Consider the following 49,490-nt stretch of genomic DNA (forward strand, 5'->3'; position numbering starts at 1 on the left):
ACCGCATCGAATGGCACCGCTGCATCTGATGGCGGAGTCGCAGCGGGCAGCGGTGGAGGGGACGCCGCCGCGTCGGCGGGCGGTATCGGAACCGCCGGAGGCTGGGGCGCGGTCATCGGCGCAGGGCTGTTCCTCGGGATGGCCGCGTCGTTCTACACGTTGTATTTCGCGGTAGCGGCCTTTGCGGTCGGGCTGATGGGACTTGTCTCGGCGGGGTTTGCGGTGCGGGCACAGCGGGCGGCGGACCGAGCGCGACGTGGTACCGGCGACGGCGGGTCGGGTTCGGTGTGGCGGGCCGCTGTGCCGCCGCTGGTTCGGCTGGTTGTCATCGCGGCGATCGCGGGTTTGGTGGCGCTGGTCGTATGGCTGCCGTTCGTATGGAAGATGCTCGGTGGGACGATGCCGAGTTCGGGGACGGCGTTCCACTATCTGCCCGAGGGCGGGGCACAGTTGCCGTTGCCGATGGCGGAGTTCTCGCTTTCGGGGGCGTTCTTCCTGCTCGGGACGGCGTGGTTGGTGTTGCGGGCGGCGTCGTCGCGGCGGGCGCAGGCGCTCGGGATCGGCGTGGTGGCCATCTATCTGTGGTGTCTGCTGTCGATGACGGCAACCGCGGCGGGTACCACCCTGCTCTCGTTCCGCTTGACGCCCGTGCTCGAAGTGCTGCTTGCGGCGGCCGGTGCATTCGGGTTCGTCGAAGGCGCGCGGGCGGCATATCAGGCACTCGATGAGCCGGGGCGGTTCAAGTTCGCCGTCGTCGTGGTCGCCATCGTCGGTGCGCTCGCGTTCACCCAGGACATTCCACAGGTGCTGAAGCCGGAGATCACCACGGCATACACAGATACCGACGGCAACGGCGAACGCGCCGACAAGCGCGCACCGGGTGCGGCGTCGTACTATCGCGAGATCGATGCGGCACTGATCGCGCAGACCGGCCGTCCACGCTCGGATTCGGTGGTGCTCACCGCCGACACCAGCTTCCTTTCCTTCTACCCGTACTACGGCTTCCAGGCGCTCACCTCGCACTATGCGAACCCGCTTGCCGATTTCGCGGGCCGCGCCGCCACCATCGAGTCGTGGAGCAAGCTGAACTCCTCCGCCGCCCTGGTCGACGCACTCGGCAAGACCCCGTGGCGCGCACCGGATGCCTTCCTCTTCCGCAGCAGCGGGGACACCTACACCCTGCGCCTGGCCAAGGACGTCTACCCCAACGACCCAAATGTGAAGCGCTACACCGTCAGCTTCCCCAAGGAGCTCTTCGCGGACCCGCACTTCACCACCACCGATATCGGGCCTTTCACCTTGGTCGTCGTCAATCGCTGACACCGCACACCCGGGTCATCAGCGCGGCCGGTGTGCTCGCTCGACGCATGGTTTCGCGAGGACATGGGTAACTCGTGGGGAACTGCTGACCCAGCCGGGCACTGACGGCGGCCACCAACAGCGGCGTCGCGGCACTCGAGTCCGGCCTGAAGGCGCCGGGGAGGCGGTTCACAGGGTATTCGGTTACGGTGGATCGCTGATCTGACCAATAACGGGGAGAAGTTTGTTTTGCAGGTCGAAGCACCACCAGCAGTAGGCGTCGTCACCAAGGGATCGACACCGGCTGGCGGGGCCAGACCCGAGCAGCGCACCGCGAAGCGGAGACGGATCCGGGTCGATCGCAGTGATCTGGTCGCCTCGGTGAGCTATCTCGCATTGGCCGTCACGGTGCTGTCCGGACAGTGGCGCAACACACATAGCGGGTATCTGATCAAAAGCGGTCAGGACCAGACCATGTGGGAGTGGTTCTTCGCGGTCACCGCACATTCGGTGGCGCATCTGGAGAATCCGCTGGGCACCAATCTGCAGAACTTCCCGGCCGGGGTGAACATGATGGCCAATACGGCCATGTTCGGGGTCGGAGTGCCGTTGACGCCGGTCACGCTGCTGTTCGGACCGACCGTCACCTTCGTGCTCGTCCTCACGCTCGGCCTCGCGTCCACCGCCTTCGCCTGGTACTGGCTGTTGTCCCGGGAATTGGTGCAGTCCCGGCTGGCCGCAGCGATCGGCGGACTGTTCTGCGGTTTCGCACCCGCGATGATCTCCCATGCGAATGCGCACCCGAATTTCGTGCTGCTCGCGCTGCTTCCGGTCATCGCGCTGCTGTTGATCCGCATCGCACGACGTGTGTCGGGTGCGGAGACGACCAAGCCACGCAGGCGAGTTCGTGATGCCGTCGCGCTCGGCTTCCTGGTGGCGCTGCAGATCGCACTCGGCGAGGAACCGCTGCTGATCTTCGCACTCGCCTTCGGACTCTTCGGCCTCGTGTACTGCCTGCACACACCGCGCACGGGCTGGCAAGTAGTGCGTGCGCTCGCCCCGACCATCGCATTGGCCGCGGGGATCACCTTGATGCTCACCGAAATTCCGCTGTGGTGGCAATTCTTCGGGCCGCAGAGTTATCGCTCGATCGACCACGGGCCGATGGGCAACGACCTGAAGGCCATCGTGCAGTTCCCCGCCGAATCGCTCGGCGGGATGTTCGCGCCCGGCCAGTACGTTTCCATGAACGACACCGAGCAGAACGCCTATTTCGGCTGGCCACTGCTGCTGTTGCTGCTCGTGACGGTGGCGCTGCTGTGGCGCGACCGGGTGGTCCGGGCGGCGACCGCGGTGATGGTGGTCTTCGGGGTGCTGTCACTCGGTGCGACGGCCATGTTCGGCAAGGTGTCGACCGGGATCGAATTGCCGTGGCGCTGGGCTGAATTGGTCCCGCTGCTCAATACCGTGCTGGAGACTCGGCTGACCATGGCCGCGATTCCGGCCATCGGCGCGGTGCTGGCGTTGGCAACCCAGCAGGCGGTCACCTGGTGGAAGCAGTCGCCGGTCGACTGGCGGCCGCTGGCCTGGTTCCCGGCGCTCGGCTTGGCCTTGGCTCCGCTCATCCCAACCGTCCTTCCGGTGATCGAGCGCGCACCGACTCCGGCGTTCTTCGCCGACGGGACGGTGAAGAAGTACGTGAGCGGCGGCTCGGTTGTCATGGTGCCGCCACCGCGTCCTCCCGACGCGCAGGCATTGCGCTGGCAAGCCGACGCCGACTTCGACTTCCCGCTCGCCGGGGGCTATTTCGTCGGCCCGACCGGCGCGAACAAGAAGGGCATCTACGGACCCGATTTCCGTCCGACCACCGCCCTGCTCGTCGGTGCCCTTGACACCGGGGTGGTACCGCCCATCGACGCCGACACCCGCGCACAAGCACTCGACGACCTGCGCTTCTGGGAGGCCGACGTGGTGGTCCTGCCCGCCACCAAGAACTCCGAGGTGCTGCGCACGACCGTGACGCAACTGCTCGGCGTCGCGCCGCGACAGGTCGACGACGTGTGGCTCTGGGACGTCCGGCCGCTGCGATAGGCGGCGGCGGTGATCTCGGTGGCGAGCCTCACCAATGCGGGTAGCTAGCATGGTGCCTCGTGCGACCGGACCGAACTTCTGCAGCGTTCACCCGAAACCGCCTGATCGCCCTCGTCTCCGGGTTGCTCGGATTCGTGCTGGCACTGTTGACGCCGTTGCTTCCGGTGAAACAGGATCAGGCCGCGCTCGACTGGCCCCAGGCGGGCCGTACCAGCGTCGAGGCGCCCCTGGTTTCGTATGTGCCGCTGCGGTTGGATGCGACGCTGCCGTGTTCGGTGGTGGCCGCGGCCGGGTCGGGCACGGTGCTGTCGACCATTCCGCACGCCTCGGGCCAGGCCAGTGCGAAGGGACTGATCGTCTCGGTCACCGATGGCACGCTCGCGGTGCTGCAGCGTGATGTGCCGCTGCTGTCCGCGCCGGTCACGGAAATCGGCGGGTGCGAGTCCGTCACCATCACCACCACGGCGGCCGCGACCTCGGTCGAATTCGTCGGTGCGAAGCGCCAGGACGGTACGCCGTTCCGCAACACCATCACCCGCGATATCCGCCCGCAGGTGGTCGGTGTCTTCACCGATCTGGATGCCGCGAAGCTCGATGGCGCGAAGCTGCACGCCGATATCGATTCCCGCTTCTCCTCGACGCCGTCCGCGCTGAAGCTCGGCGCCATGATCGCCGCGGCGATCTGCACGATCATCGCGCTGATCGCATTGCACCTGCTCGACAATGCCGATGGCCGACGGGCGCGCCGGTTCCTGCCCGCGCACTGGTGGCGGTTCACCCTGGCCGATGTGGCGGTGCTCGGGCTCCTGGTGCTGTGGCATTTCATCGGCGCGAATACCTCCGACGACGGCTACATCTTGAATATGGCCCGCGTCTCGGAGCATTCGGGATACATGGCCAACTACTACCGCTGGTTCGCGGTGCCCGAAGCGCCGTTCGGCTGGTCCTACGAGGTGCAGGCCTGGATGACCAAGGTCTCCGATGCCAGCCCGTGGATGCGGCTGCCGACGCTGGCCGCCGGAATCGTGTGCTGGATGGTGATCAGCCGAGAGGTGCTGCCGCGCTTGGGCGCTCGAGTGCGCAGGCACAAGGTGGCGCTGTGGACCGCCGGTCTGGTCTTCCTCGCGTTCTGGCTGCCCTACGACAACGGTCTGCGGCCCGAACCGCTGATCGCCGCGGGTGCACTGCTGACCTGGTGCTCGATCGAGCGGGCCATCGCGACCGGACGGCTGCTGCCCGCCGCGGTCGGTGTGCTGATCGCCGCGTTCTCGCTGGCGGCGGGTCCGACAGGACTGATCTGTGTGGCGGCACTGATCGCGGGTTCGCGGCCGGTCCTGCAGATCATTATTCGGCGGGCGCGCGATGCGGCTGGCACATTGCTGGATTCCGCGCCCAGTGCGAAGCAGAGACCAGCGGCAGCTGCCGCAGGATCGGCCGACGAACCCGGCACTGTCGGAAGAGAGCCCGCCTATGCCGCGAATCCTGGTGGGGACCAGGGAAATCCGAGTGCCGAACAGTCAGGGCGACAAACTCGCGTCGATGTGCGTACGGATCGGAGCACCTCGCGCCTGGCCACCTTCTTCCGATATGCCGCGTTGCTGGCACCTGGCCTGGCCGCCGGAACGCTCGTGCTGGTTGTCGTTTTCGCCGATCAGACGCTGGCGACGGTAATGGAGGCGACCCGGGTGCGCACCCTCGTCGGGCCGAATGTGGCCTGGTTCGACGAGCGGACGCGGTGGGATTCGCTGCTGATGCTCTCGCCGGACGGATCGCTGGCGCGGCGCTTCGGTGTGCTGATCATGCTGCTGTGCCTGCTGGTCTGTGTGCTGCAGGTGCTGCGCAAGGGACGGATTCCGGGAACGTCGCGTGGGCCGTCGGTGCGGATTCTCGGCATCGTCTTCGCCTCACTGCTACTGATGATGTTCACGCCGACCAAATGGACCCACCACTTCGGCGTGTACGCCGGGCTGGCCGGGTCGCTTGCTGCGCTGGCAGCGGTAGCGGTGGGCACCAATGGGATTCGCTCGCCACGCAACCGCGCGCTGTTCGCGGCGGCCGTGCTGTTCCTGCTGGCGATCACCTTCACCGGATCCAATGGCTGGTGGTACGTATCCAGTTACGGTGTGCCGTGGTGGGACAAGGCGCCGCTGGTCGCGGGTAAGGGCCTGTCCACGCTGTTCCTCGGGCTCAGCGGGGTGGTGCTGATCGTCGCGGTGTGGCTGCACTATCGCGAGCCGTACCGCGAGAAGACCGATGCGCCACGCCGTTTCGAGCGTTACGCCTCCGCGCCGTTGACGATCGCGGCCGCGCTGCTCGTGCTGTTCGAGGTGGCATCGCTGGCCAAGGCGGCGGTCACGCAGTACCCGGCGTACTCGATCGCCAAGTCGAATCTCGAATCGCTGAGCGGCAATACCTGCGCGCTCGCCAACGAGGTGCTGGTGGAGACCGATACCGCGAATTCGCTGCTGCTCCCCTACACCGGCTCCCCCGCCGACGGATTGTCCGCCGAATCGAAGGGGTTCACGTCCAACGGGGTCGCCTCCGACCTCACCGCCGATGCCGAGGAAACCGTCACCGGCGGTGCGAATTCGGTGAACAAGGATTCGAAGAACAAGACCACCAAAACGACCGGTGCGGGCACCGGCGGCGGCACCACCCAGCAGGCCGGAATCAATGGCAGCACGGTGGCACTGCCGTTCGGCCTGGATCCGGCGCGGACCCCGATCATGGGCAGCTACCAGGACGGGGCCGATCAGCAGCAGGCCAAGCTCACCTCGCAGTGGTACCGCCTCGATCTGACCGACAGCATGCGCGATGACCCCGCCTACCAGGTGCTCGCCATAACCGCGGCGGGCCGGATCCGCTCGATCGATGCCGACGGTGTGCTCACCTACGGGCAGGAGCTGCACTTGGAGTACGGCGTGCGCGGAACGGACGGCGAGGTACAAACGCTCGGCTCGGTCGATCCGCTCGATATCGGGCCCGCACCGTCCTGGCGCAATCTCCGTGTGCCACTGGACAAGTTGCCCGCCGGAGTGAACGCGGTGCGATTGGTCGCGGTCGACAACGACATCACCCAGAAGCAGTGGCTTGCCGTCACCCCGCCCCGGCTGCCGCATCTGGCCACGCTGAATTCCGTTGTCGGCGAAACCGCTCCGGTTCTGCTGGACTGGCACGTCGGCCTGGCCTTCCCCTGCCAGCGCCCGTTCGACCACCACGACGGCGTCGCCGAGGTCCCCAATTGGCGCATCCTGCCCGACCGCGTCGGCTCCGACGCCTCCAATGCCTGGCAGGACGATATCGGCGGCGGCCCCCTCGGCTGGACCGGTCTACTCCTGAAATCCCAAACCATCCCGACCTACCTCACCCACAACTGGACCCGAGACTGGGGCTCCTTGGAGCAATTCACCCCCTACGACCCCACCGCCACCCCCGCAACCATCGCCACCACCGTGAAATCGGTCAACGGCTGGAAGAAGGCCGACCCGATCCGGGCGCGCTAGCCCATTCAGCGCGTGAGCCGACCGCCCTCGGCTCACGCGCACGGTCTGCTCGAACCGCGGTGACTAGCCTGCTGTCAACTCACCGAATGCGATATCGATGGTGATCGGTGTATCCAGCGTCAGTCGGCGGGTATGCAGGCCGACCAAATGGTAGCGGCCTTCAGAGAGTCGGTATTCCTCGATCTGCTCGATGCCGTCACCCGATTCAGTAGGAAATACGATGAGGTACATCGGAATACCCGCAGCAGCATAAGCAGCTTTCTTCTCCACCGTATCGGTGTGGTGTGAACTATCCGGCGAGACGATCTCCACCACCAGTAGAGCGTCATCGGCATAGAGCTTCGCGTCGTCATCCAGACAGCGGTAGACCGTGACGTCCGGTCGGCGCAGACTCAGCGGCACATCGCTGATTCGGACGTCCACGTCGGTCTCGACCATCAAACACGGCTCGGGCTTGCGTCCGGCTTCCATCCGCGCCGCCAGCCGCCGGGCGATCCGGTTGTGCAAGCGGGACGGGCTCTCGCATTTCACGATATGACCGTCGATTACCTCGATGGTTCGGCAGAAGTCTTCGGGCAGCAGCTCATAGTCCCGGCCGGTGATCTGCTCCGGGATCCACCGGTACCAGTCGCTGGGAGCGCCGCTAGTCATGCCGTGAGCCTACCGGGCAGCGCTCACGCCAGCCGATACGTCGCGCATACCCTTCCCGAGTTCATGGGATGAGGACTTCCAGCCCGCGACGGATCGCTCAGTCGACGAGGTCGCTGGGGTCGGTATTGGCTCCACACAGCACGACACCGATCCGTTCACTGTCGCGTGGCTGGGATGCCCGGGTAGCCAGCGCCGCCAAGCCGGTCGCCGAGCCGTGTTCGACGACGAGTCGATGCCGCTCCCACAGCTGCCGTCGCGCCCGTACGATCGCTTCGTCGTCGACGACCACCGAGCGCACGTCCGTGGCCTCGGCCCAGGCCAGCGCGGCAGCGGAAACCCTTGGCGCGCCGAGAGAGTCGGCCGCGATGGAATCCACGTCCACGTCGAGTACCGTTCCGGCAGCCAATGCGGCATTGAGCGCCCGGCTGCCATCGGGTTCCGTGCCGACCACTCGAATGCCGAAATGGTCCGCGACCGCGGCGATTCCGGAGAACATGCCGCCCGCGCCAACCGCGAGGACGATCGTGTCCAACCCAGCTACCGCGTCGACGAATTCGAGCAGGATGGTGCCCGCACCGGCCGAGGTCGGCCCGTGACCTGTATCGGATGCTGGGCAGTCGTGGCGACGAAGCGTCCGCGCTGAACGGCCTCGGCGAGACAGCCTGCACTGCGGGCGATCCTGGCTCGGCCGCCGAAAAACACAGCACCGCACTGGCGTTGGCCGACGAGGCATTGAACCTACCCGAGCGAGCGCGCGCAACGACGGGCTGGCTCGCGCATACCGAGATCTCGGCGATGTCGGTCGAGCACGTGAATACGCCGGTATCGCGATGAGCCTGTATGTGGAGCTCGGCGTCCCGGAGGCCGACGATATGCGCGCTTTCCTGGAAATACTCGCCGATTGAGTGGCACGGGAGTTGGATCGGCGCTCGGCCGGAGATCAAACCCACGCGTGTCCAAGAATCCTCTTCGGCGCGCCGCGCTTGCGGCGGCCGTTGTCGTACGTGCATGCGTTTCGAGGAGATTAAGGAACGAGGACGAGGCGGCCGCGGAGGCCACCGGCCGCGAGGCGCTGGTGTGCGGCGGCTACCGCGTCCAAGGAGTAGGTTTCGGCTACCCGGAGGGTGAGGTGGCCTTTGTCGACCAATGCGACGAGTTCGTCGAGTTGGGAGCGGTCGGCATGGACCAGGACGGTGGTTACTTCAGTGCCGCGCAAGGGGATCGGGGTGGCGTGGACGCTGATGGAGATGAAGCGGCCGCGGGCGCGGACGGCGGCGAGGGTTTCGGGACCGAGGGCCGCGGCGTCGAGGGCAGCGTCCACGCCGCCGGGTACGAGGGCTCGGGCTGCATCCGGAAGGTTCGCTCCGCGGGGGATGAAGTCGGTGGCGCCGAGGGCGCGGACGGTGGGTTCGTCGCCAGGCGAAGCCGAGGCGATTACTCGAACGCCTCGGGCGGCAGCCAGTTCGACGGCGAAGCCGCCTACCGCACCTGCGGCTCCGGTGATGAGGAGCGAATCGGCGGCTGTCAGGTCGAGGGCGGCTAGGGCCTGGACGGCGGTGAGACCGTTGAGCGGGATAGTGGCCGCGGCGGTTGCCGGTACGGAAGTCGGTGCGGGGGCCACGTTTTGGGCTTCGAGGACGACATAATCGGCTTGCGCTGCCAACGAGACGTCGAGACGGTCGCTGATGCCGATCACTTGCTGACCCACCGTGAAATCGACACCGGCACCGACAGTATCGACGATACCGGCGACATCCCACCCGATCCCCCACTGATCGCGCGGCGCGGCAAAAGGGGTACCGCCGACGCCGTTGCGGACCATGAGATCCACCGGATTGACCGTTGCCGCTGCCACCTTCACCCGAACTGCACCGGGCCCCGGCTCGGGCGTCGGCACCTCGATGATCTCCGCGACGGCCTCCGGACCGGGTCGACGGACTACTACTGCACGCATGGGGTTCCCTATCGCTTGTCGGGTTACGTCGACAAACCTAGAGCGAGTTACTATCCATAAGGTAGTAGTTACCCATGAGTGCGTAACAGGCAGCAGGGGAAGCAGATGACGACAACAACCGCGGCACAACGCCGTAACCTGGCAAAACAGAAATACGACGCCTATGTGGCCGAATGTCCCACGCGTCAACTGCTGGACCGCATCAGCGACAAGTGGGTCAGCCTGATACTCAACGCCCTCGCCGACGGCCCGCTGCGCTACACCGAGATCAACCGCGTCATCTCCGGCGTCAGCCCCAAAATGCTCACCCAAACCCTGCGGACCTTGGAGCGCGACGGCCTACTGGAGCGGCGGATCACCGCCGAGATGCCGGTCCGCGTCGACTACGAACTCACCGCACTCGGCCACAGCCTGCGGCCTGTGATGTGCGCCATAAAAACGTGGGCCGAGGAGCGCATGGATGAAGTGCTCGCGGCCCGCGCACGTTACGACGGTGAACCAGCGTGACCATGTCGTAAATGTTGGCCGCGAAAGCCTTCCCACACGTGAAGCTGGCCTTAACCTTTTATTCATGACCGCGGCCTTCGATGATATGGATCTGCGCGACCTCGTCGGACTGCTCACCGAAGATGAACAACGGGAGCTTCGACCGGCGCTGCTGCGCGTGTTATCCCGCCAGACCCCGCAGGAGCTACTCCGTCGTGAACTGGGCCTTCGTATGACGAAGGTCTGACCCCGCCGGATTACCGAACACCATCCACCAGGCCGTTGCGTCGGACAGTACAGCCGACGCCGCGGCCTTTCGTCGTTGCGGACGCTGTCGGCCTGAGCGCCCGAGGCTGTGGACCCCTCGGAACCGGGGACGAGTGGGCGCTGAGTACATCTCGGTCCCCGAAACGAGAACAGGCCCGCCGAATTCGACGGGCCTGCCTTCATTCACGACCTAGAACACGCGCAGTTGTCCGGGCGACCAAAGCCCCGAACGGCTGGCCGTACCCGTATCCAACTTGGCTGGAACCGCATTCGGGTAGTACTGGTCGTACCGCTCCAGCGAACCCCAGTCCCGCGCCCAGTCGTTCTTCAGATACGTCGGAACGGTGCTCGACTTCGCCAGCATCTGGCTGAAGCCGAGGAGCCCGCCGAATTCCTCGGCCTGCCAGGTATTCGTCGAGCTGATGGCCAGTGGCCGGTCCGGCAGGATCCGGTACCCGGGCACCTCGGCCACGCCGTTCTTGTGGTCCAGCGGCCGCTGGCACGGGAACTGCAGCCCGACCGCCCAGTCCAGCAGCACCGGCTGTTCGGAGCCGATGAAGCTGTTGAGCGTGGCCAACTTCGGCATCCGTGGCGGAGTGAACGCCAGCCACTGGTCGCCGATCAGGATCGGGTCGTTGGCGACAATGCGCACCGCATCGGCATCGGGCGCGATCTCGTCGAGCGGAATGCGCAGATTGCGCCACGACGGGAACGGACCGATATCGCGCGGCAGGTAGGTGCCGAGCATCTGCACGCTGCCGTCGGGCAGGTGCTTGCCGTAGTCGACGGTCAGCGACTGGCCGTACCGGGTGTCGCCGGTGTCGTCGATGGACAGGATGCGACCCGCGGCCGAAATGACCACCAGCGGACGATCATCCGAGCGCGGCGCGAGCTGGTACCAGCTGGAGACCAGATGCGCGGGCTGCTGCACGCCCGGCTGGTAGCTGCCCATTACCGGCGTGGTGGCCGGGTCGAGGCCGAAGGGCAGGGTGGCCCGGCTGCCGTTGACACCGGTCGCGCCGAAACCACCGTCGGTGCCCGCGTTCTGCCCGTCCGCACCGACCGGGCCGACCGACTGGGTGGAGGTATTACCGGTGCCCGGCTTCACCTCGATAGTGTCGGCGCTGAGCTTCTCGGGCACACCGTTCGGATCGAAGCCGACCGGATCGGCGCCTGCCAGCGGATCACCGTTCTTCGGCGGATTTGCCGGATCGACGATCGGCGTGAGCATGCCGTTGCCCTTGTTCACATCCGGTTCCACCAGCACGTCATTGGCGAGGCCGCACGAATTGCCCTGCACCGCATCGAAATTCGAGCGTGCGAGCGAATAGGCCGGGTACTGCGCGACCGCGCCCTTGACCAGCGAGAACACCTCTAGTAGCACCATCAGCGCGGCGACGACGGTCAGCGGGATGGCAGCGAACTTGCGAATCCGCTTGCCGCGCACCGACTTCGCCGACGGCTGCGGCTTGGTGTAGTCCTCGCGCAGCGCCGACCAGCCGACCAGCGCCAGCGCCAGCCCGAACAGCACCAGCATCAGCGTGTTCGACTGGTAACCGTGCAGCGAGATCCGCTTGTCGAACCACGGCACACCGAAGCTGGACACGTACCAGTAGCCGTTGATACCCGAGAACGCGACCGCAAGCACGAACAGCAATCCGGCGAGGAAGATCGCTCGATTCTTCCTGGCCCGCAACGCACTTGCCGAAACCGCCACCGCGGTGACCGCGGCCAGTGATCCGGCGATGCCCGCGTACGCGCCGAAGTGGTGGGTCCACTTCGTCGGGTTGAACATCATGAAGAAGATGGTTCCGAAGACCACGCCCATCAGCCGCCAGGTCGGACCGCTCGCGATGCCGGGAACCTGCCTGCGCCGCAACAGCACCAGCATGGTGGTGAACAGGCACAGCAGCATGATCAGGAAGGCGAAGCGGCGCGACAGCGATCCGTCGACGGTCTCCACGAACAGGTAGTAGTAGCGCAGGTAGTCCTCGTACCAGGCCAGGTTCGGGCCGGTTACCTGCCGCACCCGGTTGGCCTCCTGGATACCGGCGAAGGTCTGGTCGGTGTAGACGACGATCAGCACCAGCAGACCCGCCGCCGCGATCGGAGCCAGCAGCGGCAGCGTCGAACCCCACTTGCCCACACCCTGCGCCGCGAATTGCCGATGCCGCCGCACCACGATCCGCACCAGCGGCCGGATACCGGCGAGCAGCGCCGCCACACACATCAGACCGGTCGGCGCCGCGGCCAGGGTGAACGCGGCAACCAGAATCGCCACCGCGGCCGGAAGCAGTCGACCCGTCGCAATGGCCCGCTCGATCGAAACCCAGGTCAGCAGCGCGCCGAGCGCGACGATCGGCTCCGAGCGCAGACCGTTGTCGAACGGCAGCCAGAACGCCAGGAAGACCAGCCCACCGGTCCACAGCGCCACCTTGCTGTTGCGCACCCCGCGCCCGAGCCGGGGCACCACCTCGCGGCTGATCACCATCCAACAGAGAATCGCGCAGAACAGCGCGGGCAGCCGGACCCACGGGCTCGCGGTGGAGATCTCCGAGAAGGCCTGGATGACGTAGTAGTACCAGCCGAACGGCGCCTCCGGCACGCCGTACCAGCGGAAGTAGTTGGCCATATAGCCCGCGTGCGGCGCCACCCGCACCATGCTCAGGATGTAGCCGTCGTCGGAGGTGTTGGCGCCGACGAAATGCCACAGCAGCAGCGTGCCGACGACCGCGCCGTCCGCCAAGTTCGGCTTCAGCCAGTTGGCGGGCAGGATCCGGCGGTGCCCGCGCCCGTCACTGCCGTCGAGCCGAGCCAGTGCGCCGAGCGCGATCAGCGTGCACAGCACCGCCGCGATCATCGCGATCAACTTGACCGGGGTCGGGCTGGACGAGAACCGGGTGTCCACCGTCATATGGAACGAAAGGCCGGTGGGCACCGCGCCCTTCAGATCGGTGAACACGCCGACCACCTGCGGCCGCAGATCACCGTTCAGCTGCCCCTCGACCGGAACCTCGACCTTCTGCGTCGTCCCGGGCGCCGCGCCCTCGACCGGCCGCTCGATCGTCGTGGTCACACCGTCGAACGACGCCCTGGTCCGATTGATGTCGGAGCTGATAGTGATCGACGTGCACGCGCCCAGCTGCGCACGCTCGGCCGAGGCGACCACGGCATTGCGGTCTACCACGTCCACCGTGGTGTCCGAGACCCGCACGAACATCGCCTCGAGCGAAGCCCGATCGCCCTGTGGCGGCGCGGTAGCCAGCAGCATCCCGCCGTAACTCGGCAGCTGATCGATTGCCGGACACGGAATGCGCGCGTCGAGTTCGATCGGCACCTGCGACATGAGCGGCGCCTGCACGCTGTTGAGCGCACCGTCCTGCGGCCAGTTCAGCGTCGCGGTGGTCTGGCTGACCGGTAAGAACGGAGCTGCCAGCGCGAACAGCGCGCCGAGCACACCGGCGACCAGCGCGATGAGGCGCGCGGTTCGGAAATCGCTCGGTGCGACTTCGGGCGCGGCGGGCGGTTTTGTCAAGACAGCGGTAGCGGCGTCGGGCACGGTTGGCAATGCTAGCTGTGTTGGATTTGCCGCGCCTGCGGCACGGCGTGTTCGCGGCCCCCTCGTGGGTTGCGTCCGAGCGGCCGAGACTCGCGACTGCGTCGCATGCGCTTCGGCCACTCGGACGCAAGCCGGGCCGCGAACGACGCATGCTCGATCTCGCTTCGCTCGAAAACCTGAGCTGAGCCGCGTGGTCGGCAATGCCGATATGTGCGGCCACAGCGAACTGGAGGCTGCACAAGTGCGCATACGGGTGCGGCTACAGCGCTGGCGACCTTCACGGTCAGCAAAGTCGACCCGAACTGCTGACCGGTTGCCATAGGGATGGAAAGGTGGGCTTTATGACAAAGGTGAATCTCGAAACCAACTACGGACCGATCGTGCTGGAGCTCGACGACGCGAAGGCCCCGAACACCGTCGCGAACTTCGTGAATTACGTGAACGCCGGCCACTACAACGGCACCATCTTCCACCGCGTCATTCCGGGTTTCATGATCCAGGGCGGTGGCTTCACGCCCGAGATGCAGCAGAAGGGCACGCAGGCCCCGATTCAGAACGAAGCGAACAACGGCCTGAAGAACGACAAGTACACCGTTGCGATGGCCCGCACCAACGACCCGCATTCGGCCACCGCGCAGTTCTTCATCAACATCTCCGACAACGGCTTCCTGAACCACACCGCGCCGAACCCGCAGGGCTGGGGCTACGCGGTCTTCGGCAAGGTCGCCGAGGGCTCCGAGGTGGTCGACAAGATCGCCGCGGTATCCACCGGTTCGTCGGGCATGCACCAGGATGTGCCGCAGGACGACGTCATCATCGAGTCGGCGACCATCGCCTGACGTCCGCTGCCTCGAAGAGCATCGGGCCGTATCCCCGCCGGGGATGCGGCCCGATCCCGTCAGAGCGGCAGGAGGTGGTGTTTGCGTGGGTTGCGGACGAGGGCCTTATCGCGCAGGAGGTGGAGGGCGCGACGCAGTTCCAGGCGGGTGGTCGACGGTTCGATGACGGCGTCGATATAGCCGCGCTCGGCGGCGACCCACGGGGTCGCCACGGTCGCGTTATAGAAATCGATCATCTGCTGACGCACCGCGGCGCGCTGATCCTCCGGCGCCGCGTCGATCTGCCTGCGGCCGATCAGGCTGACCGCGCTCTCCGCGCCCATGACCGCGATCCGCGCGGTCGGCCAGGCCAGATTCACATCCGCGCCGAGCTGTTTCGAACCCATCACCGCATATCCGCCGCCATAGGACTTGCGGATAACCACGGTCACCTTCGGCACGGTGGCCTCGACGTAGGAGAACAGGAAGCGGCCGCCGCGCTTGATGACGCCGATCTTCTCCTGTTCCACACCGGGTAGGAATCCCGGTGTGTCCACAACGAATACGAGCGGAATCTCGAACGCGTCGCACATCCGGACGAAGTGCGCGGCCTTATCCGAGGCCCTGGCATCGAGCGCACCGGCGGACACCATCGGCTGATTCGCGACCACACCGACGCTGCGGCCGTCCACCCGCGCGAATCCGGTGATGATATTGCGCCCCGCCGAGGCGCCGATCTCGTGGAAATCACCGTCATCGAATATGCGCAACAGGATGTCGTGCATGTCGTACCCGGCGTTATCCGAGTCCGGGACAATCGAATTCAGCTCCAGATCCGATTCGGTGATCTCCGGCTCCAGCCCCGGATTCACGATCGGCGGCTGTTCCTGGCAGCTCGTCGGCAGGAAGCCCAGATACGCGCGCACCCATTCGAACGCGGACTGCTCGTCATCGGCGACGTGATGGATATTGCCGTACTGCGCTTGGCTATCGGCGCCGCCGAGTTCCTCGAGGCTGACGTCCTCGCCGGTGACCTCCCGGATCACGCCGGGCCCGGTGACGAACATGTAGGCCTCGTGGGTGGCCACCACCACGTCGGTATTGATCGGGGCGTACACCGCCCCGCCCGCGCACTTGCCGAGAATCATCGAAACCTGCGGCACCATGCCCGATAGCGGCTCGGCGCGGTTACCCAGCTCGGCGTACCAGGCCAGTGAGGTCACCGCCTCCTGCACCCGGGCGCCGCCGGAGTCGTTGATGCCGACCACCGGGCAGCCGACCTTGGTCGCGAACTCCAGGACAGCGGCGACCTTGCGGCCGAACATCTCCCCGACCGAACCGCCGTAGACGGTCTGGTCGTGCGAGAAAACCGCCACCGGCCTGCCCTCGACCAGGCCGTGCCCGGTGACCACACCGTCGCCGTACAGTGCCGATGGATCACCCGGCTTGCGCACCAGCGCACCGATTTCCACGAAGGTACCCGGATCGAGCAGCATATTGATCCGGTCGCGAGCGCTCGGAATTCCCTTTGCAGCCCGCTTCGCCACCCCCGCTTCGCCCGCCGGTTCCTGCGCTAATTCCAGTCTCTTTCGCAGGTCGGCAAGTTTCTCGGCAGTAGTGCTCACTTGGCCCCTCTCATCAGGTGCACCCCTACGGGGCAAAAACGGCAAGCTTCGCGGTGAGGTCGGCTCCGATCTTTCCGATCCGCGGCTCGTCAACGATCTGGAGGTGGTCACCCGGAATATGTATAACCTCGAGGTTCGGAATGTATTCATCCCAACCGCCATTGGGTCGCCGATCCGCGAAACGCGGCTCCAGCTCGATCGCACCGTCGTGGTAGCGATCGGCGAGATAGAGCACGACGTCGCCCTCGTAGCGGGTGGGCCGCAGCTTCTGCAACGCGCGATTCTCGATCCACGAGGTGCGCTGATGTTCGAGCACACCGCCCGGAATCTTGGTTCCACTGATCTTGACGAGATCGCTGATCATCTTGAACTGATCTTCGTCATCGGCCAGCGCCAGTTCTTCCAACTGCTCCTGCGGCAGTTCGCCTTCGACCCCATAGGTCTTCTTGGCGAACGCCTGGTAGCGCTGGATACGGCGAATCCGTTCCGCCGGGCTGTTGTCCTCCGACTCGGTCGGGATGGCCAGGTCGATCAGGCCGACCATGCGAACGTCGGCACCCTCGGCACGAAGGAGATGCGCGACCGCCAAGGCGAGCACCGCGCCGAGCGACCAGCCGTACAGCACGTACGGGCCGTCACCCTGGATCCGGCGCAACTGCGGCACGTACTGCTTGGCACGTTCCTCGATCTCGCCGTCGGCACGCTCGATGCCATACATCGGGGTGTCGGCGGGCAGTCGCTTCAGCAGCGGTTCGTACACCAACGTGTTGCCACCCGCAGGGTGAAAGACGAAGACCGGCACCGCATTCGAGCCCTCGGCGCGCGGGCGCAGCGTGCGAACGAACCCGTCCACATCGGCACCGCTGTCCTGCAGATTGCGCACGATATCGGAGAGCTGCTCGATGGTCTCGCAGTCGAGCACGTCGTCGACGGTGACCTCCGCCTTGATCCGCTCGGTGAGTCGGGCCGCCAACTTCTCGGCGACCTCTTCCTCCAGGATCGGCAGGGTGTTGAAAATGCCACCCGCCGACTTACCGGTGACGATCGCCCAGGTGGCGAAGGTCAACCGCTCGGCGGCATCACGCGGCGGCACATCGTCCTCATCGGCACCGGCGGGCTGACCACCGAAGATCGCAGCGGCAGCCACGGCCTCGGCCCCGCCCACCGCGGTGCTGTCCTCGGTATCCAGAGCGCGTTCGACCGCGGCTTCGTCGGCCTCGGCCGCAGCGGCCTGCTCGGAACTGGCCGGGGCAGGCGCGGCGGTACCAGCGACAGCACCGGTGATACCGGCGGCCGTCTCCGCCGCTGCGACGATCTTCTCAGCCTCCGCCTCCACCGAGGTGTTCTCGGCATCCAGCGAAACCTCTGCACCGGCAGCGGCATTCGCCACAACGGCCGCCGGGTCCTCACCCGCCGCGACCGCAGCGCGCGCCGCGGCGATGAATCCGCCGTCGACCGCGAGCTCCGCACCGGCCGCCTGCTTATCGGCGATCGCCTGCACCTCGTCGCGGTGCTCGATGGCATAGTGCAGCACCTTGCCGACCTCGTTCAGGTTGGCATCGCGCACGGCCTGGATCTGCAGCTGCGGAATATCGAATTCGTATTCCACCCGGTTCTTGATGCGCATGGCCATGAGCGAATCGAGGCCGAGCTCCATCAGCGGGATCTCCATCGGCAGATCCTCGACCGCATAACCCATGGACTCGGCGACGATCAGTGCCAGCCGCTCCTCCAGGGTCTGGGTGCCCGCCGGATCCCAACGCTCACCGAAGGTTTCGACGACCTCCAGATCGGCATCGCCGGTGGTCGCGACCTCGGTTCCCGGAACCGCAGCGGCGACAACGGGTTCGGGCAGCGGCGCACCCGAGACGACGACCGCCTCGAACAGCAGCTGGAAGCTCGCCCCCGCGCGCGCATGCACCTGCGCCGACGCACCACCCAGGTGCGGGATCAACGTGGTGGTCAGCGTTCCGGTGGTCGGCAGCACCGCGTGCGGGACCGACGCGCCCAACGAGACCTCGCTGAGTACCTGTGCCGCAGCGGTTTTCACCAGCACGGCGAGATCGGTGACGGCCGAGGCCTGCACCTCCCACACGTGCCTGCCGTCCGGCAGCGCGACACGCGCACCCGGCACGCGGGCATTGCCGCTGCCGCTCGCCATCTTCGCCTTCGGCCAGTACTGCTTGCGCAGGAATGCGGTGCGCGGAATGTCGGCGTAGCCGCCCGCGGGCAGCAGCGACGGCAGATCGACGCGATGTCCGTGCACATAAAGCTGGGCCAGCGCGGAGATTACGCCCGCCGACTCGTCTTCCTTGCGCTTGAGCGTCGGGATCAGCTGCGCATCGTGCACACCGGCGGCGAAGGTCGTGCCCAGAACCTGCATCAGCGCAACGGAATTCGGCGCCAACTCCAGGAAGGTGGTGTGGCCGGTATCCACCGCGAGCTTCACCGCATTGGTGAAGTACACCGAGTGGCGCATGTTCTTGACCCAGTAGGCCTCGTCGTGCACCGGATCACTGCCGGGCCGGTAAAACTCTTCCTTGTTGACGGTCGAATACAGGCCCGCCGTCAACTTGGTCGGCTCGATACCGGCCAGTTCCGCCGCCAGCTCGCCGAGCAGCGGATCCATCTGCGAAGTGTGCCCGGCGCCGCGGGTCGCCAGCACGCGGGCGAATTTGCCCGCCTGCTCGACCTTGGCCACGATTGCCGCGACCTGGTCCTGCGGACCACCGATCACGGTATTGGTCGGCGCCGCGTACACCGCGCATTCGACATCCGGGTAGTCGACCAGCATCGACTCGACATCGGCGGCACTCAGCTCGACCAGCGCCATATTGCGCACATCGTCATCGGTGATCATCGCCTCGCCCTCGCCCATCAGGCGCGAGCGGGCGCAGATCACGCGCACCGCATCCTCGAGCACGAGACCACCGGAAATGTAGGCCCCGGCCACCTCACCCATCGAATGACCGACCACCGCATCGGGTTGCGCGCCGTGCGCGCGCAGCAGTGCGGCCAGACCGACCTGAATGGTGAAGATGCCGACCTGCGAGGTACCGACGTTGTAATCCTGAGCGTCGTCCAGGATCATCTCGCGCACCGAATACCCGGCCTCGTCCTGCACCAGCTCGTCGACCTCGTCGACGGCCTTGCGGAAGATCGAATTCTCCAGGTAGAGCTGCTTACCCATCTTGCGGTGCTGCGCGCCGAATCCGGCGAGCACCCAGACCGGGCCGTTGGCGGCGGGGGCGTCCGCGGTGAACACACCGGGCCCCGGCTTACCCGCCGCGATGGCGCGCAGACCGGCGACGGCCTCTTCGTGCGTCTTGGCCAGCACCACGCCGCGCGAACGCGCGTGACTGCGCTTGGCCGTGGAGCGGGCCACGTCCGCAAGCGGAACATCGCGGCCCGCATCGGATTCCAGCCAGTCGGCCAGATCAGTGGCGGCCCGTCGACGCCGCGACGGCAGGTAGGCCGAAACGGCGATGATCACCGGCAGCGGCTCATCCCGCTCGGTGGACCATTCCGCCTCGGGCACAACGGCTTCCGCGGCCTCGACGATCTCGGTGGCTTCCTCGATCACGTCGGTCGACTCTTCGTCGACATCCGCGGCCACCGGCTCGGCAACTACCGGCGTCGCGGCGGGCACATATTCCTGCAGGACGAGGTGCGCGTTGGTACCACCGAAACCGAAGCCGGAAACGCCGACCGTCGCGGTGCCGCTGTAGCGCGGGAACTCCGTCGGCTCGGCGACAACCCGCAGATGCGCCTGGTCGAACGGGATATACGGATTCGGGCCCGCGAAATTGATGCTCGGCGGCAGCACATTGTGCTGGAACGCCATGATCACCTTGGTCAGGCTGGCGGCACCCGCGCCGGACTCCAGGTGGCCGAAGTTGGACTTGGCCGAACCGAGCAGCGCGGGCTTATCGTCCGCACGTCCGCGGCCGACCACCCGGCCGAGTGCATCGGCCTCGATCGGATCACCCAGCAGGGTGCCGGTGCCGTGCGCCTCGATGTAGTCCACCGTCGAGGGGGCTATACCCGCATCGCGGTAGGCCCGGCGCAGCACCTCGGCCTGCGCATCCGGGTTCGGCGCGAGCAGACCGTTGGATCGGCCGTCGTTGTTGACCGCGGAACCCTTGATCACCGCGTAGATCTTGTCGCCGTCACGCTCGGCGTCGGCGAGCCGCTTGAGCACGACCAGACCGCCGCCCTCGGAGCGGACCATACCGTCGGCATCGGAGGAGAACGCCTTGATCCGACCGTTCTTGGCGACGGCGCCATTGCGGTCGAAGCCGAGCGTCGCCATCGGCGAGAGCAGCATGTTCACGCCACCGGCCAGCGCCAGATTCGAATCGCCGTCGCGCAGCGAGCGCACCGCCTGGTGCACCGCGACCATGGTGGACGAGCAGGCGGTATCGATCGCGACCGAGGGGCCGCGGAAGTCGAAGAAGTAGGACACCCGATTGGGGATGATGCTGGAGACGCTGCCCATGATGGCGTAAGCCTGAGCCGAGGCAGGCACGTCCGGATCCGGATCACCGAGGCCGAGCGCGGCGATCAGCTGGAATTCATTGCTGGACGAGCCGATGAAGACACCGACCGGTTCACCCTTGAGCTCACTGGCCGGAATTCGGGCGTGCTCCAACGCTTCCCAGGTCAGCTCCATCGCCAGGCGCTGCTGCGGGTCGACCCGCTCGACCTCGACCGGCGACATCGCGAAGAACTCCGCGTCGAAGCCCTTGACGACCTCCTGATCGAGGTAGCCACCCAGCGTATTACCCTCGGCGACCGCCTCTGCGACCGCGGGTTCGCTGGTGAACTCGTCCCACCGGCCCTCGGGACGCTCCCGGATCGCGTCACCGCGGTTGATCAGGAATTCCCAGGTCGACTCGGGGGTATCGCCCGCGCCAGGCAGCCGGGTGGACAGGCCGACGATCGCGATATCGTGCGCCTCGCCCGGCTGATAACCGGCGGTGTAGAACGAATCGTCGGCGGATTCCTGCGGCAACTCCGGCTCACCGTTGACCACGACCTCGGCCAGCGACGCGATGGTCGGATGCTGATAGACGATCGTCGCCGTCAGCACCACACCGGTCAGCTCTTCGATATCACCGCCGAGTGCGATGGCATCGCGTGAGGCCAGTCCGAACTCCTCCATCGGCCGATCCACCGTGATCTGCTCGATCGATTGACCGGTCGCGTCGGCGACCCAGCGTCGCAGCCACTCCCGCAGCTCCGCGACGGAAATATCGGTCCGCGGGGCGGATTGCGAAACGTCCCCGGCGCCAGTGGGATCGATCGCGTCCGCATCGGCGAGCACGATCTCGGTCGTCTGGTCGGGCGTGCCCTCGTTGTCAGCCATCAGTTCCTCAAGCTACCTGTCTGCGTACCGGGCGCGCCGCGAATCGACGCCTGACGTGGGAAGCCACGCCAGCGTCGATATTCGGGTCGAGCCACCCTCGGGCAATTACTCTTCCGGTGCATCGGGGAAGGCCTGCTGGGTGTAACCACCCCGCAGCGTTCCCTCCAGATAAGCAGTCTTGCAGGCGCGTCGAGCGATCTTGCCGCTGGAGGTCCGTGGAATCGACCCCGCGGGAACCAAGAGCACGTCGCGCACGGTCACACCGTGACGCTGGGATACCGCCGCGCGGACCGCGTCGGCGATGGGCAGCGGGTCGGCCTTGCCCGCGCCGGGTCCGCGCTCGCCCACGATGACGAGCTGCTCGGAGGCATCGTCGGCATCGAAGCTCAGGCCGGAATGGCTGCCCTGTTCGAACACCTCGGCGGGCAGCTGGTTCGCGGGCACCGAGAACGCGGCGACGAAACCGGGCCGCAGCGCCTTCGATGCCTCCTGCGCGGAGAACTCGAGGTCCTGCGGGTAGTGGTTACGGCCGTCGACGATCACGAGGTCCTTCACCCGCCCCGTGATGTACAGCTCGCCCTCGAAGTACACGCCGTAGTCGCCGGTGCGCATCCAGTTGGCGTCGGCCGTGGTGCCGTCGGTGTGGCTGCCTTCGGTGAGCCGATGCGCGACCTTGTTGTGGAAAGTCGCCGCGGTCTCGTCCGGACGACCCCAGTAGCCGATGCCCATATTGTTGCCGTGCAGCCAGATCTCACCGACCTGACCGTCGGCCAGCTCGTGCCCGCCGCCGTCGGAATCGACGGTCTCCGGATCGACGATGGCCGCCCACTGCGACAGCGCGACATAACCGCAGGAGACCTGGGCGATGGCGTTCTCGGCGCCCTGCTCGATCTTGACCATGCGACCGGCGTTGAGCTCGTTGCGGTCGACGTAGACGACCTTCGCCTCGTCCTCGGCCTTGGTCGCGGAGACGAACAGGGTCGCCTCGGCCATGCCGTAGCAGGGCTTGATCGCGGTCTTGGGCAGGCCGTACGGGGCGAACGCGTCGTTGAACTTCTTCATCGACGAGGTGGTCACCGGTTCACTGCCGTTGATCAGGCCGATCACATTCGACAGGTCCAGCGATTCGCCGTTCTTCGGCAGGCCACGCGCGGCGGCGTGCTCGAAGGCGAAGTTCGGTGCGGCGGCGAAGGTTCCGGCGCCGTCGTTGTGGGCGGCCAATTCCTTGATCCAGCGGTACGGGCGGCGCACGAACGCACTCGGCGACATGATGGTGATGTACTTGCCGCCCACCGCGGGCAGGATCACCGTCAGCAGGCCCATATCGTGGAACAGCGGCAGCCAGGTGACACCGCGCGAGTTCCAGTCCAGGTTGATCGCGTCGACCATCTGCAGCAGGTTGGTGCCGACCGCCCGATGGGTGATCTCGACACCGGCCGGGACGCGCGTGGAGCCCGAGGTGTACTGCAGGTAGGCGATGTCGTCGACGGCGACATCGGGACGCACCCAGCTCTCGCCGACGGCGTCCGGAATCGCGTCGACCGCGATGATGCGCGGACGCTGGGCGGCGGGCAGCGAGCGGAAGAACTGGCGCACACCGGCCGCGGAGGAGCTCGCGGTCAGAATGGCCGAGGGTTCACAGTCGCCGAGCACCGCGTGCAGGCGGTCGGTGTGGCCCGGCTCGTCCGGGTCGAACAGCGGCACCGAGATGGTGCCCGCGTAGATCGCGGCGAAGAAGGAGATCACGTAATCCAGGCCCTGCGGGGCCAGGATCGCGACCCGGTCACCCGGGTTGGTCACCTGCTGCAGTCGAGCGGCCACCGCGCGCAGCCGAATACCGAACTCACGCCACGTCAGCTCCTGCGCCTCACCGTCACGCTCGCGCGAATAATCGATGTAGCGGTACGCGAGGGTGTTCGCGTCGTTGCGGGTGTGCTTCTCGACGTGGTCCACCAGGGTGTGATCATCGGGAATACGGATGTTCCCGGTCTCATCCAGGTAATCGTCGAAAGTCTCTTCCATTCCTTCATCTCCTCCGAGGCACACGCAGCAAGACGGCGACAACGCCGCTGTTACCTGTGAGGCCCCGACTCGCTATCGCCCGCGGGTGCTCTACATGCGAGAGCCAGCCTGCAGATTTTATTGCGGTCTGCGCGGTAGACCGCTATCGGCTAGATGTTCTCAAACCAGAGTCATGTTACAGAGAAGACCGGGTCACTCCCCCCGCAGCAGCGGAATAATCGGCGCGAACGCGTCCATCTGGGTTGGGAACACGCCGACATAGGACATCGATGTGAGTTGCCGCACCTGACGGATCTGTTCGGCGATCTCCTCGAATGTGCCGATCGCCACATACGGCGAGGCGAGGATTTCCTCGACCGACAGTTTTACGTCGACCTCGAGGTCGGGGTGCAGTCCGCGCTCGATCGCGGACAGCGCCATCTCGGCGGTCTTCTCCCGATCGTCGGTGATGACGATCGCGGTAATGGCCCAGTTCAGCTCGATATCGGCGAAACGCGGACCCGCGACTTCCTTGATCAGGTTCACCTTCTCGATGGTCTTCTCCAAGGTGATGCCGGACAACAGGCCCTTGCCGTTCTTGGTGGTGACCGGAACGACCGAAACGATGTCGGCGTGCTTGGCGGCCAGGCTCAGCATCTTCGGACCGCCACCGCCGGTGCAGATGGGCGGGCGCGGACCCTGCCGTGGCCGTGGCGTGCCCTTGATGCCGTTCACCTGGTAGTACTTGCCCTCGAAGGTGCATTCCTGGCCACGCAGCAGCACATCGAGGATGGTCAGGGTCTCGTCCAGCTTGGCGAGGCGCACGCCCGGCGATTCGTACGGCAGACCCGCGGCGACGAATTCGTCCTGCTTCCAGCCCGCGCCGATGCCGACCTCGAGGCGGCCCTTGGACAGCACATCGATGGTGGCGAGGTCCTTGGCCAGTACCACCGGATGCCGGAAACCGTTGGCCAGCACCGAGGTTCCCAGCCGGATCCGCTCGGTGGCCTGGGTCAGCGCGCCGAGTGCGGCGATCGGGCCGATCTGGTCACCCAGGTGGTCCGGCACGACGAAGGTGTCGAAGCCGTACTCCTCGGCCGTCTGCGCGGTCTGGACGAACTTCCTGGCCCCGCCCTCTTGCTTATTTCCCTCGCCCGCGGCCGCGAAGCGGAAGGGCCGCAGCGGAGTACCCAGCGCGGTCAACTCAGCATCCGCTTCACGGCTCGCCGTGGTGGCCGGTGCGGCTTCTGTCATGAACTCATGCTCCTGGCTGTAAGGAAATGTGGGCGCGACGCCGGGGCGCATCGTGCCCACGCTTCTGGGGGCTCGAGGGCCGGCGTCGCGATCATCAGGCGCACTTTACAGCGTGCGACGCGACTCCAGTGCGGTTGTCGCGGTCCGCCCGCTCGAACACAGGTTGTGACCGCGTCCGCTGTGCGATCTCACGAATGCGCCGGGTGTGGTGCGCCTTCTATCAAACCGTTGGCCCAGTTCACCGTCCACTGTGTCGCAGTGGTCCCATCGCCGTCCACCACGTAGCCGTTGTAGAGGCTGTGCACCGGGTTACCGACCGCGCGGACCAGGGTCAGCACGCTGCCGACGATGTTCAGGGGACTCAACGCATCGCGCGGCGAATCGCAGATCATGTCGCCGGGCGCGCAGATGGTGTAGGTGCGATCGGCGAGCGAGCCGAACCCACCCGAACGTGCACCGGTCATCGTGATGCCGGGCACCTTCAATCCGTTGAGCGAGACCTCGGCGCCGACTCCGGCGGGCGCGGTGCCGATCTGGATGGCCTGGCCCGGTCCGTTGTCACCGGTGCGGCGGCCGTCGGCGATCAGCATGACACCGAGCACCTTGTCCGCGGGTACCGGTCCCTTGCCCGCGCCGATCTGGTTGGCGATATCGCCCGCGATCACCGCGCCCTGGGAGAACCCGGCGACCACATAGTTGGTCAGCGGACAGTCGCGATACCGATTCGCCATCGCGTCCTGCGTGCGCTGCCAGCCCTCGGAACGGCTGTTGTTGTACGACTGCTGGCCGTCCGGCGGAATCGCGATCGGATTGGAGAACTGCGCGACGTACGGAACGGTGTAGACATCGAGGCGTCCCTCCGGGAACTGCTGCGATACCGGCCCGGAGACGTTGAGCATCAACGAGATCGGATTGGCCGTCGGATTGTGCGGATCGTCGTTGCTGTTCGATTCCCAGGTACCGGGTATCGAAATCATCTGCACGTCGGGACACCAGGCCGGCTGGGAGGTCGGCGGTGTCGGCGGCGGCTTCGGACCGGGCTTCGGCTTGCGCAGCGGTCCGGCGAGCACGAACCACAGCAGCAGCGCGATGACGACGACGAGCACTACCAAACCGATGAAGAGCAGGCACCCCGCCGGTTTTCGGGACCGGCGGGAGGCCGAACTGCGCACACTCACTGGCAGTACGTCGACTTAGCCGTATCGATGTAGATCTTTCCGGCCTGCTCCACCGGCATCTTCGCCGGATCGAAGGACGGATCCGATCCGGCCATCGCGGTGGCGAAGGTCATCAGATCCTGATCGGAGGCATTCGCCGCGACGCCCTGGCAGACGTAGGTGCCGATGCTCAGCGCGATATCCGGGCTGGAGGGGGTGATGCCCGCGGCCTTGAGCGCGTCGAGGAACTTCTTGTCCTTGTCGGTGAGCTTCGACGTGTCACCAGGTGCGGCATTGGTCGGCACGGGCTGGGGGCGCTCCGGCGTCGCCGTATCCGCGGGCGTCTCGGGGGTCTGCGACGGCTGACCGGTGGCACCGGCGCTGGTCGGGGCAGGGGTCGAGGCGGAGGTCGTTGCCGCCGCCGTCGTGGTGTGGGACATCGTCGGCGTGCTCGACACAGTCGAATCGTTATTGCCACAGGCGGCGAGCAAGCCGGTAGCGGCGATCCCCACGACTACGCCGATAACCTTTCCGCGGGTCCGATGCATGAATTCGTGTCCTCGATCTGTTCGCTAAGGGGACGGGTCGCCACCCAGGCTAGAGGAAAGCCGAGCATAGGTGCAGGCGGTCGGCAAACAGACCGGTTGGAATTAAATGCCGTGGACTTCGGGTTTGCCGTCGCGCACCGTAATGAATCCGGTCTGGAAATTCTGCTGGACGCCCCCCGGAACGGCGAACTCGGCACTTGTCGGGTATCCGAGCCTGCCGTTCTCGTAGCCGACCACCGACCACATATCCATGATCGGACCCGAACGCACCGGCCACGCACCCGACAGCGGGCTCCAGTAGATATTTCCGCCCTCGAACTTGGAGTAGCGACCGAAATCCTTGCTCGGGGCCTCGTCGGCGGTAGGGAACCCGAGTTGGCTGTTCTCATAACCCAATTCGGCGTACTTGCCCAAGATCATTCCCTGCACATGATGCACACCGGTCTTCGCGCTGTAGTAGAAGGGACCGTTTTCGAAGGACTGGACCACACCGTCCTTATCGGGGGCCTTGGTCTCCGGTCCGGTGGGATATCCGGCCGGGCCGCGCTCGAAGCCCTGCCGACCCCATTCGTCGAGAATCGCGCCGCGCACCACCTGGGCGCCGGTCCGCGGGGTCCAGTAGAGCAGGCCGTTCTGGAATGCCTGCATGCGTCCGCGGCCGTCCGGCAGCCCGCGTTCGTCATCGGTGGGCAGGCCGAGCGCACCGCCCGGGCCGAGCGCGGCCTGGTAGCCGCCGCCGATCATGCCCCCGACCGCGTGCGCGCCGTCGGCCTGCGAATAGAAGACCCGGCCGCCCTTGAAGTCCTGTGCGGTGCCGCCCGCCACCTGGTACTCGCCGGTGACGCATTCGCCGAGCCAGCCGTTGCCGCTCGCCAGGGCGGCGATCGCGCCCCCGCTCTGGCAGGCCGGTTTGTTCGGGTCGACCCCGAGCGCGGCGGCGGCCTGCGGCCAGGACTGACGCATTTCGAAATCCCAGTACGGCCACGAATGTGTGCCGGAGGGACGGTAATTCACCTGGGCCGGGATGGACAGCTTGCCGAGTTTGGTCACGAAGTTCTGCGAGGTCAGCCGAGATAGGATCTCCAACCCCATGCCCGCGTAATTGGTGCTGACCCCGGGAATGCCGCTGGCCTGGTCGAACGGTCCGATCGACCCGTTACCGCTGGAGATATACAGGCTGACGCCCTTGAGCTTGTCCGCCAACGCATACGGGTCGTGGCTCTCCCACTCCGGACCGCCCGGCGGACCCCACATGGCGGCCGAATCGAAGCCGCCCGCATCGTGCATGGCGTACTGGATCGCCTGCGGCATCCCGAGGGTGGTCGTAGTGAGCACACCGGAGTACGACGCGGCGTATTTCGCGAAGTTCGGATTGCGCCCGGCCAGGAACATCGCGGCCGTGCCGCCCATCGAAATGCCTTCCATGCCACGCACATCCGTGGTCCGCCACTGACTCTCCAGCAGCGGCGGAAGTTCCTTGGTCAGGAAGGTTTCCCATTTGTAGTTGCGACCGTTGTCAGGCTGCAGCCAGTCGGAGTAGAAGCTGGACTGACCGCCGACCGGCAGCACCACCGTGACGTTCTTATCGGCGAAGAAATCCACCGCACCGGCGTCGTGGGTCCAGCCGCTCTCCTCATCGGTGGCGCGCAGACCGTCGAGCATGAACAGAGCCGGGAACCTGGCCTCCGGGTGTGTGTTCCAATCCCGGGCCAGCAGCAGCTGCACCTGGATGGGTGTGGCCATAGATGGCGAATTGATCCACAGCGCCACCCGTCGGTCGGTCAGCCACACCACCCGCTGCGCCGTCGCGCCCACAGCGGGTGCGGCGGCGGGCTGAGCGTTTGCGGGTGCGGTGCTCGGGGAAAGCCCTGAGGCGAGTGGGATCGCGATGGCGGTGGCGAGCATCGCGACCCGGCCACGGGTCACACGTCCGCTACGTCGCCCGCGCCGCCCACATCTGCCGAATGCAAGTGCTGCCACAAGTGTTTCCTACCCCGGTTGCGGCGCGGTTGCGGGTAAGACACGCGGACAGGCTTATCCGCCTGGCGAATGCGAAACGGCGCCGTCTGCTTCCGTTCGGAAGCTGACGGCGCCGTTCGGCGTCTAGATCCTTAACTCACCAACCACCGGTGGCGTCGAGGATGCCGTTGTGGGAGTTCCACAGCTCACCCTCCCAGTACTTCCACGAGTGGGTACCCGCGGCCGGGAAGTCGAACGTGGCCGGAATGCCGAGCGAGGCCAGGCGAGCCTGGAACGCGCGGGTGTTCACCAGCGACAGCGCCTCCAGCGCCATACCGTTGGCGGTGTTGAAGTAGCCGACGGCCGAGTTCGGGTTGTCGTACTGACCCGGCAGACCGCTGGCCGCCGAGATGTACATCGGCAGACCCTTCAGCTGCGGGGCGAACACGAACGGGTCCATCCGCAGCCACTGCGAGCTCCACGGCGCGGCCATCGAGTCAACGTTGTAGCGGCCCGCGTCCAGCATCGCGATGCGGATCGCCTCACGCATGCCCGGCGCGGAGATGTTCAGGTAGCCGGAGTAGGACGCGGCGTACTTGAACTGGTCGCGGTGGTAGGCGGCCAGCGCCAGCGCGGCCGAGCCACCCATCGAGAGGCCGACAACCGCGTTGTTCGTGCGCGACACACCGTAGCCCTCGAGGAAGGCCGGGAGTTCCTTGGTCAGGAAGGTCTCCCACTTGTAGGTGGTCTTCTGGCCGTTGGTGTTGCTCGGGCTGTACCAGTCGGCATAGAAGCTCGACTGGCCACCGACCGGCATGATCAGCGAGATGTTGTCGTTGCCGAACTGCTGGAGGGCGTTCGTCTCGAACGACCACGCGTTGCGGTCGTCACGTGCCCGCAGGCCGTCGAGCAGATACAGCGCCGCGTTACCGCCGCGCGCCGCCCACTGCACCTGGACCTTGATCGGACCCATCTGCGACGGGACCATCAGGTCCTCTAAGCCACCCGACGGCGTCCGCAGCGCGGGGCCGTGCACCGGCGCGGCCAAGGCAACGGTCGGGCCCGTCACGCCCGCGGCGATCGGTAGCGCCAACGCCGCCGCACCGACAGCCAGAATTCGATTCCGCCAACCACGAGGGGTACCTCGCCGTCCCGACTTGGTTCTCTTCGGCGCGGCCGCCCTGCCGAAACGCATGAATCCTGCTCTCTTTCTGCTGTTGTGGTGTTGCCCGTAGCCCTTGCGGGCCGGGCAACACCCGTGCTGCCAACGAGACGCGCGTCACATGCCAACCGGTACCCGACATTCCGGCACAAGAGACGGCGCTACAACGATCTGGTCACACTTGCGCTCGCTGGAGGTTATTCGACGTGCGAAGCCTTAGCAAGACCGGGGTATTCGAGTGGCCGAATTCCGCCCGTTCACAAGCTGTGATCGTGCGGAGACCCTATCGCGTTCGTGCGGAGATGTCGTGTCGGAACGGGAATTTCGGACAAAGATTAGGGGGTCACTAGGGAGTGCGAATCCTGACCCCGGGTACCGGCTCGGATCCGGCAGCATCTCGAGCACTCGGTCGGCCCAGTAGTGCCGGGCGTGCACGCCGACCGCCGGGCAGCGGAAGACCGCGTTCGTCGGGCCGCGGAAATCCGGCCGGACCTGCCGCGGCGCCCCGCACATGCCGTGCGCCGGAATATTCGGGTAGCCCGAATACGAACCTGCATAGTGGAATTGGATTGCCCGCCGATCGGAATGACAACGTTGATATTCCACGGCGGCAGCACCGGGGAGATCTGCCAATACGAATGCCACCCCAACCGCCGAGCTCCGCAGCCAGCCACTGGCAACTATTCAGCGCACCCTGCGATGCCGCAGCGATTCGACCTTTCGCCCGTGCGAGCACTACTGCTCGCCGCTGTCGAGCATGAGGATCGACACACGACACCGATGGTCCCGCACAGGAGGTCTCGGCGTTGTTGCTCTTCCAAAGGCACGTGCTCGAACCAGAAGCCGCCGCGATGTCGGATCGTGATGAGGTCCGGGGAATCACCGACGCGAACTCTTACACGAACCTCCGCCGGGCATGCGACACCGAAACTCTCGAGCCAGCGATCTTCCAGCCAACCAGAGGGTAAATGCTCGATTCGGACCAAAACAAAGCCGCCCGGTCCGTGCACCGGGCGGCTTGTGCACCGCGACACATACCCGCGAGAGCGATCGCGGCGGCCGATAACTCAGCCGATATTGGCGGACATGTCCGGAATCATCCGATAGGCCTCGTCCTGCCAGTTGGTCCACGCATGCAGACCGGCGGGCGGGAACGAATACACCACGTTCTGCGCCCCCAACGACATCATTCGGACCTGAAATGCCCTGGTATTCGCCAAGGCGAGCGCCTCGAGCGGCGAGCCCCTGAGGAGACGATCCGCGGCAACCGGGAATGGAATATTCAGATCCTCGGGCATAGGCAGCGCACTACCGGCGGCGACCCACACCCGGGTGCCGTTCTGGATCAAGCGCGGCGCGAAGACGAACGGATCCATCCGCAGCCACTGCGGACCCCACGGCGGCGCCATCGAGTCCACGTTGTAGCCGCCCGCGTCGACCATCGCCGTGCGAATCGCCTCCCGCATACCCGGCGCCGAAATATTGAGGTAGCCCGAGAACGCTCCGGCGAAGCTGAACTGGTCCGGGTGATAGGCCGCAAGCGTCAGCGCCGCACTGCCACCCATCGAAAGCCCGAACACACCATTGCGATTCGGGTTGAAGCCCAAGCGATCCCGCAGCGCCGATCGCAGCTGCTGGGTCAGGAACGTTTCCCAGTCGTAGCGATAGCTCTTCCCGGGACCTGCCAAAAAGGCCTCCGTCGCACCGGATCCGGTGGCCGAACCCATCGAACCGGGCGTGACGCCGAAGAAGTTGCTCGGCGCATTCCAGTCCGCGTAGAAGCTCGACATGCCACCGACCGGCATGACCACATTGATATTCCAGCTCGCGAGGATCTCGGGGACATTGGTCTCGATCTCCCAGCCATTGAGCGTTTCCGGTGCCCGCTGGCCGTCGAGCACGTAGGCGACGCGGTTGGTATTGCCGTCCGCCGCGCGCAGCACCCGGCTCTTGATCGGACCCATCACCGGCGAATCGACCCAGAAGTCGAAGGCCGCCGGGTTGAGGCCCGCCGATGCGATGGTGCCACTGCCCGCCAGGGAGATCCCGAGCGGCAACAGCATCGCCGTCGCCACACCGAGCACCCATTTCTTCGCCCAGGAACCACCGGCCGCCCCGGCCGACGAACTGGCCGAACTCCCGGGCCCACGTTGCCAGCGCACACTTCGCATTCGACTCGACCTTTCGTCCAGACGGCCAGTTGGCAAACTTCGAGCAATTTCGACTGACGCCTCATCGGGCACAAAGACAGCCAACCCTGTCCGAAACAGACATACCACCTGCATACATACTGGTCGCACATCAATCTCTAGCGAATGCTTCTATGTTGCCGAAAAGTGATCCAACCCACAACTATCGAAGGCATCCAGAGCTGATTCGTTGTCAACGGGGGTTTCGGACGGATGCGAGCAAACAAAAACCGCCTGGTGTGCGAACACACCAGGCGGTCAGATCACCGCATTACCAGCCCCGCTCGGAGCGAGTCTTACGAGCGACTTTCGCGCCGAAGGCGCGGCCAAACAAACACAGCTTTACCCGATGTTGGCGGAGAGATCCGGGATCATGCGGTAGACCTCGGACTCCCAGTTGTGCCAGTTGTGGATGCCCACGGACGGGAAGCTGTAGGTGACATTCTGCGCACCCAGCGTCGCCATCCGGACCTGGAAGGCCCGGGTGTTGACCAGTGCGAGCGCCTCCAGCGGCGTGCCCTGGATGACGTCGATCGGCGAGCTCGCGTCGGCCGGACCGGGCAGTGCGCTGCCCGCGGCCACCCAGAGCCTGGTGTTGTTCCGGATCAGCTGCGGCGCGAAGACGAACGGATCCATGCGCAGCCACTGCGGGCCCCACGGCGGCGCCATCGCGTCGATGTTGTAGCCGCCCGCGCTGATCATCGCGACGCGCAGCGCCTCGCGCATACCCGGCGCGGAGATGTTCAGGTAGCCGGAATACGAACCGGCATAGACGAACTGGTCCGGATGGTAGGCCGAGAGCGTCAGCGCGGCGCTGCCGCCCATGGACAGGCCGAAGACACCGTTGCGGGTCGGGCTGAAGCCGAGGCGATCACGCAGCGCATTGCGCAGATCGCTGGTCAGGAAGGTCTCCCACTTGTAGGTGTTCGACTTGCCGAGGGTCTCGTTCCAACCCGAGGAGCCGGTCATCGCAGACCCGGAGGACGAACCGTTGGCCGAACCCGACGAACCGGTGCTCAGGCCGAGGAAGTTACCCGGCGCGTTCCAGTCCGCGTAGAAGCTGGACGGACCGCCGACCGGCATGACGACATTGATATTCCACTTGGTCAGCTCACGGGCGACCTCGGTCTCGATCTCCCAGCCGTTCAGGTCACCACGGGCCCGCATGCCGTCCAGCGCGTAGACCACGCGCCCGGTATTGCCGTCCGCCGCGCGGAAGATCCGCGACTTGATCGGACCCATGCTGGAGTCGACCCAGAAATCGAAACCGTCCGGGTTGAACGCGGCCGACGCGGAACCCGCCGGACCTGCTACTGACACCCCGAGCGGCAGCAAGATAGCCAGCGACATCAGCACCGACCGCTTGAGCCACGAACCGGCTCTACGGGTTTTCAGACGTCCATTCTGCGTCTTTTGCCCGATCACGCCTCGCATCTGGTTTTCGGCCTTTCGTTATGCGGTCGTACTTCGACCGCGTCTCTGCGTTGACCACTGGATGGGCCCATGTCGAATCGGAAGCCCCAACGGGCGTTCCCACGTACCATATCGCGACATCGATGCGGTGGCGTTATCAAAAAGAGATAAAGCGATATGCGCCACGTTTATTTGCCCTGGTCAGTGAAAGAACTGGGGCCCACGGAGTTCCATGGGCCCGTGTGACAGGAGTTGCGTCTTACCTTTGCGGTTGAGGATACGGATCCACCAGTCCGCACCGCTCGATCTCGTACTTCGGCACGCGATCGATCCGGTATTTCGCGAAGTGCAGCGCGTGGATCAGGTTGTGCTTGAAGCGACCCCAGGTGAGCGGATCACGGTAGGAGATGTTCAGTGCCACGGTGTCCGGGCAGCTCATGGCGGTACGCGCCTGGGTGACCCACTTCTCGTCCATGTACCAGGGCATCCACGGATGCCGGTCGACCATGCCGGTATCCACCACGACCCAGTCCGGATACAGGCTCTTGTCGTGGCCGATCCGGCCGTCGGTGAGCCGGTCGGTGTGCGCGGCCAGCGGATAGGCCAGGCCCATCTGGTCGATGACGCGCACGTCCAGCGGGACGTTCATGCTGGTCATGCCGAGATTGAGGAAGTAGACGGTATGCCCGGCGCCGCCGTCGGGAATCGGCTGCGGCGGGGGCGCGACGTACCAGAACATGAACGACGGCGAGTTCAGCAGCAGACCGCCGTCGGGGGTTTCGGCGATGTTGTTCACCATGGCCCGCACGCGCGGGTAGTCCAGGTAGTCCTCGGCCAGGATCGGATGGTCGTGGCCGGTATTGAGGACGTAGTAGACGCGCTCGTCGACGATGCCGGAGGCACTGATCTTGGTGCCGGTCTTGATGGCCGTGGTGTTGGCCGCGAACAGCGCCCAGCCCGCGGTGCCGAGCAGCGCGAGCGTGATCACCGCGAAGGACCAGTCCCCTGCAGTGACCGCGCGCAGACCGCCTTGGCGGTTGAAGGAGGCAAGCGGCAGCCGGATCGGCACCACCGCGACCGGCAGCAGCAGGCAGAACAGCTGCGGCAGCAGCATCCGGCCGTGCATGAAGTCACCGCCGACGCGCAGAGCGTAGATCGTCAGGACGAATCCGCTGCCGAGCATGAGCGCGACCACCGCACTCGGCGAGTGCAGCCATTCGCGGACTCGGCGCACCGTCCAGCCGCGCTCGTCGGTCGCCTTGTCGGCACGCGCCGAGCGGCCCGCGACCACACCGAGGACCAGCAGCACCAGCAGCGGCACCCACAGGTAGTACGGACCGACCAGATCCCAGAGGTATTTGAAGCCCTGCCCCCACTTGGCGCCGCCCGCATCCTTGGCGACCGCGGTATTCGGATAGGGCAGGCCGTAGTAGCCCATCCGCCAGACCTGGTAGCACAGCGGCACCAGCCCCGCGGCGGCGACGATCAAGCCGCGCAACACGATCGGGTGCAGCCGGGACCGCGGCATCGGGGCCAGGAAGATCATCAGCAGCGACAGCGCGCCGACCAGCGTCATCTCCGGACGGATCAGCGGTGCGAGTCCGGCGAGGAAAACCAGCCCGAACAGCGCGGGCGGCTTCACCCGCTCGGTCTGACTCCAGCGCACCAGTTGCCACCACAGCAGGCCGAGCCAGCAGATGACCAGACCGCTCTCCAGACCGGAGGTGGCGTAGTCACGGGCGGGTGGCAGGGCGATGTAGACGAATACGCCCGCGGGCAGCAGCAGCGCCGATTCGGTGCCGCCCCACAGCCGCGCGGCACCGAGCATGGCGAAGACGATCGCCAGCATCGATACCGTGAGCGCGACGCCGAGTACGACGTATTCCAGCCTGGCCCTGGTGAGCCAGCTGAAGAACCACACCAGATAGGTCCATGCGGTACTGGTGTTGGTCTCGACGCGCTCGCCCTCGTTGAAGACCGGCCCGTTGCCCGCCAACAGATTCCGCACGGTGCGCAGCACGATGAGCCCGTCGTCGGCGATCCAGCGTCGCTGCCAGGCGCCGACCGAGAATAGTGCGACAGTGAGCGCGATCCCACCGACGAAGGTGGCTCGGGATAGCCTGGCGAACCGCAAGGCCGAACGAGCCGGCCCTTCGGCCGGCTCCTTCGTCACTTGTTCTGTTCGCTCCACTCCCTCTACCAGCAGTTCGTCAGGTGAGATAGACAGCGACACCTACCGCTCCGATCCAGGCGATTGCGAGGAACTGGAGGATGCGATCCCCCAGCGCGATCTCTTCGGGTTCACCGGCCTCGCCGCCATCGACGTCGACCGCGTAACGCAGGATTGCGATGGTAAACGGAATCATCGAGATTGCGAACCAGTTGGTGTGCTTGAGGCTGTCCTGTTGGAACGCCCACAGACCGTAGAACACCACCACCGCGGTCGCGGCGAGAGTCCAGATGAAGCGCAGATATGTCGGTGTGTAGTACTCCAGCGACTTGCGGATCTTTGCGCCGGTGCTCAGCGCGATCTGCAGTTCGGCGTAGCGCTTACCCGCGGCCATGAACAGCGAGCCGAACGCCATGATCAGCAGGAACCATTGCGACAGGTCGATATTCGCTGCCGCGCCACCGGCGACCGCGCGCAGCAGGAAGCCGGAGGACACGATGCAGATGTCCAGCACCGCCTGGTGCTTGAGGCCGAAGCAGTAGGCCAGCTGGATGCCGATGTAGACGGCCATCACCACGGCCAGATGCCAGGACGCCAGGAACGATCCGGCGATCGAGCCGACCAGCAGCACCACCGAAAGCAGGTAGGCCAGATTCACCGGGACCACGCCCGCGGCGATCGGGCGGTACCGCTTGGTCGGGTGCGCCCGGTCCGCCTCCACGTCGAGCGCATCGTTGACCAGGTAGATGCCCGAGGCCGCCATGCAGAAGACCACGAAGGCGATGCCGACATGGCCGAGCACGCTCAGTTCGGTCGCGGTATCCGGACCCGCGGCCAGCGGCGCGGCGAGCACCAGCACGTTCTTGACCCACTGACGCGGGCGGACCGCCTTGAACAGCCCGCCGCCCAGTGTCTTGGGCGGACCCTTGACTACTGCTTCGGCTAGGTCCGTGCTGGTCGGCTCTTCACTCATGTCAACGAACGTCTTTTCTTGTGCGGTCACTATCGAGTCTCTTTTCGGCGGCAAGCACAACAGCGGCGGACGCGGCGCCGAGCGCGGAACCGGCGAGCACGTCGGAGGGATAGTGCACCCCGAGCACAACCCGGGAGAGCAACATCGGTGGGACGAGCACCGCAGGCAAGGGTAGCCCGGTCAGTCTGCCGAGCAACACCGCCGCTGCCGTGGTCGAGGTCGCGTGTGAGGACGGGAAGCTCAGCTTGCTCGGCGTCGAGACGTTGACCTGCACCGATGGATCATTGGGGCGCGGACGCCGGACGATTCGCTTGATGACGATCGATGCCGCGTGCGCGCCGACCGCGCCGACCGCGACCCCGGCCCACTGCCTGCGCCGCGGTTTGTCGACGAGCCAGCCCGCCGCCGCGATGCCGATCCAGCCGAGCGCGTGCTCACCGAAATGCGACATGCCGCGCGCGGCCTTGATCACCTCGGGCTTGGCGCCGATGGTCGCCTGGACCGCGTTGATGATCTTGACCTCGGGCGGCTGCGGCGCCGACGGCACCGCCGATACCGGGCCGCCGTGACCGTTCGCACTCGAGTGCACCGCGGTGTTGTCGTCCGCGGCGGTGGCTTCCAGACTCACTACTGCTCATCCTTCGTATCGATACCGAAGACGTTTTCCCAAGCCGCCGTGCTGGTCAGCGTCGGGTGAGCGGCGCGGTAGCGCTGCTGCATCTCCGGGAAGCGGGCCGCCAACTCCTTGCGCAGCCGCATGGCCTCCTTGAACAGGCCGAGGGCCTGACGCGGATCGCGCTTACGGTAGACCACGCCGCGGCCGTCCGCGGTGGTGACGGTGACGCCGTCGATCTGCGAGAGCAGGAACCAACGGGCGTCCAGCGTAGGCACATTCAGCTGCGGACGCTCGTGATGCTCGGCATGTGCCGGGCGGAAGTTGTGCACGACGCCCTTGGCCAGGCGGACCACCTTGGCGATCGGATTCGCCGGTTCACCGACCGCGCCGACGCCGATGTGGCTGGCCAGCGGCAGTTCGGTGGACGACGGCAGGATGACCGCATCCGGGTACTGCTTGCGCATTTCGTGCACCACGCCGAGGGCGCTCGGCAGCAGTTGGAACAGTCGCTCCGGTCCGGCGAGGAAGTCCTTGATCGCCAGATTCTGGATGGCGACCGTCGAATACTCCAGGCAGAGCAGGTGTTTCAGGGTCGCTTTGACGGTGTTGACGACCATGCCGCGCCCGTTGCCCGGCATGTGCAGCGAGGCGACCACCAGGCGGTTGCGCAGGTGGAAGTACGCCTGCCAGTCGATCGCGTCGTCCTTGTCGCTCCAGGCCATATGCCAGACGGCGGCGCCGGGCAGGGTGACGGTGGAGTAGCCGTGATCGTGGGCGCGCAGCCCGTATTCGACGTCGTCCCACTTCAGGAACAGCGGCAGCGGCTGACCGATCTCCTCGGCGACCTGGCGCGGGATCACGCAGGTCCACCAGCCGTTGAAGTCGACGTCGATGCGCCGGTGCAGCAGCTTGGAGTTGTCGCGGTCCTTGAGCGGGTACTTCGAGAAGTCGTGGTCGTATTCGACATTCGGCGCGGAGGTCCACATGAAGATGCCACGATCCACGACCTCGCCCATGCTGTGCAGGTGTGAGCGCTCCTGCAGGTTGAGCATCTGCCCGCCGACCAGCATGGGTGATTTGGCGAAGCGGGCGAAGGCCAGCGCGCGCAGGATCGAATCGGGTTCGATCTCGATATCGTCGTCCATGTAGACGATGTATTCGGCGTCGGTGGTTTTCAGCGCCTCGTACATGACCCGGCTGTAGCCGCCGGACCCACCCAGGTTGGGCTGATTGCGAATGGCGAGCCGGTCGCCGAGCACCGCGGCGGCTTCGGCGAAGCCGGGCTCGTCGACCACCTTGCGGTTGCCCTGATCGGCGACGATGACCGCGGCTATCTTCTCCAGCACCAGCGGGTCCGAGCCCAGCGCGCCAAGGGTTTTCACCAGATCGGTGGGCCGGTTGAAGGTCGGCATGCCGACCGCGATGGTGCCCGCACCGGGCGCCTCGACCGGCGCGTACCAACCGCCCGCGAGCAGCGTGACTGCCGTATCGGTGGTGATGTCGAACCAGATCCAGCCGCCGTCCTCGAACGGGCCGAGATCGGTCTCGAATTCCACGTGCACCGATTCGGTGCTCGTGTCGGATTTGCGGCGCTCCCTGGTCCCTCCGTGGTCACGCTCCGCTGCCTCCTCCGGGCCCTGAGCTCGCGTCGCGAGCGCGACCGCGAATTCCTTGCCCTGCACGTGGATTCGCGAGCCGTCCGCCTTCGAGCGGTAGACGTCCACGCGGCCGTGCCCGGCGAGTTCCAGCCGCAGCACCACCGAGTTCAGGATGCTCCAGCGCCGCCAGTAGCTCGCGGGCAGCGCATTGAAGTAGGTGCAGAACGACACCTCCGACTCCGCGCCCACCGACAGCGAGGTACGCGTGGTGGCGTGCGCGCGCCGGGCATTGGTCGGCGACTCCTCCAGGTAGAGGGTGCGCACGTCCAGCGGTTCACCCGGCCGAGGCAGGATGATGCGCTGCAGCAGCGACTTCGCGCGGGTTTCGGTGGTCATATCTTCCAGGATCGATTGGGAGGTCATTCGTCGCTTTCAGCGTCAGTGCGGGACACCCGCACCCGGTCGGCTTCGATGAGCGGGGCTTCGCCAGTGTCGCTCATCTACGCCTCCTGGTCCGAAAGAAGTTCGCCCGACTCCAGGTGCGGCCGCAGGACATTGTCGAACATGCTGAGCGCGCTGCCGATCGCCATATGCATATCCAGGTACTGGTAGGTGCCGAGGCGACCACCGAAAAGCACCTTCGCCGCTGCGGTTTCCTTCTTCGCCAGCGTGCGGTACGCGGTGAGCTTGGCGCGGTCCTCCGGTGTGTTGATCGGGTAGTACGGCTCGTCACCGGTCTGCGCGAAACGGGAGAATTCGCGCATGATCACGGTCTTGTCGTTCGGGTAGCTTTCGCGCTCCGGGTGGAAGTGCCGCGGTTCGATAATGCGGGTGTAGGGCACATCCGAATCGTTGTAGTTCATCACCGAGGTGCCCTGGAAGTCACCGGTTTCGAGCACTTCGGTCTCGAAATCGATGGTGCGCCAGCCGAGTTCGCCCTCGCTGTAGTCGAAGTAGCGGTCCACCGGTCCGGTGTAGACGACCGGGGCGTCCGGGTTCTCGGCGCGGATCTGCTCGCGCACGTCGAACCAGTCGGTGTTCAGCCGGACCTCGATGAGCTCGGAGGCGGCCATATTCTCCAGCCACTTCGTGTAACCCTCTTTGGGCAGACCCTCATAGGTGTCGTTGAAGTAGCGGTTGTCGAAGGTGTAGCGCACCGGCAGGCGGGTGATATTGCCCGCGGGCAGTTCCTTCGGATCGGTCTGCCACTGCTTGGCGGTGTAGTCGCGCACGAACGCCTCGTAGAGCGGACGGCCGATCAGCGAGATCGCCTTCTCCTCGAGGTTCTGCGCGTCCTTGGTCTCGACCTCCGAGGCCTGGTCGGCGATCAGCTTGCGCGCCTCCTCGGGCGTGAAGTAGCGGCCGAAGAACTGGGAGATCAGACCGAGGCCCATCGGGAACTGATAGGCCTGCCCCTTGTGCATCGCGAAGACCCGATGCTGGTAGCCGGTGAATTCGGTGAACTGGGTCACGTAGTCCCACACCCGCTTGTTCGAGGTGTGGAACAGGTGCGCCCCGTACTTGTGCACCTCGATCCCGGTCTGCGGCTCCGGCTCAGAGTAGGCGTTGCCGCCGAGGTGGTAGCGACGATCGATCACCAGCACCCGTTTACCGAGCAGATTGGCGGCGCGCTCGGCGACGGTCAGCCCGAAGAATCCGGAGCCGACGACGATCAGATCGAACTGAGAAGCGGAGTTTGCGGAGTTACCCGGGGACGATGCGACGGTCACGGGTGCCCAGCGTATCGGAAGTCCGCGCGCGGGCCGGGTGGAGTCGCGACCTGCGCGCACTCGGCGACGGATGCCATCGGAATTTCTCCTGGTGTTTGCCGAAACGAATACGCCGCCGCAATAGAGCCGCTATTGCATACGGACGCGAACTGATCACATGTCCAGTTCGACAGTCGCCAGCGGCCCGACCCGGAAGACCTGATGATGCGGAAATTCCATATCCCGTTCCTCGCGCTGTTCACGGTGTTGGGGGCGGCGGTAGTCGTCCCGTCACCCGCGAACGCGGCGGAGTTCGACTCGCTGGCAGCTACACCGGTTGCGGACACGGTGTGCGTCGGGGGTGCACCGACCTTCGACGACATCGTCACCGCCGCCGCGACCGCGCTGCGCACGACGGTGCCGGGCGAGCAGGTCGCCGCCTTCGACCGTCAGGTCGCCGATTTCCGCGGCACCATCGCCGCGGTGCGGGTGCATCGGGACGGGCTGCCGGTCGCGCCGTCGACGGTGAACGAGCGCACCGAATTACTCGACGATCCGATCGTCACGTATTTGGTCAACGGCCTGGACGCGGTGCGGACCGGGCGGCTCGACACCGCCATGTCGGTATCGCGGCTGACCGTGAACGATGTGATCGAGGTCTTCATCCTCGCGACTCGGATCGTGAAGATTCCGGCGCAGTTCGCGGCCAGTCTGGTGCCCACGGTCGGATTTTTTCTGAAGCCGATCGTCGGTGCGGTGTTCACCGGCGTGAAGTCGCTGGCGCGCACCGTGCAGGACTTCCTCGCCGCGAATTGCGCAGCGCCGAACGCGTATCCGAAGCTGGTGCTGGACGAATCCGTCTACACCGAGCACGTCGAGTTACCTCGGGCGCTGGTCGATCTCGCGGACACCGTCGTGCGCGCGGACGGAACCTGCACTCCCGTAGCCGAATTGACTACTCGGATGCTGGTCGAACGCACCAGAGCCTTCCTGGAGCAGGCCGATCTGCCGCTGGATCGAGCCGGGCTGAATGCCGGTGCCGAGTCCCTGCAAGGCTTTCTGCGCGACAACCGGGTCGCGAAGCTGGCACTGATGCGCCGGACCGAGGAACTGGGGCCGATCGTGGATGCGCTCGACTACGGTCCGGTGACCTTCCTGTCCAACCTCGGCTTCGATCTGTACGAGGGTAAGGCGCTCGACACCGTCACTTTGGCGGATGTGCAGGTGGAGAACGCCTTCGACCTGGCCACACTGACATTGGATGTGACGAGTCTGCTGCTCACCGTCGCAAATTCGGCGGCGGGTTGGACCGGGGTGAGCAACGCTGTACTGACGCCGTTGTCCATCGTGCAGACGGTGGTCTTCGCGCCGACCACGTACGGTGCACCGATTCTGAAGGGCGTCATGCAGTCCATGTGCGCGGTGTAGTGCCCGTTCACATCGCCAGCGTCGACATACCCACGTCTATGCCCATACGCTGCACCGCCTTCGCCTTCGTGTGTATCAGCGCCGCGCGCGGACCGCGATGTCTCGGGCGACGCGGCCCACGGCATCCATCAGTTCCGCCGCGGGCACGACCCACGCGACCAGGCCGATGCGCAGTGCCTCGGCGGCATCGATGCGTCGGCCCGACAGGGTGAGATAGGGCGCGGCCGCAGCCGACCAGCTCGGCAAACGGCCGGTTGGGCACATCGGAGAACCCATGTTCCGGATGCGCGGAAACCGCTGTCTTCGAGGCGATGCGGATATCGCAGAGGGTCGCCAGATCGAATCCGCCCGCGAGGGCTGGTCCGTCGACCGTCGCCGTAGCACTATTCCGGAAAGCCGATATCCGACTCGACGGCGTCGCGGTCGGTGTACATGCGCCAATAGTGGTCGCCCAGTTCGGCATTGGTCATGCGGACGATCTCGAGTCCGGCCGGGAACAGTTCCGGCTGCTCGTCGACCAGGCGCTCGGCCTTGCTGTTGCCGATCAGCGCGCCGATATTGAGCAGGCCGACATAGACGCCGGTGTCTTGCAGTTCGATCGCGAGCTGACGAATGTAGGTGCGCTGCGCGCCGAGTGCGACGCCGAAATTGGACAGATGCGGGACCGGATACCTGTCGGCATATCCGGACGAAAACAGCAGTGCCCCTTCGCCGCGCTCGATCATCGCGGGCGCGAGCGCGCGGGTCATCCAGATCGGTGAGTAGACCTTCAATTCCAGCGGGATGCGCAGGTTGGCGGCGTCGACATCGAGGGTGGTCGGGATGCGATTCACCGCATCACCCGCCGCGCCGTGCATCGCGACATCGATCTGCCCGAAGTCGGCCGTGATCTTGTCGACCACGCTGTACAGCTGCTTTTCATCGGTGAGATCGGCAGGGAAGGCAGTGGCCTCGATGCCCTCGGCGGCCAGTTCCGCGACATGTCCGCGGGCTTTGTCCGGATTCCGCCCGATGACCGCCACTCGGAATCCTTCCCGGCCGAACCGCCGTCCGGTCCCCATACCGAGCCCGGGCCCGAAGCCGAATATCGCGATCGTCTTGGTCATACTTCCTCGCTAAGTTGAGCAGGGGTTCAAGTTAGCTTCGACGGTAGCATTAAGTTGAACCTATGCTCAAGATAGATCGGGTACCGGATTTGTAGGATCGGCGAATGCCCGTGGACAAGCCGTTACGCAGCGACGCCCAACGCAACCGGGACGCGCTCGTCAACGCCGCCCGGGAGGTCTTCGAGGAACGCGGCCTGGACGCACCGCTCAAGGAAATCGCCGCCCGCGCCGGCGTGGCCATCGGCACGCTCTACAACCGCTTCCCCACCCGCGACGACCTCATCGCCGCCGCCGTCGAGGATCGCATCGAAGCGGGCGGCCGCATCGCCAGGGAGGCGATCGAAATCCAGGACCCCTGGGACGCTTTCGTCTACCTGGTCGAGAAGGTCTGCGAACTCCAAGCCGCCGACCGCCTACTCAGCGACCTCGCCCTGCGCGGCGCCCCCAGCCCCGCGATCGCGCGCGCCCAGGAATACGGCCACGGGCTGATGCGTCAAATCGTCGGCCGTGCACAGGAATCCGGTGCCTTACGCCCCGACTGGGTCCTGGAAGACATAGCCTTCATCACCTGGTCCCACACCCGCATCATCGAAGCCACCGCCAAAATCGCCCCCCAAGCCTGGCGCCGCCACCTCGCCCTCGTCCTGGACGGCCTCCGAGCCACCGCCGCCCACCCCCTCCCGGTGCCTCCCATCACCGAAGATCAACTGATGCAGGCGCTCAAAGGCTAGTGCCGACGCATCCGAATGCGCCGGTGCGGCCGAAACAACCTGTGGGCCGAGATCACTTGTACCGACGGGAGTTTCGTTCGACGCGAGCGCGGTCAGTAGGTCAGCGCGGGGTGGGACGGGCGAGTGGGGCGGGCGGCGGTCCAGCGGGCGGCGTTTTTGTTGGCACACAGGACGAAAATGAGGAGGGGTTGGATGAGGTCTAGAGCGGTGCGGAGCAGGTCTTCCTGGATCAGGGCGGTGATCTGGCCGACCAGGCCGAAGAAGAAGGACGACGCCCAAAGTGGGTGATCGTCGGTGGACCACCAGAAGATGCCGAGGCCGAATTCGTAACCCGTGAGCGAAACGGCAAGTCCGACAATGCCGATCGCGATCGAAAAACCGGACGCGACGATCAGGGTGTAGCGCCCGGTCTCGTCTCGACGCCAGAACAGGACACCGCCGGAGATCATGACAGCGGCCATCAGCGCCGCCCCGAGCGTGGTGAAGATGACGAGCGAATTGTCGAACCGGCTTCGATTGCCGATGAAATCGACGACCAGCCAGGCGCCCCCCACCAGGCTCCGCAACCCGTACAGCACCGCAAGCGCCGCGCCGATCATCGCAGCCGCCCCACTCGGCGGCCGATCCTCACTCCGGTAAAGCATCGTCGGCACTCCTCCCCACCTGGTTTGTGGACGATTCGATCCTACGGCCGCAGACCTGTCTCCGGCGTGCTGTCGAATTGCCGCACCACGAGGACCTCGGCGAACCAGGGGTAGGGCGTCCGCTGGATGCGGACGCCCTACCCTGTTGTTATCGCAGATTGGCCTCGGCGTACGCCTTCATCGCGTCGCGCACGAATTCGGTTGTGCCGTCGCCGTGTACGTCGTAGTTGGCCGCGAAACGCGGGTCGGCGACGTACATTTCGCCGAGTCCGGTGAAGTACTCGCACGAGGGGCGGCGCTGCGAACCGACCCCGATCCAGTCGTAGTGCCGCGCGACGACGGCCTGGACCTCGTCGCTGTCCGGGGCGAGTCCGGCGGCGTGCGCCCGGCCGTAGTCGGCGGCGATATCCAGGTGGGTCTGGAAGTGCGCCTGCTTATCCGCCTCGGTGAGCGAGCGCCACCAGCGGTCGGCGCTTTCGTAGGCGGCCTTGCCCCAGCGTTCGATCACCTCATCCTTGTACCGAGTGTGGTCGAAGCCGTCGAAAACCTCTGCTGCCATGAGTTGTTCACCTCGTTCCGTCTTGTGCAGCGTGGTGGTCACCGACTCGATCTGGCGCCGGATCCGATCCTGTTCCTGCCGAAGCAGTTCCAGGTGCGCGCGCAGTGCGGCGGCGGTGTCCTGTTCGCCCGCTAGAACTTCGGCGATGACCGGAAGGCCGAGGCCGAGTTCGCGCAGCAACAGGATGCGTTGCAGCCGAACCAGGGAGTCCTGGTCGTAGTAGCGGTACCCGTTGGCGCCGATCCGGCTCGGCGGCAGCAGCCCGAGCTGCCCGTAGTGGCGCAGCGTTCGGCTGGTGGTACCGGCCGCCCTGGCCAGATCCTGGATGGACCATTCGGTGCCCGTTCGCATGACCTGTTCTCCCTTCTTTCTCGTCGGTACAACCAGCTTGCAAGTTGACGTTACGTCAAGGTCAACCCTTAATGTACGTCCACCGACACCCGAGGTGTGACCACGGCAGGTTCGATCCGCGGCTTTGCGGCCACCTGACCGAGCAGCGTGCCGCCGAGCGCGATACCGAGTCCGACCACTTGCAGCGGGCTCAGCGCTTGGCCGAGCGCGATCCACCCGATCACAGCCGCCGATACCGGGCTGAGCAGTCCGAGGAAGGCGACCGAGGTCGCGGGCGCCTTGGCGATGCCGCGGAACCAGAGGAAGTACGCCAACGCGGTGCCGATGACGCCGAGGTACAGGTAGCCGCCGACGGCCCGGCCGTCGAGTGCGGGCGGCGCACCCTCGATCAGAAAGGCGAGCGGTGCGATGAACAGGCCGCCGACGGTGAGCTGCCAACCGGTGATCGCGAGCGGTCCGACACCCTCGGGCCGACCCCAGCGCTGGGTGAGCACAGTGCCCATCGCCATGGACGCCGCACCGGCGAGTCCGGCGATGACACCGACCGTATCGAGCTGCGCATTGGCGCGCAGCACCACGAGCGCGACCCCGAAGACACCGATCAGACCGGCGATCACCTTGCGCCCGTTCGGTTTTTCGGCGAGCACGACGGTCGCGAAGGCAAGTGCGAACATCGGCGCGACCGCGCCGAGAACACCGGCGACACCGCCGGGCAGCCGGTACGCGGCGAGGAACAACAGCGGGAAGAACGCGCCGATATTGAGGACACCGAGGGCAGCGGCGCGCCCGAGCCAGACCCCGCGCGGCAGCACGCGGGTGATGGCGAGCAGCGCGAGCCCGGCGGGCAGGGCGCGCATCAGCGCGGTGAAGAGCGGACGGTCCGGCGGCAGGAATTCCGTGGTCACGGCATAGGTGGAGCCCCATGCGATCGGGGCGAGTGCGGCGAGCGCCAGGGTGCCCGCGTACGAGTCACGCGCGGCGGTGGTTGTTGTCATGTTGGTCGCTCCTCATTGATAATCTCAACGTTGAAATATCTACTCGCTGGCATACCTCACCGTCAAGTAGATGAATGTTGAGATAATCACTATCGAGAGGAACGCCGTGGCCGACGCGATCGATCTGTTCACCGCGCACTGGAACCGGGAACGGCCGGACGTCGACGTGTCACCGATGGCGGTGATCGGGCGCATCCAGCGGCTTTCCCGTCTGTTGGAACAGGACCTGAAGAAGTTCTTCGCCGGACACAGAATGGAGTTCTGGGAGTTCGACATGCTCGCGACCCTGCGTCGCTCCGGTGGCGCCGACGGGCTCACCGCGGGCGCGCTCAACCAGGTCGCCATGCTCACCTCGGGCGCCATCACCAACCGCATCGATCGCCTCGCAGCCAAGGGCCTCGTCGAGCGCGCACCCTGCCCAGAGGATCGCAGAGCAATCCGCGTCCAACTCACCGCCACCGGCCGCACTCTGATCGACGACCTACTGCCCCTGCACATGGCGAACGAGCAGCGCCTCCTCGCCGCACTCGATCAGCAGGACCGCGGTCACCTCGCCGATCTGCTGCGAACCCTGACCGAATCGCTGGGCGATACCGCGTCGCCCTGATTCGACATCTGCCCGACTACGCCCGTCACAACTCCTGTCGTGCAGGCGAATTCGCAAATAGCGGCACCGGCTGAGGCAACCGGGAAAAGGCGCGGCCACCCCGGACCGAGTCAATCGCGCGGAAGCCACGGCTACCCGTGGACCGCGGCAATCGGTCGCGTGATGCGACTAGAGCTCCTCGGTTGGTTCCGATTCCTTATTTGTCGGCGCGGTCGAGGGGATTGCGGGAGCGCGTGGGGGTGGCGGTGTTGGGGTTAACGCCGTGGTCGGGGCGACGGTGGTTCCGGGCGGGACCGCGACCTCGGGCGCGAAGGCGGCGCCTGGTGCTGCGGAATGTCCCGGCAACACGGCATTTCCGGGCGCGAGCGCGTCGCCGAGACCTGCGCTCTCGGGCATGCCATTCGCACCACCCGACAACGCGCTCCCGGGCACTACATTGCTGTCGGGCAGCACGCGCCCGGGCGCGGTGGCACTGCCAGGCACGGCGTTCGCGCCTCCGGGCACTGCGCTTTCAGGTGAGCTATTCCCGCCGGGCCGTACCGCACGTCCGAGCGGCGCGCTTTCGGGCACGACATTCGCAGCACCGGGCACTGCGCCCTCGGGTGTGCTATTCGCGCCGGGCGGTACGGCGCGCTCGTTACTGCCCGGCGGCCGGGTGCCGCCCGGCTTCCCCTCGCGCGCATCCGGCACCCGCTGCATCAGAGTCGTGAAGTCGACGACCTGGGCACCGAGCGTTGGTGTCGCGATGATGGCGCCGTTGGTGAAAAGCCGGTAGATACCGCCGTTTTGGGGTAGCGCCATTTCCGGGCCGAGCGGCTGGCCGACCGCGCTGTTCGCGCCGCCGATCCGGCGGTATTCGGCATCGATCGGGGATTCGGCGACGAGGGTCTGCTTGGGTGGGTCCACAGGATTACCCGCGCCGACCACCGGGGTGCCGAGTTCGGCGGGTGTCGGTCCGACATCGAAGGCGTAGATATCGGCCGGTTCCCCACCGTCGGGTGCGGAGGAGTACTCCGAACGCAGGATTCGGCCGTCCCGCAAAAGCACCGTCCCCGCGGTCGATGCGATGGCGGCGGTCGCGCGCGGATCCTCCTTGGCAGTGCCGGGATACTCCTGACAGTCGGTGATATCGCAAGTCTGCGCGTATGGGTGGCGGTGCTCCGCCAGCGCGTACGAACGTGCCGCGATCGCTTGTGCGCGAAGGGCTTCCGTCGCTCCCTTGTCGACCCAGTTGGCCTGTACCTCCGCCGGGACGACGCCGAGCAGATAGTCCTCGACATCGACGCGGTTCACCGTGCGCGCCTCACCGTTTTCCATGGCAACGCCGAGTGAGCCGCGATATGCCGAACCACCGCACAGCGTCAGATGTTCGGCGGCGGGACGGTTGGGCCGCGGGTTGAGCGGATAGATCCACGGGTCGGCGATCGCCCGCTGCCACAGCACCGCACCGTCACAGCCCATCGTGACAACCACATTCGCGCCGCCGTCGGGCAGCGCGGTGAGATGCGCGACCTGGCCGCGCGGCAGCATTTGGCCCGCGACTCGCAATCCGGCGTCGGCATAGACGTCCAGCGTCGAATCGTCCTGGGCGAACAGCCGCACCCCGACGGTGGTCGCCGAGATTTTGCCGAGCGTCGCGCCCGGGTAGTAGTGATCGAGGATGCGTTCGGCGGTCCAGCCGTCCAGGGCGCTGTCGAACGCGCCGACCTGGCTCATACCGCGCCCATGGCCCGGTCCCGCCAACGGCCGGACAGGGCCGTCGGTCGGCCAGACCCAGAACGCGAGTACTGTGCCCGCCAGCACGGCCGCACCACCGGTGACCAGCACCGGACGGATGGAAATCGGAGTTCCCGGTATCCGTCGCCCGCCAATTCGCCTGCGTGGCGCACTCGTTTTCACCCGCATTTTTCGCTCCCCCGCGTCGCGTCATTCCGGTGCCGTTTACTTCGCATCCGTTCACTCCCACGGTTTTCCAGGACCTGATCGGTTCGATACCAGTCGGCATGTCGTTCCATCCGGCCGCAAATCGAGAGCTACATTTGAGCAATCACATAATCCTCAACCAGAGGTTTAGATATGTGACAGTTGTGAACTAGTGTGGTCGTTGATGCATCAGGAAGCAACCCTGACATTCATGCAGATGATCGCTCCGGTTCGACCTGATTGGAGATGCTCGTGCCGTACCGCAAACCGAAACGTTCCTACGTGCTCCCGGTTGTCACCACACTTGCGGTAGCGGCTCCGCTCGCGACGTTCACGCTGAGCGATTCGACCGATTACCGCGCGACAACTGATAGCGAGCTCGCCGCAATCCCCGCGCAATTGGCCGAGGTGGTTCTCACCACAGCGCCCGACATCACCCTTCCGCTGCGCGAACTCACCGGTCTCGACCTGCCTGATCTGCACCTTTCAGATCTCCGCATGCTGCCGATTCCGGAATCCATTCCGGTTCCCCAAGGTTTGCCACTGCCGCCCGGTATCGAGCTACCGACAGAAATTCCCCTACCCAAGCTCGACCCCGAACACAGCGCACCGAGCCAATCGGTTCCCGGCCAATACGTTCCCGGCCAAACGGTTCCGGGCCAATCGCTCCCTGGCCAAACAGTTCCGGGCCAGAGCACACCCGCCCAGTCGCTCCCTGGCCAAACGATTCCGGGCCAGAGCACACCCGCCCAGTCGCTCCCCGGCCAAACGATTCC

The 49,490-nt window shown here is 65.9% G+C and carries 35 protein-coding genes and 1 pseudogene; 11 read left to right on the plus strand and 25 right to left on the minus strand.

Annotated features, from left to right (window positions below; all coding sequences use genetic code 11):
* The 3 genes from NP3_RS09580 to NP3_RS09590 all read left to right on the plus strand — a co-directional run.
* Window positions 1-1,320: arabinofuranosyltransferase (locus NP3_RS09580; protein ID WP_169814468.1), on the plus strand; the 1,320-nt coding region annotated here is incomplete at its 5' end.
* A 228-nt stretch (window positions 1,321-1,548) separates the two neighbouring features.
* Window positions 1,549-3,390: a glycosyltransferase family protein gene (locus NP3_RS09585; RefSeq protein ID WP_063039826.1), complete on the plus strand. Its 1,842-nt coding sequence runs from the start codon at window positions 1,549-1,551 to the stop codon at window positions 3,388-3,390.
* A 59-nt stretch (window positions 3,391-3,449) separates the two neighbouring features.
* Window positions 3,450-6,893: an arabinosyltransferase domain-containing protein gene (locus NP3_RS09590; protein ID WP_063039828.1), complete on the plus strand. Its 3,444-nt coding sequence runs from the start codon at window positions 3,450-3,452 to the stop codon at window positions 6,891-6,893.
* A 63-nt stretch (window positions 6,894-6,956) separates the two neighbouring features.
* Here the strand turns inward: NP3_RS09590 and NP3_RS09595 are convergent, their stop codons facing one another.
* Together NP3_RS09595 and NP3_RS09600 are read right to left on the minus strand one after the other, a co-directional pair.
* On the minus strand, window positions 6,957-7,544 hold the full coding sequence (locus NP3_RS09595; RefSeq protein ID WP_063039830.1) for a Uma2 family endonuclease: 588 nt from the start codon (window positions 7,542-7,544) through the stop codon (window positions 6,957-6,959).
* Window positions 7,545-7,641: 97 nt separating this feature from the next.
* The gene (locus NP3_RS09600) at window positions 7,642-8,256 is read right to left on the minus strand and encodes a pyridoxal-phosphate dependent enzyme (RefSeq protein WP_245720869.1); all 615 of its coding nucleotides are present in this window, start codon (window positions 8,254-8,256) and stop codon (window positions 7,642-7,644) included.
* Between NP3_RS09600 and NP3_RS50325 the strand changes: the two genes are divergently transcribed.
* Window positions 8,151-8,378 carry a hypothetical protein gene (locus tag NP3_RS50325; protein WP_063039834.1) on the plus strand — a complete coding sequence of 76 codons (228 nt, stop codon included), beginning with the start codon at window positions 8,151-8,153 and terminating at the stop codon, window positions 8,376-8,378. The genes NP3_RS09600 and NP3_RS50325 overlap by 106 nt on opposite strands.
* Before the next feature lie 190 nt (window positions 8,379-8,568).
* Here the strand turns inward: NP3_RS50325 and NP3_RS09610 are convergent, their stop codons facing one another.
* Entirely contained in the window at window positions 8,569-9,498 is a 930-nt protein-coding gene (locus tag NP3_RS09610; RefSeq protein WP_063039836.1) for an NADP-dependent oxidoreductase, read from the minus strand.
* Between the two features lie 105 nt (window positions 9,499-9,603).
* Between NP3_RS09610 and NP3_RS09615 the strand changes: the two genes are divergently transcribed.
* Entirely contained in the window at window positions 9,604-10,005 is a 402-nt protein-coding gene (locus tag NP3_RS09615; protein WP_063039838.1) for a winged helix-turn-helix transcriptional regulator, read from the plus strand.
* A gap of 64 nt (window positions 10,006-10,069) precedes the next feature.
* A complete protein-coding gene (locus NP3_RS49000; RefSeq protein ID WP_169814469.1) occupies window positions 10,070-10,231 on the plus strand; it encodes a hypothetical protein in 162 nt (53 codons plus the stop codon).
* Between the two features lie 210 nt (window positions 10,232-10,441).
* Here NP3_RS49000 and NP3_RS09620 read toward each other — a convergent pair whose 3' ends face one another.
* On the minus strand, window positions 10,442-13,810 hold the full coding sequence (locus tag NP3_RS09620) for an arabinosyltransferase domain-containing protein (RefSeq protein WP_063039840.1): 3,369 nt from the start codon (window positions 13,808-13,810) through the stop codon (window positions 10,442-10,444).
* 341 nt (window positions 13,811-14,151) lie between these two features.
* Here NP3_RS09620 and NP3_RS09625 point away from each other — a divergent pair, with 341 nt between their 5' ends.
* Window positions 14,152-14,649 (plus strand): peptidylprolyl isomerase, encoded by a 498-nt coding sequence (locus NP3_RS09625; protein ID WP_063039842.1) that lies wholly within the window; start codon window positions 14,152-14,154, stop codon window positions 14,647-14,649.
* A 59-nt stretch (window positions 14,650-14,708) separates the two neighbouring features.
* On the opposite strand, the gene NP3_RS09630 is transcribed toward NP3_RS09625, so the two are convergent.
* The 15 genes from NP3_RS09630 to glf form a co-directional block, all read right to left on the minus strand.
* Window positions 14,709-16,253, minus strand: coding sequence for an acyl-CoA carboxylase subunit beta (locus NP3_RS09630; protein ID WP_063039844.1), 1,545 nt, complete (start codon window positions 16,251-16,253; stop codon window positions 14,709-14,711).
* Between the two features lie 25 nt (window positions 16,254-16,278).
* On the minus strand, window positions 16,279-21,621 hold the full coding sequence (gene pks13, locus NP3_RS09635; protein ID WP_084508380.1) for a polyketide synthase Pks13: 5,343 nt from the start codon (window positions 21,619-21,621) through the stop codon (window positions 16,279-16,281).
* 105 nt (window positions 21,622-21,726) lie between these two features.
* Window positions 21,727-23,643 carry a long-chain-fatty-acid--AMP ligase FadD32 gene (gene fadD32, locus NP3_RS09640; RefSeq protein WP_063039846.1) on the minus strand — a complete coding sequence of 639 codons (1,917 nt, stop codon included), beginning with the start codon at window positions 23,641-23,643 and terminating at the stop codon, window positions 21,727-21,729.
* A gap of 192 nt (window positions 23,644-23,835) precedes the next feature.
* Window positions 23,836-24,876, minus strand: coding sequence for an LLM class F420-dependent oxidoreductase (locus NP3_RS09645; RefSeq protein ID WP_063039880.1), 1,041 nt, complete (start codon window positions 24,874-24,876; stop codon window positions 23,836-23,838).
* A 188-nt stretch (window positions 24,877-25,064) separates the two neighbouring features.
* Window positions 25,065-26,054, minus strand: a complete 990-nt coding sequence (locus NP3_RS09650; protein ID WP_063039848.1) for a cutinase family protein — start codon at window positions 26,052-26,054, stop codon at window positions 25,065-25,067.
* Window positions 26,051-26,581: a DUF732 domain-containing protein gene (locus NP3_RS09655; protein ID WP_063039850.1), complete on the minus strand. Its 531-nt coding sequence runs from the start codon at window positions 26,579-26,581 to the stop codon at window positions 26,051-26,053. The genes NP3_RS09650 and NP3_RS09655 overlap by 4 nt, the downstream gene beginning before the upstream one ends.
* A gap of 102 nt (window positions 26,582-26,683) precedes the next feature.
* Entirely contained in the window at window positions 26,684-28,486 is a 1,803-nt protein-coding gene (locus NP3_RS09660) for an alpha/beta hydrolase-fold protein (protein ID WP_084508390.1), read from the minus strand.
* Between the two features lie 211 nt (window positions 28,487-28,697).
* Entirely contained in the window at window positions 28,698-29,735 is a 1,038-nt protein-coding gene (locus NP3_RS09665; protein ID WP_084508382.1) for an alpha/beta hydrolase, read from the minus strand.
* Between the two features lie 1,034 nt (window positions 29,736-30,769).
* Window positions 30,770-31,873: an alpha/beta hydrolase gene (locus NP3_RS09670; RefSeq protein ID WP_084508384.1), complete on the minus strand. Its 1,104-nt coding sequence runs from the start codon at window positions 31,871-31,873 to the stop codon at window positions 30,770-30,772.
* Window positions 31,874-32,233: 360 nt separating this feature from the next.
* The gene (locus tag NP3_RS09675; RefSeq protein WP_063039886.1) at window positions 32,234-33,241 is read right to left on the minus strand and encodes an alpha/beta hydrolase; all 1,008 of its coding nucleotides are present in this window, start codon (window positions 33,239-33,241) and stop codon (window positions 32,234-32,236) included.
* 322 nt (window positions 33,242-33,563) lie between these two features.
* Complete coding sequence (locus NP3_RS09680) at window positions 33,564-35,507, minus strand: arabinofuranosyltransferase AftB family protein (RefSeq protein ID WP_373864737.1); 1,944 nt, start codon at window positions 35,505-35,507, stop codon at window positions 33,564-33,566.
* A 7-nt stretch (window positions 35,508-35,514) separates the two neighbouring features.
* The gene (locus tag NP3_RS09685) at window positions 35,515-36,447 is read right to left on the minus strand and encodes a decaprenyl-phosphate phosphoribosyltransferase (RefSeq protein WP_063039856.1); all 933 of its coding nucleotides are present in this window, start codon (window positions 36,445-36,447) and stop codon (window positions 35,515-35,517) included.
* A gap of 1 nt (window position 36,448) precedes the next feature.
* Window positions 36,449-36,994 (minus strand): phosphatase PAP2 family protein, encoded by a 546-nt coding sequence (locus tag NP3_RS09690; RefSeq protein WP_063039888.1) that lies wholly within the window; start codon window positions 36,992-36,994, stop codon window positions 36,449-36,451.
* 80 nt (window positions 36,995-37,074) lie between these two features.
* Window positions 37,075-39,084: a glycosyltransferase gene (locus tag NP3_RS09695; protein ID WP_063039858.1), complete on the minus strand. Its 2,010-nt coding sequence runs from the start codon at window positions 39,082-39,084 to the stop codon at window positions 37,075-37,077.
* A 77-nt stretch (window positions 39,085-39,161) separates the two neighbouring features.
* Window positions 39,162-40,391, minus strand: coding sequence for a UDP-galactopyranose mutase (gene glf, locus NP3_RS09700; RefSeq protein ID WP_063039860.1), 1,230 nt, complete (start codon window positions 40,389-40,391; stop codon window positions 39,162-39,164).
* Window positions 40,392-40,592: 201 nt separating this feature from the next.
* On the opposite strand from glf, the gene NP3_RS09705 reads away from it, so the two are divergent.
* Window positions 40,593-41,798, plus strand: coding sequence for a hypothetical protein (locus NP3_RS09705; RefSeq protein WP_157124227.1), 1,206 nt, complete (start codon window positions 40,593-40,595; stop codon window positions 41,796-41,798).
* A 75-nt stretch (window positions 41,799-41,873) separates the two neighbouring features.
* Here the strand turns inward: NP3_RS09705 and NP3_RS09710 are convergent, their stop codons facing one another.
* Window positions 41,874-42,074 carry an enoyl-CoA hydratase-related protein gene (locus tag NP3_RS09710; RefSeq protein ID WP_063039862.1) on the minus strand — a complete coding sequence of 67 codons (201 nt, stop codon included), beginning with the start codon at window positions 42,072-42,074 and terminating at the stop codon, window positions 41,874-41,876.
* Between the two features lie 107 nt (window positions 42,075-42,181).
* Entirely contained in the window at window positions 42,182-42,904 is a 723-nt protein-coding gene (locus tag NP3_RS09715; RefSeq protein WP_063039864.1) for an SDR family NAD(P)-dependent oxidoreductase, read from the minus strand.
* A 104-nt stretch (window positions 42,905-43,008) separates the two neighbouring features.
* On the opposite strand from NP3_RS09715, the gene NP3_RS09720 reads away from it, so the two are divergent.
* On the plus strand, window positions 43,009-43,635 hold the full coding sequence (locus NP3_RS09720) for a TetR/AcrR family transcriptional regulator (RefSeq protein WP_063039867.1): 627 nt from the start codon (window positions 43,009-43,011) through the stop codon (window positions 43,633-43,635).
* Window positions 43,636-43,727: 92 nt separating this feature from the next.
* On the opposite strand, the gene NP3_RS09725 is transcribed toward NP3_RS09720, so the two are convergent.
* The 3 genes from NP3_RS09725 to NP3_RS09735 all read right to left on the minus strand — a co-directional run bounded on the left by NP3_RS09725 (window position 43,728) and on the right by NP3_RS09735 (window position 46,184).
* Complete coding sequence (locus NP3_RS09725; protein ID WP_063039868.1) at window positions 43,728-44,234, minus strand: hypothetical protein; 507 nt, start codon at window positions 44,232-44,234, stop codon at window positions 43,728-43,730.
* 193 nt (window positions 44,235-44,427) lie between these two features.
* Window positions 44,428-45,189 (minus strand): MerR family transcriptional regulator, encoded by a 762-nt coding sequence (locus tag NP3_RS09730; RefSeq protein ID WP_063039870.1) that lies wholly within the window; start codon window positions 45,187-45,189, stop codon window positions 44,428-44,430.
* 68 nt (window positions 45,190-45,257) lie between these two features.
* The gene (locus NP3_RS09735) at window positions 45,258-46,184 is read right to left on the minus strand and encodes an EamA family transporter (protein WP_063039872.1); all 927 of its coding nucleotides are present in this window, start codon (window positions 46,182-46,184) and stop codon (window positions 45,258-45,260) included.
* 70 nt (window positions 46,185-46,254) lie between these two features.
* On the opposite strand from NP3_RS09735, the gene NP3_RS09740 reads away from it, so the two are divergent.
* Entirely contained in the window at window positions 46,255-46,791 is a 537-nt protein-coding gene (locus NP3_RS09740; protein WP_245720868.1) for a MarR family winged helix-turn-helix transcriptional regulator, read from the plus strand.
* Window positions 46,792-46,959: 168 nt separating this feature from the next.
* Here NP3_RS09740 and NP3_RS09745 read toward each other — a convergent pair whose 3' ends face one another.
* Window positions 46,960-48,696, minus strand: a complete 1,737-nt coding sequence (locus NP3_RS09745) for a SpoIID/LytB domain-containing protein (RefSeq protein ID WP_084508388.1) — start codon at window positions 48,694-48,696, stop codon at window positions 46,960-46,962.
* 264 nt (window positions 48,697-48,960) lie between these two features.
* On the opposite strand from NP3_RS09745, the pseudogene NP3_RS50330 reads away from it, so the two are divergent.
* A pseudogene (locus NP3_RS50330) lies at window positions 48,961-49,490 on the plus strand (N-acetylmuramoyl-L-alanine amidase); the annotation flags it as partial.

Origin of the sequence: Nocardia pseudovaccinii NBRC 100343 (assembly GCF_001613225.1) — a bacterium.
In the GTDB taxonomy this organism is placed as follows: Bacteria; Actinomycetota; Actinomycetes; order Mycobacteriales; family Mycobacteriaceae; genus Nocardia; species Nocardia pseudovaccinii.

Coding starts and splice junctions, on each gene's coding strand:
- NP3_RS09595 (WP_063039830.1), bottom strand. CDS start 7,544: ATGACTAGCGGCGCTCCCAGCGACTGGTACCGGTGGATCCCGGAGCAG.
- NP3_RS50325 (WP_063039834.1), top strand. CDS start 8,151: ATGCTGGGCAGTCGTGGCGACGAAGCGTCCGCGCTGAACGGCCTCGGC.
- NP3_RS09610 (WP_063039836.1), bottom strand. CDS start 9,498: ATGCGTGCAGTAGTAGTCCGTCGACCCGGTCCGGAGGCCGTCGCGGAG.
- NP3_RS09615 (WP_063039838.1), top strand. CDS start 9,604: ATGACGACAACAACCGCGGCACAACGCCGTAACCTGGCAAAACAGAAA.
- NP3_RS49000 (WP_169814469.1), top strand. CDS start 10,070: ATGACCGCGGCCTTCGATGATATGGATCTGCGCGACCTCGTCGGACTG.
- NP3_RS09625 (WP_063039842.1), top strand. CDS start 14,152: ATGACAAAGGTGAATCTCGAAACCAACTACGGACCGATCGTGCTGGAG.
- pks13 (WP_084508380.1), bottom strand. CDS start 21,621: ATGGCTGACAACGAGGGCACGCCCGACCAGACGACCGAGATCGTGCTC.
- fadD32 (WP_063039846.1), bottom strand. CDS start 23,643: ATGGAAGAGACTTTCGACGATTACCTGGATGAGACCGGGAACATCCGT.
- NP3_RS09645 (WP_063039880.1), bottom strand. CDS start 24,876: ATGACAGAAGCCGCACCGGCCACCACGGCGAGCCGTGAAGCGGATGCT.
- NP3_RS09655 (WP_063039850.1), bottom strand. CDS start 26,581: ATGCATCGGACCCGCGGAAAGGTTATCGGCGTAGTCGTGGGGATCGCC.
- NP3_RS09660 (WP_084508390.1), bottom strand. CDS start 28,486: ATGCTCGCCACCGCCATCGCGATCCCACTCGCCTCAGGGCTTTCCCCG.
- NP3_RS09665 (WP_084508382.1), bottom strand. CDS start 29,735: ATGCGTTTCGGCAGGGCGGCCGCGCCGAAGAGAACCAAGTCGGGACGG.
- NP3_RS09670 (WP_084508384.1), bottom strand. CDS start 31,873: ATGCGAAGTGTGCGCTGGCAACGTGGGCCCGGGAGTTCGGCCAGTTCG.
- NP3_RS09675 (WP_063039886.1), bottom strand. CDS start 33,241: ATGTCGCTGGCTATCTTGCTGCCGCTCGGGGTGTCAGTAGCAGGTCCG.
- NP3_RS09685 (WP_063039856.1), bottom strand. CDS start 36,447: ATGAGTGAAGAGCCGACCAGCACGGACCTAGCCGAAGCAGTAGTCAAG.
- NP3_RS09695 (WP_063039858.1), bottom strand. CDS start 39,084: ATGACCTCCCAATCGATCCTGGAAGATATGACCACCGAAACCCGCGCG.
- NP3_RS09705 (WP_157124227.1), top strand. CDS start 40,593: ATGATGCGGAAATTCCATATCCCGTTCCTCGCGCTGTTCACGGTGTTG.
- NP3_RS09710 (WP_063039862.1), bottom strand. CDS start 42,074: ATGGGTTCTCCGATGTGCCCAACCGGCCGTTTGCCGAGCTGGTCGGCT.
- NP3_RS09715 (WP_063039864.1), bottom strand. CDS start 42,904: ATGACCAAGACGATCGCGATATTCGGCTTCGGGCCCGGGCTCGGTATG.
- NP3_RS09720 (WP_063039867.1), top strand. CDS start 43,009: ATGCCCGTGGACAAGCCGTTACGCAGCGACGCCCAACGCAACCGGGAC.
- NP3_RS09725 (WP_063039868.1), bottom strand. CDS start 44,234: ATGATCGGCGCGGCGCTTGCGGTGCTGTACGGGTTGCGGAGCCTGGTG.
- NP3_RS09730 (WP_063039870.1), bottom strand. CDS start 45,189: ATGCGAACGGGCACCGAATGGTCCATCCAGGATCTGGCCAGGGCGGCC.
- NP3_RS09735 (WP_063039872.1), bottom strand. CDS start 46,184: ATGACAACAACCACCGCCGCGCGTGACTCGTACGCGGGCACCCTGGCG.
- NP3_RS09740 (WP_245720868.1), top strand. CDS start 46,255: ATGAATGTTGAGATAATCACTATCGAGAGGAACGCCGTGGCCGACGCG.
- NP3_RS09745 (WP_084508388.1), bottom strand. CDS start 48,696: ATGCGGGTGAAAACGAGTGCGCCACGCAGGCGAATTGGCGGGCGACGG.